At 70.0% G+C, this 54297-nt stretch carries 58 protein-coding genes, 1 tRNA gene and 1 pseudogene (1 of these 60 running past the window's edge); 29 read left to right on the top strand and 31 right to left on the bottom strand.

The genetic code is table 11. The annotated features are described in order from the left end of the window. Both AB0F91_RS18980 and AB0F91_RS18975 read right to left on the bottom strand, forming a co-directional pair. Positions 1 to 1447: the 5' portion of an acetoacetate--CoA ligase gene (locus tag AB0F91_RS18980; protein ID WP_360598831.1), read on the bottom strand. The gene continues 545 nt to the left of window position 1, outside the view; 1447 of the gene's 1992 nt are visible here — the first part of the coding sequence; it begins with the start codon at positions 1445 to 1447; its stop codon lies beyond the left edge, outside the window. Between the two features lie 51 nt (positions 1448 to 1498). Further along, complete coding sequence (locus tag AB0F91_RS18975; protein ID WP_360598830.1) at positions 1499 to 2131, bottom strand: dienelactone hydrolase family protein; 633 nt, start codon at positions 2129 to 2131, stop codon at positions 1499 to 1501. 104 nt (positions 2132 to 2235) lie between these two features. On the opposite strand from AB0F91_RS18975, the gene hisC reads away from it, so the two are divergent. Continuing rightward, positions 2236 to 3291, top strand: coding sequence for a histidinol-phosphate transaminase (gene hisC / locus AB0F91_RS18970; RefSeq protein WP_360598829.1), 1056 nt, complete (start codon positions 2236 to 2238; stop codon positions 3289 to 3291). A 222-nt stretch (positions 3292 to 3513) separates the two neighbouring features. On the opposite strand, the gene AB0F91_RS18965 is transcribed toward hisC, so the two are convergent. Next, positions 3514 to 4275: a sulfite exporter TauE/SafE family protein gene (locus AB0F91_RS18965; RefSeq protein WP_360598828.1), complete on the bottom strand. Its 762-nt coding sequence runs from the start codon at positions 4273 to 4275 to the stop codon at positions 3514 to 3516. Between the two features lie 374 nt (positions 4276 to 4649). Between AB0F91_RS18965 and AB0F91_RS18960 the strand changes: the two genes are divergently transcribed. From AB0F91_RS18960 to AB0F91_RS18940, 5 genes and pseudogenes are all read left to right on the top strand, one after another. Next, a complete protein-coding gene (locus tag AB0F91_RS18960; RefSeq protein WP_360598827.1) occupies positions 4650 to 5111 on the top strand; it encodes a hypothetical protein in 462 nt (153 codons plus the stop codon). Continuing rightward, positions 5108 to 5734, top strand: coding sequence for a DUF3558 domain-containing protein (locus AB0F91_RS18955; protein ID WP_360598826.1), 627 nt, complete (start codon positions 5108 to 5110; stop codon positions 5732 to 5734). Before AB0F91_RS18960 ends, AB0F91_RS18955 begins: the two co-directional genes overlap by 4 nt. After that, entirely contained in the window at positions 5734 to 7140 is a 1407-nt protein-coding gene (locus AB0F91_RS18950; protein WP_360598825.1) for a hypothetical protein, read from the top strand. The genes AB0F91_RS18955 and AB0F91_RS18950 overlap by 1 nt, the downstream gene beginning before the upstream one ends. A gap of 8 nt (positions 7141 to 7148) precedes the next feature. Continuing rightward, a complete protein-coding gene (locus AB0F91_RS18945; RefSeq protein ID WP_360598824.1) occupies positions 7149 to 7913 on the top strand; it encodes an ESX secretion-associated protein EspG in 765 nt (254 codons plus the stop codon). A gap of 221 nt (positions 7914 to 8134) precedes the next feature. After that, positions 8135 to 8374 (top strand): annotated as a pseudogene (locus AB0F91_RS18940) (SDR family NAD(P)-dependent oxidoreductase); the annotation flags it as partial. A gap of 320 nt (positions 8375 to 8694) precedes the next feature. Here AB0F91_RS18940 and AB0F91_RS18935 read toward each other — a convergent pair. After that, the gene (locus tag AB0F91_RS18935; RefSeq protein WP_360598823.1) at positions 8695 to 9039 is read right to left on the bottom strand and encodes a VOC family protein; all 345 of its coding nucleotides are present in this window, start codon (positions 9037 to 9039) and stop codon (positions 8695 to 8697) included. Between the two features lie 65 nt (positions 9040 to 9104). On the opposite strand from AB0F91_RS18935, the gene AB0F91_RS18930 reads away from it, so the two are divergent. After that, the gene (locus AB0F91_RS18930) at positions 9105 to 9803 is read left to right on the top strand and encodes an FCD domain-containing protein (RefSeq protein WP_360598822.1); all 699 of its coding nucleotides are present in this window, start codon (positions 9105 to 9107) and stop codon (positions 9801 to 9803) included. Positions 9804 to 10069: 266 nt separating this feature from the next. Here AB0F91_RS18930 and AB0F91_RS18925 read toward each other — a convergent pair whose 3' ends face one another. The 3 genes from AB0F91_RS18925 to AB0F91_RS18915 are packed head-to-tail and all read right to left on the bottom strand — an operon-like array spanning position 10070 to position 11003. After that, on the bottom strand, positions 10070 to 10273 hold the full coding sequence (locus tag AB0F91_RS18925; RefSeq protein ID WP_360598821.1) for a hypothetical protein: 204 nt from the start codon (positions 10271 to 10273) through the stop codon (positions 10070 to 10072). Then, on the bottom strand, positions 10270 to 10494 hold the full coding sequence (locus AB0F91_RS18920) for a hypothetical protein (protein WP_360598820.1): 225 nt from the start codon (positions 10492 to 10494) through the stop codon (positions 10270 to 10272). Before AB0F91_RS18920 ends, AB0F91_RS18925 begins: the two co-directional genes overlap by 4 nt. Positions 10495 to 10514: 20 nt before the next feature. Then, positions 10515 to 11003: an FBP domain-containing protein gene (locus AB0F91_RS18915; protein WP_360598819.1), complete on the bottom strand. Its 489-nt coding sequence runs from the start codon at positions 11001 to 11003 to the stop codon at positions 10515 to 10517. An 88-nt stretch (positions 11004 to 11091) separates the two neighbouring features. On the opposite strand from AB0F91_RS18915, the gene AB0F91_RS18910 reads away from it, so the two are divergent. Next, positions 11092 to 12570, top strand: coding sequence for an adenylate/guanylate cyclase domain-containing protein (locus AB0F91_RS18910; RefSeq protein WP_360598818.1), 1479 nt, complete (start codon positions 11092 to 11094; stop codon positions 12568 to 12570). Here the strand turns inward: AB0F91_RS18910 and AB0F91_RS18905 are convergent. Continuing rightward, positions 12567 to 13526, bottom strand: a complete 960-nt coding sequence (locus tag AB0F91_RS18905; protein WP_360598850.1) for a beta-ketoacyl-ACP synthase III — start codon at positions 13524 to 13526, stop codon at positions 12567 to 12569. The two genes, AB0F91_RS18910 and AB0F91_RS18905, sit on opposite strands and share 4 nt — an antisense overlap. A 253-nt stretch (positions 13527 to 13779) precedes the next feature. Here AB0F91_RS18905 and AB0F91_RS18900 point away from each other — a divergent pair, with 253 nt between their 5' ends. Further along, positions 13780 to 14250: an Lrp/AsnC family transcriptional regulator gene (locus tag AB0F91_RS18900; protein ID WP_360598817.1), complete on the top strand. Its 471-nt coding sequence runs from the start codon at positions 13780 to 13782 to the stop codon at positions 14248 to 14250. Between the two features lie 265 nt (positions 14251 to 14515). Next, positions 14516 to 14920, top strand: a complete 405-nt coding sequence (locus tag AB0F91_RS18895) for an SsgA family sporulation/cell division regulator (RefSeq protein WP_360598816.1) — start codon at positions 14516 to 14518, stop codon at positions 14918 to 14920. Between the two features lie 96 nt (positions 14921 to 15016). Here AB0F91_RS18895 and AB0F91_RS18890 read toward each other — a convergent pair whose 3' ends face one another. Continuing rightward, the gene (locus AB0F91_RS18890; RefSeq protein ID WP_360598815.1) at positions 15017 to 16120 is read right to left on the bottom strand and encodes a S1 family peptidase; all 1104 of its coding nucleotides are present in this window, start codon (positions 16118 to 16120) and stop codon (positions 15017 to 15019) included. A 446-nt stretch (positions 16121 to 16566) separates the two neighbouring features. Between AB0F91_RS18890 and AB0F91_RS18885 the strand changes: the two genes are divergently transcribed. Genes AB0F91_RS18885 through AB0F91_RS18870 form a run of 4 tightly spaced genes read left to right on the top strand, consistent with a single transcriptional unit; the run spans position 16567 to position 21043 of the window. After that, positions 16567 to 19446: an AAA family ATPase gene (locus AB0F91_RS18885; RefSeq protein WP_360598814.1), complete on the top strand. Its 2880-nt coding sequence runs from the start codon at positions 16567 to 16569 to the stop codon at positions 19444 to 19446. A gap of 4 nt (positions 19447 to 19450) precedes the next feature. Then, positions 19451 to 19969 (top strand): O-acetyl-ADP-ribose deacetylase, encoded by a 519-nt coding sequence (locus tag AB0F91_RS18880; protein WP_360598813.1) that lies wholly within the window; start codon positions 19451 to 19453, stop codon positions 19967 to 19969. Between the two features lie 32 nt (positions 19970 to 20001). Further along, on the top strand, positions 20002 to 20685 hold the full coding sequence (locus AB0F91_RS18875; protein ID WP_360598812.1) for a hypothetical protein: 684 nt from the start codon (positions 20002 to 20004) through the stop codon (positions 20683 to 20685). Between the two features lie 40 nt (positions 20686 to 20725). Beyond that, positions 20726 to 21043, top strand: a complete 318-nt coding sequence (locus AB0F91_RS18870) for an antibiotic biosynthesis monooxygenase (protein WP_360598811.1) — start codon at positions 20726 to 20728, stop codon at positions 21041 to 21043. A 39-nt stretch (positions 21044 to 21082) separates the two neighbouring features. On the opposite strand, the gene AB0F91_RS18865 is transcribed toward AB0F91_RS18870, so the two are convergent. From AB0F91_RS18865 to AB0F91_RS18850, 4 genes are all read right to left on the bottom strand, one after another. Further along, on the bottom strand, positions 21083 to 21805 hold the full coding sequence (locus AB0F91_RS18865) for a G1 family glutamic endopeptidase (protein WP_360598810.1): 723 nt from the start codon (positions 21803 to 21805) through the stop codon (positions 21083 to 21085). A gap of 245 nt (positions 21806 to 22050) precedes the next feature. Continuing rightward, positions 22051 to 23103, bottom strand: a complete 1053-nt coding sequence (locus tag AB0F91_RS18860; RefSeq protein WP_360598809.1) for an ABC transporter substrate-binding protein — start codon at positions 23101 to 23103, stop codon at positions 22051 to 22053. Next, positions 23103 to 23987 (bottom strand): ABC transporter permease, encoded by an 885-nt coding sequence (locus tag AB0F91_RS18855; RefSeq protein WP_360598808.1) that lies wholly within the window; start codon positions 23985 to 23987, stop codon positions 23103 to 23105. Before AB0F91_RS18855 ends, AB0F91_RS18860 begins: the two co-directional genes overlap by 1 nt. Beyond that, positions 23977 to 24783, bottom strand: coding sequence for an ABC transporter ATP-binding protein (locus AB0F91_RS18850; protein ID WP_360598807.1), 807 nt, complete (start codon positions 24781 to 24783; stop codon positions 23977 to 23979). Before AB0F91_RS18850 ends, AB0F91_RS18855 begins: the two co-directional genes overlap by 11 nt. A gap of 154 nt (positions 24784 to 24937) precedes the next feature. Here AB0F91_RS18850 and AB0F91_RS18845 point away from each other — a divergent pair, with 154 nt between their 5' ends. The 3 genes from AB0F91_RS18845 to AB0F91_RS18835 are packed head-to-tail and all read left to right on the top strand — an operon-like array spanning position 24938 to position 27203. After that, positions 24938 to 25219: a hypothetical protein gene (locus tag AB0F91_RS18845; protein WP_360598851.1), complete on the top strand. Its 282-nt coding sequence runs from the start codon at positions 24938 to 24940 to the stop codon at positions 25217 to 25219. After that, positions 25108 to 26547 (top strand): sensor histidine kinase, encoded by a 1440-nt coding sequence (locus AB0F91_RS18840; RefSeq protein WP_360598806.1) that lies wholly within the window; start codon positions 25108 to 25110, stop codon positions 26545 to 26547. The genes AB0F91_RS18845 and AB0F91_RS18840 overlap by 112 nt, the downstream gene beginning before the upstream one ends. Continuing rightward, a complete protein-coding gene (locus AB0F91_RS18835; protein ID WP_360598805.1) occupies positions 26544 to 27203 on the top strand; it encodes a response regulator in 660 nt (219 codons plus the stop codon). The genes AB0F91_RS18840 and AB0F91_RS18835 overlap by 4 nt, the downstream gene beginning before the upstream one ends. 8 nt (positions 27204 to 27211) lie before the next feature. On the opposite strand, the gene AB0F91_RS18830 is transcribed toward AB0F91_RS18835, so the two are convergent. Continuing rightward, positions 27212 to 27889, bottom strand: coding sequence for a hypothetical protein (locus tag AB0F91_RS18830; protein WP_360598804.1), 678 nt, complete (start codon positions 27887 to 27889; stop codon positions 27212 to 27214). A 138-nt stretch (positions 27890 to 28027) separates the two neighbouring features. Next, positions 28028 to 28861 (bottom strand): SDR family NAD(P)-dependent oxidoreductase, encoded by an 834-nt coding sequence (locus tag AB0F91_RS18825; protein WP_360598849.1) that lies wholly within the window; start codon positions 28859 to 28861, stop codon positions 28028 to 28030. Between the two features lie 353 nt (positions 28862 to 29214). Between AB0F91_RS18825 and AB0F91_RS18820 the strand changes: the two genes are divergently transcribed. Together AB0F91_RS18820 and AB0F91_RS18815 are read left to right on the top strand one after the other, a co-directional pair. Beyond that, a complete protein-coding gene (locus AB0F91_RS18820) occupies positions 29215 to 29673 on the top strand; it encodes a hypothetical protein (RefSeq protein WP_360598803.1) in 459 nt (152 codons plus the stop codon). A gap of 25 nt (positions 29674 to 29698) precedes the next feature. Further along, on the top strand, positions 29699 to 29926 hold the full coding sequence (locus tag AB0F91_RS18815; RefSeq protein WP_360598802.1) for an RNA-binding S4 domain-containing protein: 228 nt from the start codon (positions 29699 to 29701) through the stop codon (positions 29924 to 29926). Here the strand turns inward: AB0F91_RS18815 and AB0F91_RS18810 are convergent. Beyond that, positions 29923 to 30864: an Ldh family oxidoreductase gene (locus tag AB0F91_RS18810; RefSeq protein WP_360598801.1), complete on the bottom strand. Its 942-nt coding sequence runs from the start codon at positions 30862 to 30864 to the stop codon at positions 29923 to 29925. The genes AB0F91_RS18815 and AB0F91_RS18810 overlap by 4 nt on opposite strands. A 92-nt stretch (positions 30865 to 30956) precedes the next feature. Here AB0F91_RS18810 and AB0F91_RS18805 point away from each other — a divergent pair, with 92 nt between their 5' ends. Together AB0F91_RS18805 and AB0F91_RS18800 are read left to right on the top strand one after the other, a co-directional pair. Beyond that, positions 30957 to 31238, top strand: coding sequence for a DUF2277 family protein (locus tag AB0F91_RS18805; RefSeq protein ID WP_360598800.1), 282 nt, complete (start codon positions 30957 to 30959; stop codon positions 31236 to 31238). Positions 31239 to 31500: 262 nt separating this feature from the next. Further along, positions 31501 to 32406, top strand: a complete 906-nt coding sequence (locus AB0F91_RS18800; RefSeq protein WP_360598799.1) for an alpha/beta hydrolase — start codon at positions 31501 to 31503, stop codon at positions 32404 to 32406. On the opposite strand, the gene AB0F91_RS18795 is transcribed toward AB0F91_RS18800, so the two are convergent. Both AB0F91_RS18795 and AB0F91_RS18790 read right to left on the bottom strand, forming a co-directional pair. Next, positions 32388 to 32472 (bottom strand) — tRNA-Ser (locus AB0F91_RS18795). The genes AB0F91_RS18800 and AB0F91_RS18795 overlap by 19 nt on opposite strands. Further along, positions 32436 to 32966, bottom strand: a complete 531-nt coding sequence (locus tag AB0F91_RS18790; RefSeq protein WP_360598798.1) for a MarR family transcriptional regulator — start codon at positions 32964 to 32966, stop codon at positions 32436 to 32438. Before AB0F91_RS18790 ends, AB0F91_RS18795 begins: the two co-directional genes overlap by 37 nt. Before the next feature lie 830 nt (positions 32967 to 33796). Here AB0F91_RS18790 and AB0F91_RS18785 point away from each other — a divergent pair. Beyond that, complete coding sequence (locus AB0F91_RS18785) at positions 33797 to 34729, top strand: neutral zinc metallopeptidase (RefSeq protein WP_360598797.1); 933 nt, start codon at positions 33797 to 33799, stop codon at positions 34727 to 34729. Positions 34730 to 34803: 74 nt separating this feature from the next. On the opposite strand, the gene AB0F91_RS18780 is transcribed toward AB0F91_RS18785, so the two are convergent. Beyond that, the gene (locus tag AB0F91_RS18780; RefSeq protein ID WP_360598796.1) at positions 34804 to 36300 is read right to left on the bottom strand and encodes a M28 family metallopeptidase; all 1497 of its coding nucleotides are present in this window, start codon (positions 36298 to 36300) and stop codon (positions 34804 to 34806) included. A gap of 83 nt (positions 36301 to 36383) precedes the next feature. On the opposite strand from AB0F91_RS18780, the gene AB0F91_RS18775 reads away from it, so the two are divergent. Continuing rightward, on the top strand, positions 36384 to 37361 hold the full coding sequence (locus tag AB0F91_RS18775) for an NAD(P)H-quinone oxidoreductase (RefSeq protein ID WP_360598795.1): 978 nt from the start codon (positions 36384 to 36386) through the stop codon (positions 37359 to 37361). 27 nt (positions 37362 to 37388) lie between these two features. Here AB0F91_RS18775 and AB0F91_RS18770 read toward each other — a convergent pair whose 3' ends face one another. After that, a complete protein-coding gene (locus tag AB0F91_RS18770; protein WP_360598794.1) occupies positions 37389 to 38588 on the bottom strand; it encodes a cysteine desulfurase-like protein in 1200 nt (399 codons plus the stop codon). Positions 38589 to 38678: 90 nt separating this feature from the next. Here AB0F91_RS18770 and AB0F91_RS18765 point away from each other — a divergent pair, with 90 nt between their 5' ends. After that, a complete protein-coding gene (locus AB0F91_RS18765) occupies positions 38679 to 39257 on the top strand; it encodes a bacterial proteasome activator family protein (RefSeq protein WP_360598793.1) in 579 nt (192 codons plus the stop codon). An 876-nt stretch (positions 39258 to 40133) separates the two neighbouring features. Here AB0F91_RS18765 and AB0F91_RS18760 read toward each other — a convergent pair. The 3 genes from AB0F91_RS18760 to AB0F91_RS18750 all read right to left on the bottom strand — a co-directional run bounded on the left by AB0F91_RS18760 (position 40134) and on the right by AB0F91_RS18750 (position 43519). Next, positions 40134 to 41276 (bottom strand): epoxide hydrolase family protein, encoded by a 1143-nt coding sequence (locus tag AB0F91_RS18760; RefSeq protein ID WP_360598848.1) that lies wholly within the window; start codon positions 41274 to 41276, stop codon positions 40134 to 40136. 537 nt (positions 41277 to 41813) lie between these two features. Next, complete coding sequence (locus AB0F91_RS18755) at positions 41814 to 42785, bottom strand: spore coat protein (protein ID WP_360598792.1); 972 nt, start codon at positions 42783 to 42785, stop codon at positions 41814 to 41816. Further along, on the bottom strand, positions 42782 to 43519 hold the full coding sequence (locus AB0F91_RS18750) for an NTP transferase domain-containing protein (protein WP_360598791.1): 738 nt from the start codon (positions 43517 to 43519) through the stop codon (positions 42782 to 42784). Before AB0F91_RS18750 ends, AB0F91_RS18755 begins: the two co-directional genes overlap by 4 nt. Positions 43520 to 43581: 62 nt before the next feature. Between AB0F91_RS18750 and pseB the strand changes: the two genes are divergently transcribed. Then, positions 43582 to 44565: a UDP-N-acetylglucosamine 4,6-dehydratase (inverting) gene (gene pseB / locus AB0F91_RS18745; RefSeq protein WP_360598790.1), complete on the top strand. Its 984-nt coding sequence runs from the start codon at positions 43582 to 43584 to the stop codon at positions 44563 to 44565. Continuing rightward, positions 44558 to 45694 (top strand): aminotransferase class V-fold PLP-dependent enzyme, encoded by a 1137-nt coding sequence (locus AB0F91_RS18740; protein WP_360598789.1) that lies wholly within the window; start codon positions 44558 to 44560, stop codon positions 45692 to 45694. The genes pseB and AB0F91_RS18740 overlap by 8 nt, the downstream gene beginning before the upstream one ends. 256 nt (positions 45695 to 45950) lie before the next feature. Here the strand turns inward: AB0F91_RS18740 and AB0F91_RS18735 are convergent, their stop codons facing one another. From AB0F91_RS18735 to AB0F91_RS18715, 5 genes are read right to left on the bottom strand one after another with little or no spacing between them, the layout of a single operon-like run. Further along, entirely contained in the window at positions 45951 to 46367 is a 417-nt protein-coding gene (locus AB0F91_RS18735) for a DUF4345 domain-containing protein (RefSeq protein WP_360598788.1), read from the bottom strand. A gap of 10 nt (positions 46368 to 46377) precedes the next feature. Then, entirely contained in the window at positions 46378 to 47427 is a 1050-nt protein-coding gene (gene pseI / locus AB0F91_RS18730) for a pseudaminic acid synthase (protein ID WP_360598787.1), read from the bottom strand. A 32-nt stretch (positions 47428 to 47459) separates the two neighbouring features. Next, positions 47460 to 47921, bottom strand: a complete 462-nt coding sequence (locus tag AB0F91_RS18725) for a GNAT family N-acetyltransferase (protein WP_360598786.1) — start codon at positions 47919 to 47921, stop codon at positions 47460 to 47462. Further along, positions 47918 to 48364 carry a hypothetical protein gene (locus tag AB0F91_RS18720; protein ID WP_360598785.1) on the bottom strand — a complete coding sequence of 149 codons (447 nt, stop codon included), beginning with the start codon at positions 48362 to 48364 and terminating at the stop codon, positions 47918 to 47920. The genes AB0F91_RS18725 and AB0F91_RS18720 overlap by 4 nt, the downstream gene beginning before the upstream one ends. Before the next feature lie 35 nt (positions 48365 to 48399). Then, the gene (locus AB0F91_RS18715) at positions 48400 to 49029 is read right to left on the bottom strand and encodes a hypothetical protein (RefSeq protein ID WP_360598847.1); all 630 of its coding nucleotides are present in this window, start codon (positions 49027 to 49029) and stop codon (positions 48400 to 48402) included. Between the two features lie 144 nt (positions 49030 to 49173). On the opposite strand from AB0F91_RS18715, the gene AB0F91_RS18710 reads away from it, so the two are divergent. From AB0F91_RS18710 to AB0F91_RS18700, 3 genes are read left to right on the top strand one after another with little or no spacing between them, the layout of a single operon-like run. Beyond that, positions 49174 to 50139 (top strand): ABC transporter permease, encoded by a 966-nt coding sequence (locus AB0F91_RS18710; protein WP_360598784.1) that lies wholly within the window; start codon positions 49174 to 49176, stop codon positions 50137 to 50139. A 3-nt stretch (positions 50140 to 50142) separates the two neighbouring features. Beyond that, positions 50143 to 50958: an ABC transporter ATP-binding protein gene (locus AB0F91_RS18705; protein ID WP_360598783.1), complete on the top strand. Its 816-nt coding sequence runs from the start codon at positions 50143 to 50145 to the stop codon at positions 50956 to 50958. Then, positions 50958 to 51866 carry a glycosyltransferase family 2 protein gene (locus tag AB0F91_RS18700; RefSeq protein WP_360598846.1) on the top strand — a complete coding sequence of 303 codons (909 nt, stop codon included), beginning with the start codon at positions 50958 to 50960 and terminating at the stop codon, positions 51864 to 51866. Before AB0F91_RS18705 ends, AB0F91_RS18700 begins: the two co-directional genes overlap by 1 nt. 48 nt (positions 51867 to 51914) lie before the next feature. On the opposite strand, the gene AB0F91_RS18695 is transcribed toward AB0F91_RS18700, so the two are convergent. The 3 genes from AB0F91_RS18695 to AB0F91_RS18685 are packed head-to-tail and all read right to left on the bottom strand — an operon-like array spanning position 51915 to position 54204. Then, complete coding sequence (locus tag AB0F91_RS18695) at positions 51915 to 53015, bottom strand: hypothetical protein (RefSeq protein ID WP_360598782.1); 1101 nt, start codon at positions 53013 to 53015, stop codon at positions 51915 to 51917. Continuing rightward, the gene (locus AB0F91_RS18690; protein ID WP_360598781.1) at positions 53012 to 53440 is read right to left on the bottom strand and encodes a hypothetical protein; all 429 of its coding nucleotides are present in this window, start codon (positions 53438 to 53440) and stop codon (positions 53012 to 53014) included. Before AB0F91_RS18690 ends, AB0F91_RS18695 begins: the two co-directional genes overlap by 4 nt. Positions 53441 to 53472: 32 nt before the next feature. Next, the gene (locus tag AB0F91_RS18685) at positions 53473 to 54204 is read right to left on the bottom strand and encodes an ESX secretion-associated protein EspG (protein ID WP_360598780.1); all 732 of its coding nucleotides are present in this window, start codon (positions 54202 to 54204) and stop codon (positions 53473 to 53475) included. Positions 54205 to 54297: the final 93 nt, after the last annotated feature.

Below are 54297 nucleotides of genomic sequence, written 5' to 3'. Positions count from 1 at the left end.
GCATCGACGGCATGGGCTCCGTGATCACCAGTTCGCCGACCTGGTCGATCAGCGCGTTGCCGGCTTCGTCGTACGACGCGACGGCCGCGCCCAGCGCCCGGCACGACAGCTCGCCCAGCCACACCGGCACGTCGGGCGACGCCGCCACGAACGCCGCGCACAGGTCCGTCCCGCCGGAGACCGAGCAGATCTGCACCGCCTTCCCGATTTTGTCGGCGATCCACCGGAAGCCCTCGACCGACAGCGGCGCACCCGTGGAACCCAAAGCGCGCAACGCACTCAGGTCGTAACGTGCCGACGGTTCCAGCCCCGCCTTGAGGCAGCTCTGGATGAACGGGGCCGACGTGCCGAAGTAGGTGATGCGGTGCTGTTCGGCCAGGTGCCACAGCACGTCGAGGTCGGGGTGGCCGGGGCTGCCGTCGTAGAGCACGATCGTCGAGCCCACCAGCAGGCCCGAGATGAGGAAGTTCCACATCATCCAGCCGGTGGTGGTGAACCAGAAGAACCGTTCACCCGGCCCGAGATCCGCTTGCAGCGAGAGGGCTTTGAGGTGCTCGACGACGATCCCGCCGTGGCCCTGCACGATTCCCTTCGGCAGGCCCGTGGTGCCCGACGAGTACAGCACCCACAGCGGGTGCCCGAACTCCACCGGCGCGTACGCCAGCTCGGTGCCGGCGTGCTCGGCGAGCAGGGCGTTCCAGTCGAGGGCGCCGTCAACGCTCCCGCCACCCACGTACTTGACGAGAACGGTCGCGCTCAGCGACGGGATGTCGGCGCGCAACCGCTCGACCGTGGGGGTGATGTCGAACTCCCGGCCGTTGTAGGCGTAGCCGTTGACCGCGATGAGCACCTTCGGCTCGATCTGCGTGAAGCGGTCGGAAATCGCGCGCACGCCGAAGTCCGGTGAGCACGACGACCAGATCGCGCCCAGCGAGGCCGCCGCGAGGAACGCGACGAGCGTCTGCGGGCAGTTCGGCGCCAGCGCCACCACCCGGTCGCCCTTCGCGACGCCCAGCGCCTTCAACGCTCCGCGCGCCGCGGCGACCTGCGCGCGAAGGTCGCCGTACGTGAGCTGCTCGGCGAAGCCGTCTTCGCGGTGGAAGATCACGGCGAGCTCGTCGTCGCCCTTCGCCGCGCCCGCGACGCCGGGGCTGAGCGCGTGTTCCGCGTAGTTCAGCGTGCCGCCGTCGAACCACTTCGCGTTCGGCATCGCGCCCGAGAGGACCTCTCGCGGCTTCTCGTGCCAGCGCACGCCGGAGAACTCGGCGACGGCCGCCCAGAAGTCGGGCACGTGTTCCACGGAGTAGCGCCAGAGCGAGTCGTAGTCGTCGACCTGCACGCCGCGTTCTTCCCGCAGCCACCTGCGGAACGCCTCGATGCGAGTGTCGGACACGCGGCTCGGGTCGGGTCGCCAGAGCACTTCGGGGACATCGGCAGTCTGGGTCACCCGCCGATGTTAACTGCGGCTAACCGGCCAGGCCACCGTCTTGTCTGCGGCTTACCGCAGGTGTGCGTCGAACCAGTCCAACGTGCGCTGCCAGGCTTCCTCCGCCGCGCCGGGGTCGGCGTCGAAGCGGTGGTTGGCGCCCGGGTAGCGCACGACGTTCGTGGCCACGTTCGCCGACGCCGCCGCTTCGCGCAGTTGCTCCACTTCGGCGCCGCCGGCGTCGTCACCGGCGTCGCCGTACATGCCGAGCCACGGGCTGGTCACGTGCCCCGCGATGTCGAGCAGCCTCGGCAGCTCCGTCACGCGCTGGCCGCCCACGCTCACCGCCGCACCGAGCCGGCGGTGTGACGCGACCACCAGCGCCGCCGTGCCACCCAGGTCGAAGCCGACGACGCCGCGCAGATCGGCCTCCACACCGTGCTCGAGCAGCCATTCGAGTGTGATGTCTGTCGCGTCGAGGAGGTCCTGCTGCGTGAGCTTCTCGCCGTCGTCGATGTGGGGCGTGACGGTGAGCCAGCCTTCGTTCGCCAGGCTCGCGACGAGCAGCACCACGCCGTCGGTGACTCCTTCGCCTTCGTGCAGCACAACGAGGCCGCCGCGGATGGCACCGTCGGGCTCCGCGAAGGTGAGGCGCAGGGCGCGCCCGTCGGTACGCTGGTAATCCACGGTGCTCGTCGACGTCATCGCCTCATGCAATCACCTCCAGGTGAACATTGGGAACCTTTGTGGATCCGTCGTCGCGAGCTACGGTGGCCAGGCCGTCCCGTTTGACCCGAGGAGTACCGACGATGCCGTCCCTCGCACCGCGCCCCGACCTCGATTCGTTGCCGAAGTACGTCCCCGGCCGGACGATCCAAGGCGCGATCAAGCTCGCGAGCAACGAGGTGCCCGGCGGCCCGCTGGCCAGCGTGCGCGCCGCCATCACCGAGGCGATGGCCGACGTCAACCGCTACCCGGATGCCGGCTCGCAGGCCCTGCGCGAGCGGCTCGCCACCGAACTCGACGTGGCCGTCGAGCAGGTCTCGATCGGCTGCGGCTCCGTCGCCCTGTGCCAGCAGCTGGTGCAGGCGGTCTGCGGACCCGGCGACGAGGCGATGTACGCCTGGCGTTCCTTCGAGGCCTACCCGATCGTCACGCAGGTCGCGCACGCCGAGTCGGTGAAGGTGCCCTTGACCGACGGCCACGGCCTCGACCTCGACGCGATGCTCGCGGCGATCACGGACCGGACGAAGCTGGTCTTCGTCTGCAATCCCAACAACCCCACCGGCACCGTGCTGACGCGCGACGAGATCGCCCGTTTCATCGACGCCGTGCCAGCGCACGTGCTGGTGGTACTCGACGAGGCGTACACGGAGTTCGTCTCCGACGCGGAGGTGCCCGACGGCATCGAGTTCACGCGTACGCGGGAGAACGTCGCCGTGTTGCGCACCTTCTCCAAGGCGTACGGGCTCGCTGGCCTGCGCGTGGGCTACGCCGTGGCCTCCCCCGCCATTGCCGAAGCGCTGAGGCAGGTCTGCGTCACCTTCTCGGTGAACGCGATCGCTCAGGTCGCCGCCATCGCGTCCCTCGACGCTGCCGATGAGTTGCTCGAACGCTGCCGGGAAATCGTCGTCGAACGCGACCGCGTGCGGAACGCGTTGGTGAAGATGGGGTATGAAATCCCGCCCACACAAGCGAATTTCGTGTGGTTCCCGCTCGGTGAGAAGACGGTCGCGTTCGCCGAGCACATGCTCGACCGCAAGCTCATCGTGCGTCCCTTCGCCGGTGACGGCGCTCGCGTGACGATCGGGACGCCGGAGGAGAACGACCTGTTCCTGGCGGCTGCCCGGGAGTTCCTGGCTTGATCGGTTGGCATGGGTTGGCGGGACGGCATCCGTTCCGCTGACCCTGTCGCTTCGCTCTCCCCGGTTCGGCGTGGACGGGCTTGGGTTTCCCGCAAGGTCAAAGAATTCGCCCTCGACACCGACCGACCAAGGACACCCCTTGCCCCGGTGGCAATTCACCACGAAGACGTCCGCGGCCGCCGTCTCATCCCAGCCGTTACCCGGGCACAACGGCCGTGGCAGTCACTTCACGACCAGTTCCACCACTGCCGCAACACCGATCACCACGATCACAGCGCGCAACACGGTCGGCGACAACTTGCGCCCGACCTTCGCCCCGATCTGCCCCCCGATCGTCGACCCGACGGCCAGCAACCCGATCACCGGCCAGCTCACCGGGGCGACGACGGCGTAGATGAGGCCGGCCACGACGTTGATGACGGCGGCGAGGACGTTTTTGACTCCGTTGAGGCGTTGCAGGGGCTCCGACAGCAGCATCCCCATCACGGCCATCATCATCACGCCCTGCGCGGCCGTGAAGTAGCCGCCGTAAATGCCGATGACGAACAGCAACCCGAGCAGCAGCGGCCCGGGTTTGTGCTCGGTGCCGTTGGCCTCACGGCGCTTCTGCACCCACTTCGACACCGTCGGCTGCACGATCACCAGCACCACCGCCAGCCCCACGAGCACGGGCACGATCGTCTCGAAGGCGTCCTTGGGCAGCGTGAGGAGCAGAACCGTTCCCCCGATCGCCCCGAAAAACGAGGCGATCGAGAACTTGAGGATCTGCGGCCAGTACCCCTCCAACTCGGCGCGGTACCCGTACGCCCCACTGATCGTGCCGGGCGCGAGCCCCACCGCGTTGGACGTCGTCGCCGTGATCGGCGGGTACCCCAACGCCACGAGCACCGGAAACGTCACCAACGTCCCCGACCCGACCACCGCGTTGATCGTCCCCGCCCACACCCCGGCGACGAAGATGATCACCGCATGCCACCACGTCATAACGCACTCACTCCGGCACCCTAAGCACCCCCGCGCACCCCCGCGACGCGATGTGTCAGGAGGAACAGTTCCAGCTGGCCCTAGTAGGTGGCGCTCTGTCTTCTTTGCCTCGGCAACTTGGAGTAATCCGCCGTTCGGTACTTCGCTCTTCCTCAGTTCAACCAAGATCGGCAAAGCCGACCTCCGTCGGCAAGCAGGCAAATGACGACCCGCCAATAGGGCGCACTCACCCAGAGTGGTGATCTCCCGCTTCGACCTGCACTAGCGACAGTCGTCCTCTTTCGGCAAAATGCCCACCCGAGGGTGATCAGTCCATTACGGTAACGCCAGGGGACGGTCCGCTACCGGACTGAAGCGTCATGAGGGGGAACGCAGTGGCTCTACCTGCGCCGGAGTCGAAGTGGCTCACCGGCCTGAACTTCACGATCACCGGCGACCAACCCGCCGGCGGCGGTGCGTCGGGCGGAGCTGCGGCGGCTCCTGCCGGTCCGGGCTTCAGCCTGAGCCCGGACGAGGCGCGAAGCATGCTGACCGTCGCCAAGCGCGTCCGTGACCAGCTCCGCGACATGCGAATCAAGGCCAACCGACTGACAGCCCTCAGCCCACCGGCGGACGAGCCGGGAAGCACCGGATACAACAAACTCCTCGTCGGCGACGGTCAAAGCACTGGCGCGTTCGGGTACGGCAACGAGTCAGTCAAGCGTGAGTACGCCTACGCTGCCGAGCTGGTCGACCGGCTGGAGAAAGCCCTTGGCATCACCGAATCGGCCGACGAGCAAGCGGGGACCGATATCAAGAACGCGGGCTCCCAAGAGCAGGGTAAGGGGTTGGCGTGATCAGCCACCGAGTCGTTCTCACGCTGTCCGCCACAGCAGTGGTCCTCGCGGCGACCGCGGGATGCTCAGGCACAACCGCCGCCACCCCCACGACCACTCCACCGCCGCCCAGCACGAAGACGTTGCCCCACAGCGGAGCCCCCAAGGTGGAGCACCCGTTGCCGGCTTCGGTGCTCTCAGGCGACCCTTGCCAGGATGGCCTCACCGCGGACCAGATCGAACGAATCCTCGGCACGGCCGCGCAAGGCGAGCGTGACGACGCCGAGGGGCTGGGGCCGGCGTGCAACTGGCACAACACGGATACCGGTGCCGTTGTGGGCGTGGGCTACAGCACCCAACCACGCGAGGGACTCAGTGCGGTCTACGCCGGCACAAAATCCCAGGCCAAGATCTGGCAAGTCCTTCCGGCCATCCAGGGATTCCCGGCGGTTGCCCACTCGACGGACAGCCCCGGCCCCGACAATGATCTTTGCCAGGTGAGTGTCGGAGTCAGTGACGAGCTGGCGTTCGATGCGTCAGTGGGCTTGAGTCAAGCCAAGGTCGGCAAAACCAACCCCTGTGATGTCGCGGCAACAGTGGCCGACATGGTCGTCACCAACCTGCGCCAGAAAGCTGGTGGCTGATGAGCTTCTTCAGCAAGATCGGCGACGCCGCGAAGTGGGTGGGCGACCGTGTCAACGACACCGAGCAGTGGGTCGACGACGTCGGACACGGCAACGTCGGCCAGCAGGCCGTGCCGGCCCCCGAGTTGGTGCAGAAGGTGCTCAACAGCAAGGGCGCCGGCGGTTGGCACGAGGGTGCCGGGCAGGCCACGCAGCTCGCGGCGGACCACCACACCATCAGCGCCGACATCCAGAACCTCAGCACCGGCCTCGAGTCCGTCTGGACCGGCGGCGGGGCCGAGGCCGCCCAGCAGCGGATCAAGGTCTTCTCCGACACGACGGCCGCGGCGTCGCAGACGTACACGACCAACGGGCAGAATCTCACCGGCCTCGCGCACGGGTTCGACGAGATGAAGCAGGCGCTGCGGCCCATGCCGGGAACGCCGCCGCACAAGGATTTCATCGATGTGGCGACGCCGTGGGACACGGACACCGAAGACAAGATCAACCAGTACAACCAGCTCGCCCAGCAGAACCTCGACCGTTACAACGGCTACGCGCAGCAGGCGCAGAACAGCGGTCAGGGCCTCAAGACGGATTACGGCCAGCTGAACGGATTCGACGGCACCGTCACGATCACCCAGCCCGGCAAGGTCAAGCGCGAGAAGCTGACGCGCACGACCAAGACCACGACCGACGACGACAAGACGTCCACCTCACAGTCCGAGGTCGACACCCGGCACATCACGACCCCTCCGCCGACCACGCCCCCGCCGACGACGCCGCCGCCGACCACGCCGCCCCCCGACGTTCCGCCGCGGACGGTGCTGCCGCCGCCGACGGGGCGGCCGGTGGTGCCGCCGGAGCAGAGGCCGCCGCGCGACCAGGAGTGGCCGGGCAGGCAGCCGGGTGACGATGACGACACCCACACGTCGAGTGATCTGGACGATCCGCGGGTCACGCAGCCGCCGGGGCAGCGGTTCCCGGTCCTCAGTGGGAATCCGTCGTGGTCGGCGACGGGTGGAGCAGACGGCTTCGGGCCTGGCGGCTTCGGCGTAGGTGCCGGGGCCGGTGCGGGCGTCGGCGGAGCAGGTGGGTCCGGGGCGTTCGGCGGACGCGGCGGGGCAGGGACCGGGTCTCGGCTCGGTGGTGGTGCCGGGTCCGGCGTGTTCGGGGAAGAAGGCGGCCGTGGCGGTGCGCCGGGCGGCCGCGGCGCGGCGGCGGGTGCGACCGGCGCCAAGGGCTCGCCCGGGATGGGCGGCATGGGCGCCACCGGCAGCAAGGGCAAAGGCGAGGAAGACGCCGAGCACCAGCGCAAATACGGCATCGACGACGACTCCGCCTTCTCACTCCTCGACGACGAAGACGGCAGGCTCCTCGATCCCCACACCGGCCTTCCGCCGACGCCCCCGACCATCGGAGCCTGAGCAGAGCGATGACGATCATCGACAGACCGGTGCGGTTGCCCCGGCCGGTGTTCCTGGTTTCCTGGAGTGTCGCCGAGCTCGGTGAGCCGCCGATTGTCGTGGGACCGGACCAGACGTACCGCACCGACGAAGCCGAGGCGACGTTGCGCCGACGTGCGATGGACGCGTTGTACGACCTGGGGCTGGCCACGTCCGCCGGTGAGCTCACCCGGGCGTGGCGCGAGACGCTGCACGTGCTCGCCCGGCCGGCGCGCGAGATGTACTCGTGGAGCAACTTCCGCAACAGCGACGACGACGGCGCCATCCTCGTCGCCGAGTCCGGTCGCGACGCCGTGCGCCTGATCACCGACCACCGTGTGGTGCAGCTCGACCCGGTCCCGGCGCGCGAAGCCGCGGAGCACCTGGTGGACGCGCTGCCCACGCGCCCGCCCGCGCGGCTGGCGCCGATGAGTGTGCCGAAGATCCACTTCGAGGACGCGGGCCGCGACTACGAGTCCGACAATCCGCTGACCGAGATGGCCCACGAAGCCGACGAGCTCCGCCGCCTCATGCGCGCCGGCCGCGACGCCGCGCACCAGCTGTACGTCGCGACGCGCGACGACGCAGGCCTGCGGACGCGCAGCACCCCGATGTCCGTGCTCGACCTCACCGACCGCGGCCGCGTGCTGACGTTCGTCGGCAACACCAACGGCGAGGCGCGCATCAACGTCCACCCCGGACACCGCGCGCACCTGATCGAGGCGCTGCACCTGGCGTCGAACGCGCTCGGCTAACGCTCGGCCAGGCCTTCCGCGGTGGCTTTCAGCAGCCGCGTGAGGCGGGGCTCGAAGTCGAGCGCCGTGTGGGACCAGCGGGGTGGGAGAGCTGCCAGAACGACGTCAGCCGAGCAGGGCGGCGATGACGTCGTGAACCTGTTGCGCAGTAAGGGTTCCGGCGTCGACGAGAGTCTCGACGATCACGTCGTACGCCTGGTGCCGGCGCTGCGCTTCGCCGACAGGGTGGCGGGCGGATCATCCAAATTTCCTCGCTGGACGGCCAGATCGGGAGCACGGGGATGATGGCTTACCAATCGGCGAAGTGGGCCGTCGGCGGGTTCAACGAGGCGCTTGCCGCGGAGGTCGCGGCGCTCGGCATCGAGGTCCCGGTCCTCGAGCCGGTCAACGTGTCACCGAAGCTCCGGAGAGAGAATTGGCACGCACAACGAGGAAACAGCTCGCCCGAGATCACGAGCTGATACCACTCAGAGCAATATCAACTCGGCCGCTTACGAGAGCGCGCGAACACCACCCACCAGTATGCCGTTAGAGGCACATTGAGCACAGCGACACTCACCATGCCCCACGATCTCCAACCTCCGAGACCGCCTAACAGGGCCAGCACAAGCCATGTACAACTTATCAAGGTGTAAACGATCGCGAAGGAGAGCGCGACCTTCGAAGGCATTTTCCCCTGCCCGAAGAATCCCTGCATGGACACCTCATGGTCAAATCCAGCCGCGTGAAACCTCGTGCTTTTGAAGAACTACCCGTCCGGCCGCAACATCAACCAGCCACCTCAGTCCCGTGGCTCAAACACACAAAACTCATTCCCCTCCGGATCCGCCATCACCCACCAATCGATATCCGCGCCCTTGTTCCGCACCAGCACCGCCCCCAGCGACACCAACTCCCCCACGTCCCCGAACACGTCGAGGTGCATCCGGTTCTTCACCGTCTTCACCTCAGGCACCGGATTGACCCAGATCAACGGCCCAACCCCGGCGACGTCCACGATCGGCACCGGATCGTCGGCTGAGCGGGTCTCGTCGCGCCGCGTGTAGCCCAGCGCGACGCACCACCAGTCGGCCAGTTTCTGGTGGTCCCGGGCGTCGAGGACCAAGTCCTTGAACTTCGCAGTCACGCTCTCAGAGTGGCACGCACCACCGACATTTTCCGCCATCCGCCACGACCTGCCAGGATGAGCGGGTGGCCCACGAATCCGAACAGGTCTGGAGCGCCACCGTCGACCGCCTGCGCGCGATGATCGACAGTGGTGAGCTCCCGCCGGGCTCGAGGCTGCCCGCGGAACGCGCCCTGTGCGAACAGCTCGGCATCAGCCGCGGATCGCTGCGGCAGGCGTTGCGGGTGCTGGACTCGATCGGCTACGTCCAGATCCGCGCTGGCTCCGGCACCTACGTCCGTGAGCAGACCGAAGCGCCCCTGAGCAGCTGGTTCTCCGAGCACGAACAGCTGGTGGAGAAGCTGTTCGACCTGCGCGCGACGGTCGAGCCGACGCTGGCCGAGCGCCTCGCCACCAGCCACTCGCCGCGGACGCTGCAGAAGCTCGAGGACAACGTCGCCGAAATGGAAGCCGCGGCCGCCGAAGGTGACATGTTGCGCGTCATCGCGACCGACGCCGAGTTCCACCGCGTCATGGCGGGCAACGCCGGCAACGACGACGTGGCCGACCTCCTGCGCTCCGTCCTGGCCCTGGTGGGCGAGGAGCGCCGGGCCGCGCTGCGGTTGCCGGGCCAGATCCGCAAGGCGGTGGATGAGCACCGGGCGATCCTGTCGGCCTTGAAGGCCTCCGACGGACCTGCCGCGCGGGAGATCACGCTGAGGCATTTGCTGGATGCGAAGTCTTATGCCCACGATTACGCGGCGGGCAACGACTCTGCGATGTAGCTGACTCGCGGCCTCCTGAGGTACGGGGGGACTCGGAGAACGCTGTTCCTGGGCTGTCGCGTGAACTCCCGCGTGCATCGCCGGGACCCGTCCGACGACGCGTTCGCACTCCTGTCACCGGCGCCTCGGATCTGCACGAGCGGCGCCCTGGACGCTGGGCGACCGCGTCCCTGACTTCGGCTGCCCGAGTAGAGGGCAACTAGTCAGGACCTCATGCGCCCCCAAGGCCGCCGCGGTCCGGTGGGATCATGCCCCGAGCCCCGCTGTCACAACACATGCGCCAGAACGAGATCCGCGACCTCCGGCACCGGAACCGTCGTCACGACCTCGAGAGTCGCCGAAGCGCGTAGCAGCGGTGCCACAGTTTCGAGGTACCCCAACGTCTCCGCAAGTTCCGCCGGGTCCTTCCCGTACGAGTTCGACGTGCGCGAAGCGAGCCGGTCGACGAGGACGGAAGCCGGGGTACTCAACAGCACCACGTGAGAACGAACCGCCGGAACCGAACCTGGTTCCGCACCGTGCCCGAGACGAAGAGCGACCCGGAGGAAGCCAGCAGCTCCGCCATGACGTCTTCCCGCCACAACCGTTCCCCGCCAACCACTTCGGTGTAGGGACCGTAGTCGGTGTCGACGGTCGAGAAGCCGCGGGCAGACAGCTCGGCCAGCAGCGCGCTCTTGCCGACCCCTGACATGCCCGTGACGAGCACCCGCACTAGTGCGGTTCCAGGATCCGGTCCACGAACCTCCGCACCTTGTCCTCCATGCGCGCCACGCGTTCCTCGAGGGTCAGGGTCTCCACGGGCTGCGGGACGTCCGGCTTGAGCTCCCCGCGGACATACGCGCTGCAGGACAGGTTGGCGCAGACGTACGTGCCGAGGGTGTTGCCCTCGCGGCCGGCCTTGCCCGCGCGGCGGCCGGTGAAGAGGGTGATGTCGGACGTGGCCTGGGTGGTGGAGCAGAAGGCGCACATGTTGCTGCGCAAGCGCGACGAAGCAGGCGGCGCGGCGCGCAGGGACAGACCCACGACGCCGCCGTCGTGAGGCACCACGAGGTAGGCGCGGCCGGGGGCCTTCGGGTCGCGCCAGCCGAGGAAGTCGCGCGTGGCCCAGGGGACGTCGGCGGGGAGGGTGACGGACTTGGCCTCGCCGCGGGAGCAGTTCACGAAGGAGGCGCGGATCGCGTCGGCGTCGAGGGGTTGCATGGGCAGCACGGTAGCGACGCGGCCACGAGCGCTGCCACGCCTTTTCTCGCCGAGCCAGACGCGAGCGCCAGCCCGTACGATCGGCGGCGTGCGCAAGCGAACGGCGGGGCGGTTCCGGCTGGTCCTGCGCACCAGTCTGGGCTTCGCCGCGCTCGGCATCGGGTCGAGTGTCGCCGGGTCGGCCGTCGTCGCCTTGCTGCTGTTCCTGCAGGGGCTGCCCGGGGACGTCGGAGATCGCGGGTGGATCCTCAGCCTCACGGCGGGCGGGATCGTGGCCGTGAGCCTGCTCGTGGGCACCCTCTGGACCGCCTACCTGCAGCGACGCACCGTGGTGTGGTTCACGATCGGCCGCCCGCCGACCGAGGACGAGGCCAAGCGCGCGCTGCGGCTGCCCGTGGACATGGCCGTGGTCAGCGGCACGCTCTGGCTCATCGGCACCATCGCCCTGGGCACGCTGGCCGGCGTGCTCGGCTCATTCGACGACGCGTCCGGCATGGCGCTGACGATCGGCCTCGGCGGGCTGACCACCGTCGGCCTGATGTACCTCGCCGCGGAGTGGGTGGCGCGGCCGGTGATGACGATCGCGCTCGACGTGACGCCGCCCCGTGGCTCGCTCCCCGTGACCGTGCTGACCCGGCTGATCGTCACCTGGGCCCTGGCCAGCGGGGTACCGCTCGTCGGCGTGCTGCTGGTGGCGACGCCGCCCGACATCAGCCGCGCCAACCCGACGGCGAGCCTGATCACGCTGTCCGTGATCGGCCTCATCACGGGCGCCATCGGCACGGCGCTGCTGGCCCGCGCCGTCGCCGCGCCGTTGCACCGCCTGCGCGTGGCGCTGGACCGGATTGCGCGCGGCACCACCGACGTGTCCGTGGACGTCGACGACTCCAGCGAGATCGGCATGCTCCAGACGTCGGTGAACGAGCTCGCCGCCGGGCTGCGCGAGCAGGAGCGGATGCGGGACCTGTTCGGCCGGCACGTCGGCACCGACGTCGCGCGCCACGCCCTGGAGTACGGCGCCTCGCTGTCCGGCGACGTACGTGAGGTGACGGCCCTGTTCGTGGACGTCGTCGACTCCACCGCGCTCGCGTCGCGCACGCCGCCCGAGGAGCTCGTGGCCAAGCTCAACCGCTTCTTCGCCAGCGTGGTCTCGGCCGTCGACGCGCGCGGCGGCCTGGTCAACAAGTTCCAGGGCGACGCGGCGCTGTGCATCTTCGGCGCGCCCACACGCCTGTCCGACGCCCCCACCATGGCGCTGGCCGCCGCCCGCGCGATCCGCGACGCCGTGGTGGCGGACGGCGAGCTCGACCTGGGCATCGGCGTCGCGTGCGGGCAGGTGTTCGCGGGCCAGCTGGGCACGTCGAGCCGGCTTGAGTACACCGTGATCGGCGACGCCGTGAACGAAGCCGCGCGGCTGACCGAGCACGCCAAATCCGTGCCGTCACGCATCCTGGCCAGCGAAGGCGCCGTGAAGGCTGCGCTCGGCGGTGAGCGCGAGTTCTGGCAGCCGCACGGCTCGCTCCTGCTACGCGGCCGTCAGCGGGCGACTGAGGCCTGGACGAACTAGCCCAGCTCAGGCCAGGTCAGCAACGTCGAGCCCCAGGTCAGGCCCGCCCCGAACGCCGTCAGCAGCACCCGGTGACCGGGCACCAACGTGCCGTCCTCCACCGCGTCCGCCAGCGCCAGCGGGATCGACGCGGCGCTCGTGTTGCCGACGCGGTCGATGTTCGCCACCACGGCGTCGGCGGGCAGGCCAAGGTGCTTCGCCGTCGCCTGCAGGATGCGGATATTCGCCTGGTGACCCACGAACCGGTCGACGTCCCCGACCATCCAGCCGGCCTGCTCCAGCACGGCTCGCGACGATTCGGCCATCCGCGCGCACGCGTGGCGGAACACCGCCGTGCCCTGCATGACGAGGTGGTGGTCGCGCTGGTCCTCGGAGAAGCGGTGCTTCGAGCCGCCCGCCTCGACCCACAGCAGGTCGGCCAGCTCGCCCTCGCTGTGGAGGTCGAACGGGCCGATCGCGCCCGGCTCGTCCGAGTCGCCGGCGCGCAGGACGACCGCGCCCGCACCGTCGCCGAAGATGGGCACGGTGGCGCGGTCCGTGGGGTCGACCAGCGAGGTGAAGACGTCGGCGCCGATCACCAGCACGCGCTTGGCGATGCCGCCGGCGATGAAGCCCTGCGCCGTGGCCAGGGCGTAGACGAAGCCGCTGCACACGGCGTTCACGTCGAACGCGGCGGCGGTGCCGAGCCCGAGCCGTGCAGCCACCTGGGGCGCGCTGGCGGGGCAGAGCTGGTCGGCGGTGGAGGTGGCGAGCACCACGGCGTCGACCGAGCTGTCGCCGAGCGCTTCGCGGCCCGCGGCGACGGCGAGATCCACTGTGGACTCGCCGGGCGCGGCCATGCGGCGCTCACGAATGCCGGTGCGGGTGCGGATCCACTCGTCGGAGGTGTCCAGGGTCTGCGCGATCTCGTCGTTGGTCACGACCCGTTCGGGCAGCGCGCGGCCGAGCGCGGTCACGACGGCGGTACGACCAGGTGGGAACCCGACAGGACTCACAGCTATTACCTCCCCGGCCGGCGGACGGCGGTTCCACCGGCTCGCTCCACTTCTATGGGCTACCCCTGGGTAGACCGGTCAGTTGTGGCGCACGTCACTTATCCCCCTCTTTCACGTTCGCTCGATAGGAGGTATTGGGCAAACCTGTTTTTGATCAGGGGTGAGCCTCGGTAAAGGCGAGGCGTCCTGCAGGTGCGCCCGGTTAGCCTGAGGCGTGCTCACTCCCGACCTCGACCGGCTGGACCTCGCCATCCTCGCCTGCCTGCAGGCCGACTCACGCACGATCGCCGAGGTCATCGGCGCGAAGGTGGGCCTCTCGGCCGCCGCCGTGCAGCGCCGCATCAAGCGCCTGCGCGAGACGGGTGTGATCGAGAAGGAGGTCGCCGTGCTGTCCCCCGGTGCCCTCGGGCTGTCGATGACCTTCGTCGTCATGGTGGAGATGGAGCGGGAGAACCTGACCGTGCTGGACGCGTTCCGCAGGCAGGTACTGGGCGACGACTGCGTGCAGCAGTGTTACTACGTCACGGGCACGGCGGATTTCGTGTTGATCGTGACTTGTCCGGACATGGCGGGGTTCGAGGCGTTCACGCGGCGGATGTTCTTCGACAACCCCAACGTCCGGCACTTCACCACGAGCGTGGCCATGGACCGGGTGAAGGTCGGTCTCACGCTGCCCCTGGCCTGACCGCCACGGTCTACATCGGACCGTCCGTGACAATCCCGTGACCATGCGCGAAAGTCTCCTGGCGCCTGCCCGCTCGGGCGAAATCGGGTGACGGGCGGTCAGCGGTCGAACGCAAGGGGTATGTGGTCCGTGTTACGCCACAGAGGACGGATGCAGCCGATCGCGTGAATGGCGGGAAACCGGCGTCACGAGAGCCGAAGCTGATCATCTCCTTGCCGACCAGTTCGCAGGGCGCGAACCACCGGAGGAAACACCAGGAGCAGCCGTGCACACCGACGCCGTACACCAGACCCAGTTCGTGTTGCTGAACGAGAGCACCACGCCGGTGCTGTCCCGCCTGTCCTACCACTGCGCGGAACCCTTCGCGGTCACTGTGGCGTTCCGGACCGAGCGCGGCCGGTGGATCGAGTGGACGTTCGCACGTGACCTGCTCGTGACCGGGCTCGAGGAGCCGTCCGGGCTGGGCGACGTGCGCATCCGCCCCGACCTGTCCGAGGACCCGGCGATGCTCACGCTGGAGATCGAGTCGCCCGACGGGTACGCGTCGTTCGAGCTGGACCGCGAGGACGTCGAGACCTTCCTGGAGTCCTCCTACGGACTGGTTCCGCTCGGCACCGAGAGCGAGAACTTCGACATCGACGGGCTGATCGACGAGATCAGCAACGTCTGACCCACCTGGAAGACTGCCGATCCCGCGGCGGTAAAGGGAGAAGGGCGGCTCGAGTGCTCTGGAGGCACTCGAGCCGCCCTTCTTCTGGTTACCGGGTCAGCCGCGCACGAGCGTCGTGCCGGTCGCCGAGAGGGCGTTGGCGATCGGGTAGAAGTACGTGTTCACGGTGTCACCGCCGGAAAGCAGGCCCTGCGCCTGGTTGCCGGAGATGAACGAGCCGCCCGAGTCGCCGTGGTCGGAGCGGGCGTTGGTGAGCACCATGCCGCTGACGGTGCCCTCGGGGTAGCGCACGGTCTGGTTCTTGGCGCGGATCGTGCCGCAGGTCCAGCCCGTGGTGGAGCCCGACTTGCAGACGGACGCGCCCACGGCGGCGGCCGTCGAGCCGGACACGCGGGTGCCGTTGTTGATCTGGCCGACCGGGGTCCAGCTGCTGTTGACCCGTGCGTACGCGTAGTCGCTGCCCGGGAAGCGGTAGCTGGAGAACGAGCCCATGGACACGCGGTTGTAGCCGGTCAGCGGGCCGGCGCCGGTGAGCGCGGCGCAGTGGCCGGCCGTGAGGAAGCCGCCGTTCACGGAGAAGCCGACGGAGCAGCGCGACGAACCGCCGATGTAGTACGCGTCACCGCCGAGCACGCTGTAGTGCAGTTGCGGCTTGGCGGCGGTCTCCGTGACCGCCAGCGAGGAAATGTCCACACCGGACTGTCGGGCGAACTTCTCCGCCGCCGCCCGCTGTCCCTTCAGGACAGTGATCGTCACGCGGTTCGACGCCGGGTCCACGCCCCACGCCGTGACCGACTGCGGCGCCGTCTTCTCGCTCGCGTTCAGCTTGGCCACGCTGGCGTCGAGCTGACGCTCGCTGAAGCGCACCACCTGCGCCTCCGCGCCCGCCGCGCGCACCTCCTCCACGAGCGAAGCGTCGGCCACGCCGACGCGCGCCTTGCCCGTGGCCGCGTCGTAGCTCGCGCCGCCGAAGCTGTCGCCGAGCGCGGTTTCCAGCGCTTGGCCCACCTTCGTGGCGGAGTCCTCGGCGGCGAGCCGGGCGACGGCCTGGTCGTGGGTGAGACCGAGGTCGCGCTGCATCGCCGGCACCATGTCGGGGTTCAACAAGGTGGCACCCGCGACCGGGCTCGTGACCGCGGCCATCGTGCCCGCCGTCGCGGCGGCGACGGCGGCGATACCGAGGAATCTGAAGATCTTCATGCTTCTCCCTCGTGATTACGCGCGGCACCGGTGCGGCCACGCGGCGCATCCCTTCCCCCGGGTTGAGAGCGTGCAGCGTGGCCCAGTCCACTGCAATAAGGGCTCGACGCGGATAGGTATACGCAATCCCCTTGGCCGAACGCCCTGCTCCAGACGCCGTATCGGCACCATTTTCCCTCGCGGCACCGTCCATAAGTAGGGATTCCGGCAACTACTTTGCGTAGCTCTTTCAGCGGCTGGAACGTGTTATGCACCCCCGCAACGAGGCGATGCCCGAAGTTTCGTACGCATGGTGATCCTGGGCCGAAGATCCCTCTGCCAACCGGTGACGCTGTGTACGCAGACGTGTGAGCCGAGTGCCCAGGCACAGGTCGTCGGCTGGTTTACGGGTGGCCGAACGCTGCTTAGGCTCCCGACGAAACGGACAAGCAAGCAGGGAGGTCGACATGTGGCAGGCCGTCCCCCGTCCGACGTCGGTCACCGTGCGCACCGGGCCGACGGCTTTCGCGGGCCGGGACGAGGAACTCGCCGCGGTGGTCGAGGTACTCACCCACCGACCCGCCGCCGTGCTCGTGGAGGGTGAACCGGGGATGGGCCGTTCGCGCCTGCTGGCCGAGCTGGCGCGACGGCCCGAGTTCGCCGGCGGACGCGTGCTGCGGGGCATTTGCCAGCCGTTGCGCGAGCCGTTCCCGTACGGGCCGGTGCTGGAGGCGTTGCACGCGGCGGGCGAGCGTCCGCTGGGCTCGCTGAGCCCCGTGGCCGGTGTGCTGCGGCCGCTGCTGCCTGAGCTGGCCGAGCGGCTGCCGCCGACGCCTGAGCCGCTCGACGACCCGGGCGCGCAGCGGCACCGCGTCTTCCGCGCCGTGCGGGAGCTGTTGGTCGCTTGTGGACCGGCGATCCTCCTGGTCGACGACCTGCAGTGGGCCGATGAGGGCACGTGCGACCTGATGCGGTTCCTCGCCGCCGACCTGCCGCCGGAGCTGGCCGTGGTGGCCGCGTACCGCACGGGTGCGCAGCCGTGGCCGGGACCGTTGGGCGCGCCGGTACGGGCGGCGCCGAATGTCCACACGGCACGCGTCGCGCTCGGGCCGCTGGACGTCGCGGCGGTGCGGGCGATGGCCGTGCACGTGCTTGAGCTGCCGCGGGTGAGTGACGAGTTCGCGACGAAGCTGCACGAGTGCACGGGCGGGATCCCGTTCGTGGTGGAGGAAACGTTGCGGGCCTTGCGGAACGTGCCGTTGCCGGCCGGTGAGGGCCTGTCGGATCAGCTGCTGGAGAACCTGGAGGTGCCGGCGCCGTTGCGGGAGTCCGTGACGGAGCGGCTGGCCGCGTTGCCCGCGGACGCCGCGCAGCTGACGCGGGCCGCGGCGGTCCTGGCGGTGCCCGCGGAGCCGGCGACGTTGGCCGAGGTGGCGGGGCTCGGCGAGGAGTCGCCGCGGGCGGCTTTGCTGGCCGCGTTGGCCGGTGGTTTGGTGGCTGAGCTGGGGGAAAACCGCTACGGCTTCCGGCATCCGCTGGCGCGCAAGGCCGTCTACGACACGGTGAGCGGCCCGGAGCGGACATTGCTGCACACCGAATCGATGCGGGTGCTGGGCTCGTTGCCTGCGCCGCCGTCGATGTTGCTGGCGCAGCACGCGTATGCGGCCGGACACACGGAAAAATGGCTTCATTACGCGGAAGCGGCCGCCGACGAGGCCATCGTCCACGGGGAGACCTCGCGGGCGATCGACCTGTTGCAGGCCGTGCTGCCGGCTTCGGACGACGTGGGGCGACTCGCCACGAAGCTGAGCCAGGTCGCGCTGCGCGGCTTCCGCCCGGACGTGATCGAGACGCTGGAGCGCGTGCTGGAGGACCGGCTGCTGCCGCCGACCGTGCGCGGGACGATCCGGCTGTCGCTCGGCATGCTGCTGGTGCGCACGATCGGGCGGCTGGAACGCGGGCGCGAGGAGGTGGAGCGCGCCGTCGCCGAGCTCGTGGACCGGCCGGAGCTCGCCGCGCGCGGCATCAACCTGCTGGCGCAGCCCGTCGACGGGCTCACTCCCCTGTCGTGGCACGAAGGCTGGAAGCGGCGGGTGCGGGAAGTCCACTCCGGACTGACGGACCCGGAGCTGCGGCTGATGCTGACCGTGGACCGGATCGCCAACGCTTCGCACATCGGCGACGGTTCGGCGTGGACGGAGTTCGAGGCGCTGCCCGACGTCGGCGACAGCATGGCCGAGCGCGTGCAGCTCGCGCGGCTGTGGTGCAACCTGGCCGACGCGCAGTCGTGGGCCGGGCACCTCGGCCGGGCGAGGCGGCTCGTCGACGAGGGCACGCGGCGCGCTTCGGACGCGGGGGCGCTGTACGCGATCGGCCTGATCCAGGGCACGCACGCGCGGCTCGCGTGGTTCCGCGGCGAATGGGAGGGGCTCGCGGAGGCGGCTGAGGACGTGCGCTCGCGGTACCCGGAGCTGGGGCCGATCGTGATGGAGACTTCGCTGGTGCTCGGCGGCCTGGCTGCCGTGCGCGGCGAATTCGCGGCTGCCGCGGAACATCTGGCGCGTGCTTCGGTTCCCGCTGACGGGCCGATCCCCGTGGTGCTTTCCGCCGCGTCCGTGCAGATCGGGATCCTGCTGGCGGGCGACGACGTGGCGGGAGCTTGCGCCGTCGCCGACGTCGCCGTGGACGCGGCGCGGCGCAAGGGCGTCTGGGTGTGGGCGGCGTCGCTGGTGCCGGCTGCGGCCGAGGCGTTCGTCCGCGCGGGCCGCTGGTCGGACGCCGACGCCTTCGTGGAGGAGTTCGCGCGCGGCATCACCGGCCGTGACGCGCCCCTGGCCGTGGCCGCTCTGTCCGCGGGCCGCGCCGTGTTGACGGGCGCCCGCGGCAAACACCTGGCCGCGGCCGCGGGCTTCGACGCCGCGGCCGCCGCGTACGCGCGCCTGCCGATGCCGTACTTGGCGACGTCGATGGTGGAGCGCGCCGCCGGCCTGCGGCTACTGGCGGGCCAACGCCCGGCCGTCGACGCGCTGTCCGCCGCGGCCCGCGCGTACGAGCGCCTCGGCGCCACGCGCGACGCCGGCCGCTGCCACCACCTGCTCCGCGAGCACGGCGCATGGGCCCCTTCACAACGCGGCCGCCGCGGCTACGGCAGCGAGCTGTCCCCCCGCGAACGCGAGGTCGCCCGCATGCTCGCCGAGGGTCGCACGAACCGCGAGATCGCGGACGGGCTGTTTTTGTCGCCGCGCACGGTGGAACAGCACGTGGCGAAGGTCCTGCGGAAGCTGGGAGCGCGGGGGCGGGCGGACGTCGGCCGCCACCTCCCGTCGGGAAACGCGGCCGTTTCGTGACAGGGTGGTGTTCGTGGCCCCCATCGAACTGACCCTCGGCGACCTCACCGAGCAACACGTCGACGCCATCGTCAACGCTGCCAACTCCTCCCTCCTCGGCGGCGGCGGAGTCGACGGCGCCATCCACCGCAAGGGCGGCCCGGAGATCCTGGCCGAGTGCCGGGCGCTGCGCGCCGGCCACTACGGGAAGGGGCTTCCGACGGGCCAGGCCGTGGCCACCACCGCGGGCCGGCTGCCGTCGCGCTGGGTAGTGCACACGGTGGGGCCGGTGTGGTCTTCATCGGAAGACCGGTCTTCGCTGCTGGTGGACTGCCACCGCAACGCACTTGCCGTGGCTGCTTCCCTCGGCGCGCAGACCGTGGCGTTCCCGGCGATCTCGACGGGTGTGTACCGGTGGCCGCTCGAGGATGCGGCGCGGATCGCGGTGTCGACGGTTCGGGATGCGGATACGTCGGCGTTCGATTTTGTGCGGTTTGTGTTGTTCGATCGCCGGGCGTATGACGCGTTTGCGGCGGTGTTGTAGCAGCCGGACCGGCTCCGCCTTACCGTGACCCGGTGGTCTCACATGAATCCGGCGCCCAGCCGGCGTGGCGGAGGGCGACCGCCGGGGAGACGCGGTGGCCGGCGGCCGCGGTGGTGGTGGGGACGCTCGCGTTGCAGTTGGCGTTGCCGGACCGGGTGGTGATGAGACCGTGGTGGCTGTTGCCCGCGGTGTCGGTGCTGTTGCTCGTCGCGTTGTTGTTGATCAACCCCGGACGGATAGGCGAGTACAGCAGGGTCGAGCGGATCGTGTCGTTGGTGCTGCTGGGTGTGGTGAGCGCGACCACGGCGGCGACGGCGGTGCGACTGGTGCTGGGGATCGTGCAGGGGTCGTTCAGCGGGCACGCGCCACAGGTGCTGGTGAGTGGCGCGATCGTGTACTGGACGAACATCGTCGTCTTCTCGCTCTGGTACTGGGAGTTCGACCGCGGCGGGCCGGCGCGGCGGGCGAAGGGGCGGGCGGAGTTCCCCGACCTGCAGTTCCCCCAGATGGACAGCCCCGAGCTCACCAGCGAGGACTGGGAACCGCGCTACGCCGACTACCTGTACCTCTCCTTCACCAACTCCACGGCGTTCAGCCCCACCGACGTCATGCCGCTGCGGATCTGGGCGAAACTGACGATGATGGTGCAGGCCGGGGTGTCGCTGCTGCTCGCCGTGATGGTGTTCGCCTGGGCGGTCGGGGCATTGCAGGGATAAGCACTCGTGCGACACCGACCCGACCAGGTATACCCCGAGCATGCCGAGACCCGAACCCCCGTACTACGCGGTGATCTTCACGTCCCGCCGCACCGAAGGCGACAACGGCTACGCCCAGCGCGCCACCGAGATGTCGAAACTCGCGGCGGAGCAGGACGGCTACCGGGGCGAGGAGTCGGCGCGCGACGAGTCGGGCTTCGGAATCACCGTATCGTACTGGCGGGACGAGGAAGCCATCGCCGGCTGGCGGAAGAACCTCAAACACACTGAGAGCCGCCGCCGGGGCCGGGCCGAGTGGTACGAGGAGTTCGACGTGCGGGTGGCGCGCGTCGAGCGGTCCTACGGCTTCACGCGCTGACCCGGTCCGCGGAGAGCCCCCCGCGGACCGGACCCGACGTCAGTGCCGCGTCATCGTGAAGCTCTGGCCGTCCGAGCCGATGGCGCCCGGGCTGAAGGTGGCGGTGCCACGGTCGTCGGCGTCGAGGCCTGCAGGGTTGGTCGACGCGAGGCTCTGCCCGTTGAACTTCACGCCGGTGAACGAGATCCCGCCCGAGATCGACGGGTACGAGTCCGTCGGCGACTCGATGATCGCCTCGGCCGAGGAGTGCTTGGAGGTCAGCGACTTGCTGATCGTCTTCGACCAGCCCTTGGTGGTGTCGCTGATGTCCAGCTCGTAGGTGTTCGTCCCGGTGCGCGTGACCGTCGCGGAGATGTGGTCACCGGCGCTGACCGGGGCGGACGAGGACGAGTAGTACACCGGCGCCGCCGGGTACATCTCGTACCAGGCCTGGTAGACGGGGCGGCCACTGGAGCAGTCCGTGGCCACGCCCGTCTGCTCCACTGTGGACGATCCGTCCCCGTCGATGCCGACCCACGGGGCGAACAGGTCGTTGCTGGACCGGCAGGTCACCGACGGTTCCGTCCAGCTTGCGGTCGCGGTCGTGAAGCTGCCGAAGCTCACGTAGCCGCCCCAGTTGCCACCCGAGAAGCTCTGGCCGTGGAACGAGCCGAACGACGGCGTGCTGACCGTGGCGACGCCGGCCGCGGCCGCAATGCTCGCCGCGGCGGCCGCCGTCACGGCCAGCACCCGCGCGGTCCGTGAAGAGAGGGGGGAGTTCATGCGGATCCAATCTGATCACCGATGGGGACTCGGGGTGTTACAGGCGGTGCGCACCGGTAACAAGTGTTGGATCCGCGTGAGCGGGTGGGTAGCGACTTTCGAAGGGTCTTCACATCTCGGGAAACTTCACCAATATGTCCCGAATTTCCCTTCTGTGCACCGAAGTCCGTGACGGCCGCCCCGGGAAGGCGAGGCGGCCGCCACGGTGTGCCCGTCCTCCGCGCGGAAGGACGGACACGGGTGGACTACCGCGCCGAGCGCGTGAGCGCGGCGTCCACGAACTGGGTGGTGTAAGTCTTCGAGAGGTCGATCTGGTCCTTCTTCGGCTTCACGTTGCTCGACGACGCACCGAGCACGTTGAGCACGTTCTGCGCCCCGCCCGGATCCATCCGTCCGTCGGCGGTGAACATCGACAGGCTGTCCTTCAGCGACTTCACGTACAACGCCTTGTCCCCGCCCGCGAACGACGGCGGCATCACGTCGGCGACCTGCTCCGCGGTGTGGTTCTTGAGCCACCGCAACGAATCCACGTACGCGTTGGCCAGCTTCTGCACGACGTCCGGGTAACGCTTCACGATCTCGCAGCTCATGTAGAGCGAGCTGGCCGGGTAGAGCCCGCCGAGCGCGGCGCGCGTGCCCTCGACCGTGCGCATGTCGTAGAGGATCTTGGCCTGGCCGGTGTTGGTGAGCTGCGCGATCGTCGGGTCGGTGGTCATGCCGGCGTCGATGGAACCCTGCTGCAGCGCGGAGATGAACGTCTGCCCGGCGCCGACCTTGACCGGCGTGTAGTCCTTTCCGTCCACGCCGCCGCGGCTCGCGAGCGCCTTGGTGAGGAAGTCCGTGGACGAACCCAGCGACGTCACGCCGAGGTTCTTGGCACGGAAGTCCTTTCCGGACCGGATCTCCGGCGCCTTGGCCGACGCGACCATCTCGGCCTCACCCGGCACGTTCGAGAACTGCACCACGCTCGTGAGGCACTGTTCCTTGGCCTGCAGGTCGATCGTGTGGTCGTAGAACCCGACCACGGCCTGCACCTCGCCGGCCAGCAACGACGTCTCGGCGTTCGCGCCCGACGGCTGGTCGAACAGCTCGACGTCGAGGCCCTGCTTTTCGTACTCCCCGAGCTGCTGGGCGAGCTGACCCGGCAGGTAGATGACCTTGGAAATGCCGCCGATCATGATCTTCAGGTGCGGTTTGCCGCCGTTGCCCAGGTCGATCTGGCGCGAATCGCGGCAGGCCGTGACCCCGGCGAGGGTCAGCACCGCGGCGCCGATCGCGAGTGTCCTTTTCAGCCGCATCAGATCACCGCACCGGCCTGGGTAGTGACCTGCGGGCGCCAGCGCAGCAGCCGCGACTCGGCCGTGCCGATGCCCCACTCCGCCAGCAGTGCGACGACGGTGACGATCAGCATGCCCGCGTAGACGCCGGCGGTGTCGAAGGTGCCCTGCGCGTTGGCGATCAGGAAGCCCATGCCGGCCTTCGCGCCGGTGTACTCGCCGACGACCGCACCGATCAGCGCGAAGCCGAACGCGACGTGCAGCGAAGAGAGGATCCACGACGTCGCGCTCGGCAGCACGATCGAGCGCAGTACGGCCCAGCGCGAAGCACCGAGGATGCGCGCGTTGTCGATCAGGTTGCGGTCGACCTCGCGGGCACCGGTGAAGGCGTTGAAGAACACCGCGAAGAACACGAGCACCACGACCGTCGCGACCTTCGACGACATGCCGAGGCCGAACCAGATCACGAACAGCGCGGCGAGCACGATGCGCGGCAAAGCGTTGGCGGCCTTGATGAACGGCGCCAGCACGTCGGCGAGATACTGGCTGCGGCCCAGCACGACGCCGAACACGACGCCGAGGATCGCGCCGAGCACGAATCCGAGCACGGCTTCCTCGACCGTCATCAGGATCTGGTACCAGATGGAGCCGAAGTCGGTGCCGGTCGTGAACCACTCGACGAGCCGCTCCCAGATCTTCGACGGCATCGAGTAGAAGAACGGGTCGATCCAGTAACGGCCGGCGAGCTCCCAGCTGCCGAGCCACACCACGACGATCGCCAGGCGCAGCAACCAGATGTTGCGCCGGCGCGCGTTGGTCTTGAGCTTCTGACGCGCGATGATGCTCGCTTCGTCTTCGATTCGCGGGTTGGGGTTGGACGGCGGGACGATCAGATCAAGCGACACTGGTCGCCCCCTTCTGGCGGGCCTTGTCGACCTCGCCGCGCAGCGATTCCCAGATGTCGGAGTAGATCGAGCGGAACTCCTCGGTGAGGCGCAGGTCCTCGACCTTGCGCGGGCGCTCCAGCGGGATCTCGAAGACATCCTTCACGGTGGCCGGGCTCGTGGTCAGGACCACGACCTTGTCGGCGAGTGCGATGGCCTCGTCGAGGTCGTGCGTCACGAAGATCACCGCCGCACCGGAACCGGACCACAGGCGCAGCAGCTCGTCCTGCATGAGGGCGCGGGTCTGCACGTCGAGCGCGGAGAACGGCTCGTCCATCAGCAGGATCTTCGGGTCGGTGACCAGCGTCTGCGCGAGGGCGACGCGCTTGCGCATGCCGCCGGAAAGCTGGTGCGGGTAGTACTTCTCGAAGCCTTCGAGTCCCACCCGGCCAATCCAGTCGCGCGCCTTTTCGCGAGCGTCCGCTTTGGACACGCCACGGAAGCGCGGGCCGGAGGCGACGTTGTCGAGCACCGAACGCCACGGCATCACGGCGTCGGTCTGGAACATGTAGCCCACACCGTCCGGAATGGACGTCACCTCGGCGCCGTTCACGCGGACGCTGCCGGCCGACGGGGGTTGCAGGCCGCTGACCAGGGACAACGTGGTCGACTTGCCGCAGCCGGTGGGACCGACGACCGCGACGAACTCGCCCGGCCGCACGGTCATGGTCAGGTCGCGGACCGCGGTGTGGACGGATCCGGAGCCGCTGGGGAACCTTTTGGTCGCGTGCTCGAGTTCGATGAGGGGTGGCGCCATCGTGGTGACTCCTTCGTCACGGTGGGGACTGCGACGCAGGTTAAGAGCGCAGCAACAGCCCGGGAAGCTTGTCGACGTTCTGCGTGCGCTCTGCTCGTTGTCCACGTTTTGCTCATTTCGCGCACGGCCCTGAGCTGGGGGTATGTTGCCTGCCATGCCGAAGTGGGCGTTGTTCGAACGCATGCGGTTCACCCGCCAGGTCCTGCTGTTGCAGATCGGGGTGGTGGTGCTGGTGGTGGGGCTCGGCGTCTTCCTCGTGAGCTGGCAGCTGCGGTCGACGTTGACGGAGCAGTACGGCGAGCGGGCCCTGGCGGTCGCGAGTCGGTGGCGACGGACCCCGTGGTGGTGGATGGTGCGGCGGCGCGACGGCAGGGCGGGGAATTGGAGGCGCGTGCGGCTGCGGTGTCGCGGGTCAATGGCGCGCTGTTCGTGGTGATCACGGACGACAAAGGCATCCGCCTTGCGCACCCGACGCCGTCCGAGATCGGCGACAAGGTCAGCACGTCGGCAGTGGAAGCGCTGGCCGGCAACGACGTCGTCAGCGAGTTCGACGGCGGCACGCTCGGGCCGTCGGTGCGGAGTAAAACGCCTATCTGGCAAGGGAACCGGGTGGTCGGTGAAGTCAGTGTCGGTTACAAGATCGGCACCCTGGCCAGGGACTTCAACCGGCTGCTGCTGATCACCCTGGCCTTCGCGGCGGGCGCACTACTGCTCGGCGCCGGCGCCTCCGCCCTGCTCAACCGCCGGCTGCGCCGCGTCACCCACGGCCTCGAACCGCACGAGCTGACCGAGCTGCTCTACGAACGTGAAGCCGTGTTACACGGGATCGGCGAGGGGATGCTGGCCGTCGACGGGTCCCGGCGGGTGTCCGTGCGCAACGACGAAGCCGAGCGGCTGCTCGGGATCGACCTGCCCGTGGGGGCCACTTTGGACGAGCTGGCGCTGTCGCCGCGGGTGCGCAAGGCCGTGGTGGAGGGTCAGCCTGTGGACAATCTCCTTGCCGTGGCGGGAAACCGCGTGCTGGTGATGAACTCGCGCGCGGTGCAGCGGGAGGATCGGGCGCTGGGTACGGTGCTGACGTTCCGCGACCGCACCGACCTCGACACGCTCAGCCGCGAGCTCAACGGCATCCGCTCGCTGTCGGACGGCCTGCGCGCGCAACGGCACGAGTTCGCCAACCGGTTGCACACGTTGTCGGGGTTGTTGCAGCTCGGGCACCACGACGAGGCCGAGGAGTACCTGCAGGCGCTGACCGAGACGACGTCGGCGCGCTCGGCCCCGCTGGGTGGTGACGCGGTGCGCGACCCGTACCTGCAGGCATTGCTGGTGGCGAAATCCGAGCAGGGGCTGGAAAAGGGCGTGGAGCTGAAGCTGGCGGACGACTCGTTCGTGCGCGGCTCAGTGACCGACCCCGTCGCGGCCGGAACTGTGATCGGCAACCTCGTGGACAACGCCCTGCACGCCGCCCGCATGGGTCCGCGGCGGCCGGCGACGGTGGAGGTCGGCTTGTTCGCGGAGGTCTCGACGTTGCACGTGTCCGTTATGGACAGTGGACCGGGCGTGCCGGGGTCGTTGCGTGACACACTGTTCGACGAAGGTGTCTCGACGAAACTCACGCCCGGCCACGGGCTGGGCCTCGCCCTCGCGCGGCAGGCGGCCCGCGCTCGCGGCGGGGACGTCTGGCTCGCCGACGCCGGCGGCGAAGCGGTGGGCGCGTTGTTCGTCGCGAAACTGCCGGATCTGCTCGTGGCGGCTCAGGCATGATCCGCACGTTGATCGTCGACGACGACTTCCGCGTGGCCGGCGTCCACGCGGGGTTCGTGGCGGAGGTACCGGGCTTCACTGTCGCGGGCATCGCGCACACGGCCGCCGAGGCGCGCGCCCGCGTACGCGAGCTGACGCCGGACCTCGTGCTGCTCGACGTCTACCTGCCCGACGAGCCCGGCCTGGCCGTGCTCCCCGACCTCGCGGCGGACACCATCGTCCTCTCCGCCGCGACCGACGCGGCGTCCATCACCGCCGCCATCCGCGCCGGCGCCCTGAACTACCTGATCAAGCCCTTCACGACGCGCCAGCTGGCCGAGCGGCTCACCGCGTACGCCCGGTTCCGGACCCAGGTGGCCACCGACCGCCCGTTCACCCAGGACGACGTCGACCGCGCCTACCGCGCACTGCACGACCAGGACCGCGCGACCACCCCGAAGGGCCAGTCGAGCACGACGGCGCGGCTGGTGTCGGAGCAGTTGCGGACGTCAGGTGCACCGCTGTCGGCCGCGGAGGTCGCGGGCGAGCTGGGCATGGCGCGCGCCACGGCCCAGCGCTACCTCACCGCACTGGCCGACTCGGGCGCGGTGGAAATGCGCCTCCGCTACGGGGCGACCGGGCGCCCGGAGCACGAGTACGTCTGGATCGGCAGCTGAACCGCTGGTCAGCGCCGCGACATCCGGTCTGCCAGGTCGAGCCACGGCCGCCACTGCGTTATGTATTCGTCGAACTGCGTCGCGGCCGGCGACTTGCCCGGGGTGGACTTCGTGTCGGAGCGGAGGTCGTCGTCCGGGGTGGAGGTGGGGCGGTGGTCGGAGCCACCCCCGGAGCTGCGGGGGGTGGTGGGGCGGCCGGCGACGTGCTGTTTGGCGGGCGTGGCGGCCTTGTGGTCGGGAACCGGGACGTACACGGTCACCGGGGCGGCCGGGGGTGCTGCGGGGGCCGCAGGCGTCGAGGCGGGAGCCGGCCGCGGAGGGGCCGGGGCGACGAGCTCGTGCTGGTCTGTCGACACGGCGACGTCGTCGGTGGTGCGCCCGGCGAAGGAGCCTGAGAAGAGGCCGCCGGCCAACCAGCCGAGGGCGAGCAGGGCCAGTGCGGCGGTGCCGGCGACCCAGCCGCGTGTGCGGCGGCGGGCGACGGCACGCGGGCGCGGCGCGAGAGGTGCGAGCACCGAGGCGCTGGCTCCGTCGCCGGCGATGGGCAGGAGGGCGGGCACCGCGGGGATCGGCTGGGTGTCCTCCGGGCTGCGGCGGCCGCGCGGCACACTCGCCGCGAGGATGCCCGTGCGGTCGAGCAGCTCATCGGCGGGCGAGGTCGCGCGTCGCTCGGCGGTGCGCAGCATGGAAGGTACCTCCGGGGTACGGGCACTCGGATGGACGTCAGCATTCTGGTGCATTTCCGACGGGTTTGTCAGAAATGCAACTCCATTGGGTGACGGCAACTATAAGGGCCGGCCGAACTCCCGCACGTCGGACGCGATTCAGTTCTTGCCCATCCGTTTGAAGCCGAGCCGCGCCATAGTCGCGAGCGGCCGCTGATACGCCGACCCGAGCACGCGCGGGATGGCGTCGATGACGTACGCGTCGGGGCCGATGAGGATCCTGGCGGACCGCCGTTCCACGCCGCGGATGATCGTTTCGGCGGCTTTCTTCGGTGTGGTCATGGCAATTTTCTCGAAGCCGGCCGCCGCGGCCTCCTGGTCGCCGTCGCTGCCGCCGCGCGCGTGGCGGGCGATGTTGGTCTTGATGCCGCCCGGGTGCACGCAGCTGACGGCGACCGGATGCCGGGCCGCGAGCATTTCTTCGCGCAACGCCTCGGTGAATCCGCGAACGGCGAACTTCGCCGCGTTGTAAGCACTCTGAGTGGGAACTCCGACGAATCCGAACACGCTCGAAATGTTCACCAGGTGTCCGTCGCCGGAGCCGATGAGGTGCGGGAGGAACGCCTTGGTCCCGTTGACGACGCCGCCGAGGTTGATCCCCATCAGCCAGTCGTAGTCCTCGAACGTCATGTCCTCCACGGTGGCGCCCAGCGCGACGCCGGCGTTGTTGACCACGACGTTGACCCGGCCGAACGCACTGGCCACCTCGTCCGCGTGCGCCAGCACGGCGGCGCGGTCGGAGACGTCGAGCGAGTAGCCGCGCACGTCCGCACCCTGGGACTTCACCGCCTCGACCGTGCTCCCCAGACCTTCGGCGTCCACATCGGACAATGCCAGGCGCGCACCGCGCAGGCCCAGCCCGAGCGCGAGCGCGCGGCCGATGCCCGAGCCCGCTCCGGTGATGACCACGACCTTGTCGGTGAACTCCTTCATCGCCGCTCCCCTCGTCCGGTGCTCCAGGTTTCGGATACTAGTGGCGGGAGCGATCTTCGGGAGGATGGATGCGGCGGGCACGAGCGGTGCTCGCGCTGGGCGCGGTCGTGCTGCTCGGCGCGACGGGACCGTCGTGGCCGTCGCCGGACACCGCACGTGACCAGCAAAAACGCCCACGCGGCCCGTCAACGCAGCCGTCGGCGCGCTGTTTCTCGGCGGCTCCCACTACTGCACCGCGAGCGTGGTCCACAGCGACCGCGGCGACGAGCTGCTCACCGCCGCCCACTGCCTCCACGACGGTGCGGGTGGCACCTACTTCACCGGCGTCACCTTCGCGCCCGGATTCCACGACGGTGTGGCTTCCGTTCGGCTTCTGGGACGTCGGCGACGAGCTCGTGGCGCGGGTCTGGGCGGACGACTCCGACCCGGACCTCGACGTCGGCTTCGCCACGGCTCATCAGGCCGGCGCGAGTGGACCGCTCGAGACCATGACGGGCGCGAACCGCCTCGGCGCGAACGGTCCGTTCGCGCGCTCCGTGACGGCCACCGGCTACCCCGACGGCTCCGCCGTCTGCAGCACGACCACGTCGAAGCAGGACACCTTCCAGCTGCGCGTGGACTGCAGCGGCTTCGCCACCGGCACCAGCGGCGGCCCGTTCGTCGCCGACGCCGACCCGCACACGCAGCTCGGCACCGTCGTCGGCGTGGTCGGCGGCTTCGAGACCGGCGGCGACACCGACGACGTGTCGTACTCCAGCTACTTCGACGGCGACGTCATCGCGCTGTACCGGCAAGCCACCTCGCGCCCGTGAGCGCCGATGGCGGATGATGCGGCGTATGAGCGAGCCCGTGCGTGACGTGTCCATCACCGGCGAGCCGATCCGGCTCGGCCAGTTCCTCAAGCTGGCCGGCCTCGCCGAGGACGGCGCCCACGCCAAGGACCTCATCGAGAACGAAGAGGTCACTGTGAACGACGAGGTCGAGACCCGCCGCGGCCGCCAGCTCTCCGACGGCGACGTGGTGGCCGTCGGTGACGACCGCGGACGGGTGACGCTCGCGCGCTAGCCGACGCTGGTCAGCGGCGGCAGACCCAGCCCGAGCGCCAGCGAATCGAGCTGCCGCCGCACCGGCGCGCTGAGCGGGACGCCCAGCGCGCGGCATTGTTCGAGGTACTGGGCTTCGCGCCAGCCCGGGTAGCGGATCGGTGTGCCGCCTTCCCAGCCGAGCATGCTGCCGAACAACGCACTGGCCGCGCGGTAGAAGCCGTCGGCGCTGCGCAGCGTGGTCGGCGCGACCGCGAGCACGAGCAGGCCCGTGTCGTTCTCGTGGTCGGCGACGCCGGAGAGCACGCCCGCCAGCACGTCCACGAGCAGCGCGAAGCCCGCGAACTGCGGGTTGCGCGAGGCTTCGCCGAGGTCGACGTCGAGCACGAACTCCGGGTACGCGCCGGCGGGCGCGGCCATGCCGAGCGGGTGGCCCGCGCCGACCTCGCCGGCGGCCATCACCAGGCCGATCATCCCGTGGGGCAACGCGCGCGCGGCGTGGTGCCCGACGCGGCCGAACGGCCCGACGCCGCGCATCGAGATCAGCCCGACGCCGAAGCGCCCGGCCCGCGTGACGGCGCGGTCCATCGCGTCGCCGACGGCCCACAGGCCTGTCGCGCGCCGGTAGTCGATGAGCGCGGCGGCACCGCGATCGGCGATCATCAGCGGCTCGGCGCGTGGGGCGACCTCGCCGTTTTCCAAGGCGGGCAGGTGGATTCGCAGCAGATCCACGACGCCGGTGTCGGGCGAACCCGTGAGGTCGCCGTGGCACAAGGCTTCCGCGGCCATGCGCGCGCGGTCATCGGGAAAATCATGTGCCACCAGGATCAAGGAAACCAGCGTGACCAGTTCATCGACGGGCACGCGCTGCCAGACCTGTTCGGGAATCGGTGTGTCTTCAGGGACTTCTTGAGTGGCGGCCGGGCGGGCGGGACGCAGCGAACGTGGTCTGAGGGGCACTTCATCGAGACTGCCCAAGCGCGTCTGGCGGCGTCAACGAGGATGGCCCGACAGTGTGATGAGGGCTCCCAAAGGGACGTACCCTGTCACGCATGTGCCGAAACATCACGACGCTGCGCGGACTCCAACCTTCCGCGACAACCGAAGAGATCGCAGCGGCAGCACGCCAGTACGTCCGCAAGGTGACCGGCGTGCAGTCGCTTTCGGACGCCACGCGCGACCCGTTCGAGGCGGCGGTGGCGGAAATCGCGGCGATCACCGCGCGGTTGCTGGACGAACTCCCGGACCGCCGCCAGCCACCGGCGACCGTGCCGCCGCTGCGCCGCCCGGAAGTGCGGGCGCGAATGGCGTTGAAGGAACTGAAGAAGCCCTGACTCCGCCTGGGAACGCTTGAAGCATTCGCAGTGCGACCTGCGGGTCCGCCAGGGTGACAGGTTCAGGGTCGGGCTCGGGGACGTTCCCGAGCCGCGCCGACCAGCTGTCTCCCTAGCGTCGGCGGCATGCGCAAAGGATCCCCGATCGCCGTTTTCGCCGCCGCGCTGTGCTTGCTCGGCTGCGCCCCCGCGACGGCGCCCTGCGGCTGCGCTGCCCGCACCGACCGGGCGCTACACCGTCGGTACTCAGGACCGCCACCTCGTGGACCGGGTGCGCGAAGACCCGTGGACCGGCGGTCCGCGCGAGCTGATGATCACGCTCACCTACCCCGCACCGCCCGGCGGACGACCGGTGCCGTACCTGCCCGACGGCATCGCCGCGGCCGTGAACGCGCAGGCCCACGCCGCCCTCGGCGCCGGACCGTTCGACTTCGGCTTCACGACGCCCGCCCGCGCGGACGCGCCGGTGCTGCCCGGCCGGCACCCGGTGCTCCTCTACTCACTCGGCGCGCAGAGCTCGCGCCTGCTCGGCACCGTGCTGGTCGAGCAGCCGGCGAGCGAGGGTTATGTCGTGGTCAGCCTCGACCCCACGCACGACGCACTAGCGGTCGACCTGCCCGGCGGACGCGTCGAGCCGAGCACGCTGTCGCCTTCGGCGGAGGAGGTGAACCGGAAGCTGATCGCGACCCGCGTCGCCGACGTGGAGTTCGTGCTGAACCGGCTGGGGCTGGACCGGGTCGGCATGTTCGGGCACTCCGCCGGCGGCTTCACCGCGGCCGAGGTCATGGCCGCCGACCCGCGCGTGGTGGCCGGCGCGAACCCCGACGGCAGCATGGTCTTCAACGCGGCCGCCCGGTTCGGCCGAGCCGCGACCGAGCGGCTGGACCGGCCGTTCCTGCTGATGAGCGCGGGTGACCACAGCAGCGCCACCGATCCTTCGTGGGCTTCGTTCACGCGCACCCAGCGGGGCCCGCTCGTCGATGTCCACGAGCCGGCGGGCGAGCACGGCTCGTTCACCGACTACGAGGCGTGGCTGCCGCAGCTCGGCGCTGACCCGGCGAGGGTGCGCGCCGTGATCGGCGGCGTGGACCCGGAGACCATGCTGCGCAAGGAGAAAGCCGCCCTCAGCGGCTTTTCGATGCGCACTTGCGGAAGCGGAGGGATTTGAACCCCCGGTAGGTTTCCCTACGGACGCTTTCAAGGCGTCTGCATTCGGCCGCTCTGCCACGCTTCCCTGTCGGTCAGGGTATCGCGCCGGTTGTCCAGGTCGTCCAGGTGTTCGAGGACGCGGCCGAAGACCGCGCCGACCGTGGACTGTTCCGCCGGGGTGAGCAGGTCGATGAGGTGCTCGCGGGCGCCGCGCACGTGGGTGGGCGCCGCGGCGTCGAGCAGGGCCTGGCCGGCGCCGGTGAGCTCGGTGATGACCCCGCGCTTGTCGTCCGGGTCGGGGCAGCGCCGGACCAGGCCGCCGACCTCCAGCTTGCTGATCTGGTGCGACAGGCGGCTCTTCGTGGAGCCCAGCTGGTAGGCGAGCTCGGACATCCGGACGCGCTTGTCGGGGTGGACGGCGAGGCAGACGAGCACCTCGTAGTCGGCGAGCGAGACCCCGTGGGCCTCGGTGAGCTCGCGATGCAGGCGCTGACGCAGCCGCAGCGAGGCGACGATGTACATCTGCCACGCGTGCCGCTCGACGCCGGTCAGCCAGCGCACGGCCTGCTCGTCGGTCATCGCAAAAGGGTAGAAGGCCTGCGGACGCCCTGCGCGTCGCGGCACCAGGTCGATACCCAACCGATCAGTCAGGTGAAAAACTCGGGAAGCTTCCCCCGATGGTGGGTTACGAAAAGGTTGAGACTTGGGCCGAAGAAGCGCATTCTTCTTGTCAGCGGATGGGCTGATCGGGTATCAGGCGGGCCGCCAGGGCACCGTCGGACCGACCTCCCACCGGGAAGGCCAGGTGGTTGCATGGCAGGTGATTCCCGCGGTTGACCGCCCGCTGTGTCCCCGCGGCCGGCACGGCCTGATACGGGTCGGTCGCGACTGTGAACAGCACGAGTGGGCATCTACGGTGCGCTCGGCATTCTTCTCGCGCATCCGGCGTCGATCTGGCGTTGTTCTCTCTTCGCGGCCTCGGCACCGCGACGGCTTCGCCGGACGCCGGCCCGGCCGGTGGCCAACCGCCGTCAACAGAAGAACCTCGGTAGTTCCTGGGTGCGGTCCGCAGCGCATGGGCCGCACCCAGGCTTTTGTCCGGGGTACGGCTGCTGTCGCCTCCGGTGGCTGCCCGCCTTCGCCGGGCACGGCCCGCTCCGCCTGGTCCGGCACCACCGGCCCAGGTCGTCACGGCACGGCTGCCTCGCCTCCCCCGCAGCGATCCTCCCCTTGCGCCGGGACGGGCCTGCATCTCCTTGCGGCTTGCGCCTTCTCGATCCCGCCGCACCTCGGTCGCACGCAGCGCTTACTCGCCGCACTCGCGTCCCACGCGCAGCCGCATCAGCGCGCCGGCCCAGGGGACGGCCCGCAGGCAGGCTTCTGTCCGGCTCGCCCGTTACGCTGCCGCTGTGCAATTCGACGACGACGCGGGGCTGGACACCTCGGAGGTCCAGGATCTCCGCGGCAGCGGTGGTGGCGGCGGTGGCATCGGCGGCCGCGTGGCGATCGGGGGTGGCGGGATCGGGGTGGTTGGCCTGATCATCTACTTCCTGATCTCGCAGGTCGGCGGGGCGAGCCTCGGGACCAACAGCGCATCGGGTGGGCTGGGGCTCGACAACGTGGGCTCCGGCCAGCAGCTGGAGAGCACCACGCTCTCGCAGAAGTGCCACACCGGCGCGGACGCGAACCGCGACCACGACTGCGCGATCGTCGCGATCATCAACTCCGTGCAGGACTACTGGTCGCAGGAGTTCGCGCGGAGCGGCCAGACCTACCGCAAGGCACCGACGCGCTTCTTCACTGGCGGGGTGCGCACGGGCTGCGGCAGCGCGACGTCGGACACGGGCCCGTTCTACTGCCCGGCCGACTCCGACGTGTACATCGACCTCTCGTTCTTCGACGAGCTCAAGACCCGCTTCGGCGCGCAGGGCGGGCTGTTCACCGAGGCGTACGTGCTGGCGCACGAATACGGCCACCACGTGCAGAATCTCACCGGCACGTCCAAGCGCGGCACCGGCACCGGGCCGACGTCGGGCTCCGTCCGGCTGGAGCTGCAGGCCGACTGCTACGCCGGCGTCTGGGCCAACCACGCCTCGACGACGCCGACGGAATCCGGCAAACCGCTGGTGCAGAACATCACGCAGGACGACATCGCCAGCGCCCTCGACACGGCGTCGCGCATCGGCGACGACTACATCCAGACGAAGCTCGGCAGCGGGCAGGCGGACCCGTCGAGCTTCACGCACGGCACGTCGGCGCAGCGCGAGAAGTGGTTCACCACCGGCTTCACCTCGGGCCAGCCGGCGCGCTGCAACACGTTCAGCACCAACGACCTGGGCTGACCCGTGCTCGGAGCGCCCCAATGTGGCGTTGGTTGCGTTCAACGCACCGAACGCCACATCGGGGCGCGGGAGGCCTACGCCGCTGCCGTGTCTCCGGTGGCGGCGAGCTTGTGCGCGAAGTGCTTCTTCGCGGCCTTGCCCGGCTTGCCCGGCGCGACCCCGTTCACCGACTCCGTGCTGGTCGCGTACACGCCCAGGGCCCACGCGAGACCGTCGGCGTTGCGGTCCAGGGCGACGCGGTCGACGTTGCCCACGTTGTCGCAGGCCTGGTGGTAACACGGGTCGAAGGCGATCCCCGCCGTGCCGCCCCACTTCGCGGCCTGGGCCGGGGTCTTGAGCACCTCGGCGCCCGTGTCGAGGCCGCCCGCCGGGATGCCGACGGCGATGAACTCGCCGTAGTCCGAGCGGCCCGTGAAGTCGGTGCCCTCGACGGCGACGCCGCGGCCGGTCAGGTAGTCCACGAACGTCTTCTCGATCTGCGCCGAGCCGTACGGGCCGGGGCCGGCTCCGACGTGGTCGGAATCGTCGCCGTCGTAGGCGAAGTAGCCGGCGTTGGGCGAGCCGATCATGTCGAAGTTCAAGTACAGCGCGAGGTCGAGCTGCTGCTCGAAACTCAGCGAATCGACGTAGTACGTGGACCCGACGAGCCCGAACTCCTCCGCACTCCAGAAGCCGAAGCGCACGGCGTTGTTCACCTTCGGCTGCGCGCCCAGCTGCAGCGCGGTTTCGAGCAGGGCCGCGGAGCCCGTGCCGTTGTCGTTGATGCCGGGGCCGGCCGGGACGCTGTCGAGGTGCGAGCCGAGCATCACGACGTTGTCCTTGCGGCCCGTCTTCGTCTCGGCGATCACGTTGTAGCTGGTGCGCGCTTCCTGGAAGGTGCGCAGCTCCAGCTGCACGGTGGCGCCGTCCTTCGCGGCGAGCGCCTGGCCGTCGGCCTGTGACAGGCCGCCGGTGGGGATGCGCGCGTCGGCGGGGGTGCCGAGTGTCCCGTTGAGCGGGCCGGGTTCGTTGTTGGAGATGAGCGCGCCGATCGCCCCCGCGTCGGCCGCGGCCTGCTGCTTCTGCGCGAACGGGCACGCGCCGCGCGGCACGAGCACGATCTTGCCGGTCACGCCGGTGTAGTCGCTCGCTTCGCAGCCTGGGGTGGCGTCGGCGGGGACCACGGCGAGCTGCGCGGTGATGCCGCCGACCGGCGTCGACGGGGTGTACTCCATCGCGATCACGGGCACGCCGGCGCCGTCGACGGTGAGGGCCTCGGCGAGGGTTTCGTTGTAGGTGAAGGGAAACTCCTGCCGTGTGACGCTGAAGCCCGCGGCTTCGAGCTTGCCCGCGACGTACTCGGCGGACTTCTTGTGCCCGTCGGTGCTCGCGGCGCGGGTGCCGCCGTTGGCGTCCGCGATGCGCTGCAAGGCGATCAGGTGGCGGTTGACGCCGTCGAGGGTCACTTTCTTCGTCAGCTGCTTGGCGAGGTCGTCGCTCTTCGCCGCCACGGCCGGGGTGGTGCCCAGCGCCAAGGTCGCGCAGGCCGCCAGGATCACCGGCGGGATGAGTCTTTTACGGGTGAATGACATGGTTGCTCACCTTTGTGCCCGGTGTCCGGAACGTCAATGCGGCATTCGGCGGAGAACGCGAGGTGGGGGATACAGTCGGGCGCATGTACGCGATCACGATCCGCGAACCCGGCGGTCCCGAAGTCCTCGAGTGGACCGAAGTCCCCGACCCCAGCCCCGGGCCCGGCGAAGTGCTGCTCGACGTGGCCGCCAGCGCGGTCAACCGAGCGGACCTGCTGCAGCGCCAGGGCAATTACCCGCCGCCGCCCGGCTCGAGCGAGACCATTGGCCTCGAGTGCTCCGGCACGATCGCGGAGCTGGGCGAAGGCGTCGAAGGCTGGCAGGTGGGCGACGAGGTGTGCGCGCTGCTCGCGGGCGGTGGCTACGCCGAGCGCGTCGTCGTGCCCGCCGGCCAGCTGCTGCCCGTGCCCGGCGAGGTCGAGCTGCTCGCGGCGGCCGGGCTGCCGGAGGTCGCGTGCACGGTGTGGGCCAACGTCGTGATGCACGCGAAGCTCACCGAAGGCCAGACGCTGCTGGTCCACGGCGGCGCGGGCGGCATCGGCACCCACGCGATCCAGGTCGGCAAGGCGCTGGGCGCGACCGTGGCCGTCACCGCGGGCTCGGCGGAGCGGCTCGACCGCTGCCGCCAGCTCGGCGCCGACATCACGATCAACTACAAGGAGCAGGACTTCGTCGAGGTCCTGCGCGCCGAGACCGAGGGCGCCGACGTCATCCTCGACAACATGGGCGCGAAGTACCTGCAGCGCAACGTCGACGCGCTGCGCGCCGACGGCCGGCTGGTGATCATCGGCATGCAGGGCGGGGTCAAGGGCGAGCTGAACATCGGCAGCCTGCTGGGCAAGCGCGCGAGTGTGTTCGCCGCCGGGCTGCGGTTCCGTCCGCTGGACCAGAAGGCCGCGATCGTCGCCGACGTGCGTGAACGCCTGTGGCCGCTGGTCGAGGACGGTTCGGTGAAGCCGATCATCGGCCAGGTCGTGCCGATGGCCGAGGCGGCTTCGGCGCACCGCATGCTCGAAGAGGGCTCGGTGTTCGGGAAGATCCTGCTGACCGCGAAGTCGTGACCTCGGGGGCTGCGCTGGCTTCTCCGGTCAGCGCAGCTCTTCCAGGACGCGCACGAGCTGGTTGATCTCGAAGACGTTGGAGTAGTGCGCCAGCCCGATGCGCACCGCTCCGCCCACCTCGCCGACGCCGAGCGACGCGAAGACCCCGGCCGATCCGTCGTCGGCGAAGGCGCAGAGGCCTTGCGACGCCAGGTACTCCGCGACTTCCGGCGCTTTCTTGCCCTGCACGGCGAACGCGAGCGCGGGGATGCGGCGCATGGCGTCGCCGATCACCATCACGTGGCGCAGCGAGCGGAGCTCGGTGGACAGCTGCGCGAGCAGGCCCGCGTGGTACGACTTGGCGGAGCCGAGCGACGTCACGAGCCTTTCGCGGCGTGAGCCGGACGCGGCGTCGTCGAGGCCGGCGAGGTAGTCGATCGACGCGACGAGGCCGGCGAGCAGCGGGTACGCGTGCGGGCCGAGCTCGAGGCGCGCGGCGCCGCGGGCGGCCGGGTCGAGCGAGGCGGAGGGGATGCGTTCGAGCATCTCTGGGTCGCGGAACACGAGCGCGCCCACGGACGGGCCGCCCCACGCCTGCGCGGAGACGACCATGACGTCGGCGCCCAGCTCCGCGAGGTCGAGCGGCACGAAGGGGGCCGCGTACGTCGCGTCCACCACCACGAGCGCGCCGACGCGCTTGGCGAACTCGATGACCGTGGGGACGTCGGGGCGCGTGCCGACGGAGCCTGACGCGAGCGTGACCGTGACGACTTTGGTGCGGGCGGACACGAGGTTCTCGTACTGCCACGCGGGCAGCTCGCACGTCTCGATGTCGATCTCGCCCCAGCGCACGACCGCGCCCACGCGCTTCGCGGCGCGCTGCCACGGCGCGAGGTTCGCTTCCTCGTCTAGCCGGGAAACCACGACCTCGTCGCCGATCGTCCAGCGCTCCGCGAGCGCGTCGACGAGGCGGCGCAGCATCACCGGCGCGCTCGGTCCGAGCACGACGGCGGCCGGGTCCGCCCCGACCAGATCTGCCACTGCCCGCCGGGCCGCGGTGACAATGCTCTCCGCGCGCTGAGAGGCCGGAAACGCTCCGCCCGGCCCGGACACCGGGGCACGCATGGCCGTCGAAACGGCCGAAGCGACCTGTTCCGGGACCAGCATTCCGGCGGCGCCGTCGAAGTGAATCCAGCCGTCACCCAGCGCGGGGAACAACCCACGGATACGAGCGACGTCGAACGCCATGGTGACACCGTACGGACGTGCGGTTTAGCGGTTACCGCGGGGTTGGCTCATGCGGCTACCCTCGGGGGCGACGCTGGCGTTTCTGATGGGATGGAGCACATGAGCGAGCCGAACTTCCGGCAGACTTCCGACGCCGAGTCGACCCCCCACGTGGTGGTCGTCGGCCCCGACGGGGTCCCAGTCGGGGGTGTCTCCTCGGCTGCGCCCGAGGGCGAGGAAGCCCCCGGCGAGCTGGTCGAAGAGCCGGCCAAGGTGATGCGCATCGGGACGATGATCAAGCAGCTCCTGGAGGAGGTCCGGGCGGCACCGCTGGACGACGCCAGCCGGAACCGGGTGCGCGAGATCCACCAGAACTCGGTGCGCGAACTGCAGGAGGCCCTGGCGCCCGAGCTGCGCGAGGAGCTGCAGCGCTTGGTACACCCGTTCACGGACGACTCGACTCCGTCGGATGCCGAGCTGCGGATCGCGCAGGCCCAGCTGGTGGGCTGGCTGGAGGGCCTGTTCCACGGGATCCAGACAGCCCTGTTCGCCCAGCAGATGGCGGCGCGCGTCCAGCTGGAACAGATGCGGCGCGGGTTGCCGGCGGGCTCGTCGGGTGCAGTGATGCCGGGTGGTCCTGGCGCTGACGGGCAGCGGCCTGGGATCAGTGGGACTGGGCAGTATCTGTGAGGTTTTGAGGTGTGACGTCTTGCCTGCGGCGGTGAGGCGTTGGCGATGAGGGGATCGTTCGTGCGCTGGGTGGCGTGCGAACGGTTCCTTCTTGCTGTTTCGGGGTGAGGAGCTTTCCGCGGTTGGTTGGTGGTCCGCGAGCGGTCCCTTCGTGCCATCGCTCGCGCCGCGAACGGTCCCTTCCCGCCACTGCCGGAGCGCGAACGGTCCCCTCATGCCGCACGGGCGGCCGCGAACGGTCCTCTCGCGCCGGCACTGCAGCGCGAACGGCCCCGGCGCGCGCCGCGTGCTGCGAAAGGTCCCCTCGCGCCACTGCCGAAGCACGAACCGTCCCCTCGCGCCGGCACTCCAACGCGAACGACCCCAGCGTGACGCCGCATGGTCGCGAAAGATCCCCTCGCGCCACTGCCGCAGCGCGAACCGTCCCCTCATGCCGCGGAATGCGTGCGAACGGTCCCTTCGCGCCGACAGTCCAGCGCGACGCCGCATGGTCGCGAACGGCCCCCTCGCGCCACTGCCGAAGCACAAGCAGTCCCCTCGCGCCGCACGGGCGGCCGCCAACGGTCTTCTCGCGCCGGCAACCGAGCTCGAAGGGACCGGCCATGCCAGGGGACGCGAACGGCCCCGCCGTGCCACGCAGTCGCGAGCCGTCCCGTCGTGCCACGCAGTCGCGAGCCGTCCCGTCGCGCCGAGGCCGTGGCGCGAGAGATCCCCTCACGCCGGCAACCGGGCCCGAAGTGACCGGACATGCCGGCGAGTGCGAACGGTCCCCTTGCGCCGCAGCGTGGTCGCGTGCGGTGACCGCGTGCCGTGGCCTGGTGCGAACGGTCCCTTCGCGCGGACGGCTGAGCGCGAAGGGGACCGTTCGCACCCCCCTCAGATGCTCCCGAAGAACTTCCGGATGTCACCGATCAGCGCGTCCGGTTGTTCGAGGGCCGGGAAGTGGCCGCCGGCCGAGAACGGGGACCAGTGGACGATCTTGTCGGTGCGTTCGGCGAGGGGGCGTAGCGGCAGGCCGATGTCGTCCGGGAACACCGCGACGCCGGTGGGGACCGTGGAAACGGGCAGGGGCGCGCCCCACGGGCCTTCCAGGGCGGCGTAGATGCGGGCGGACGAGTTGGCCGTGCCGGTGAACCAGTAGATCGCGACGTCGGTGAGGAGGTCGTCGCGGTCGATGAGGTCGTGGGTGGTGTTGGAGAAGGAGCGGAACTTTTCCGCGATCCACGCGAGTTGGCCGGCGGGTGAGTCGGTGAGGCCGTACGCAAGCGTTTGCGGCTTGGTGGACTGGATGATCGCGTAGCCGGTTCCGGTGTGCTGGAAGGCGCGGGACTTCGCCAACGACCGTTCGCCCAGTGATAGTTCGGCGCCGGTCAAGCCCGCCAGATCCGACTCCGAGCGCGCGACCGCGGTGGGCAGCATGGTGACGTGCACCCCGAGCACGCGCGAAGGGAACTGCACGCCGAGCTCGCGCGAGATCAAGGCGCCCCAGTCGCCGCCGTGGGTGCCGAAGCGGTCGTAGCCGAGGGTGGTCATCAGCGAAGCCCACGCTCGCGCGCCGCGGGCCGGGCCCCAGGCGCGGTCGCGCGTCGGACCGGAGAAGCCGAAACCGGGGATCGACGGGACGACCACGTGGAACGCTTCGCGGGGGTCCCCGCCGTACGCGCGCGGGTCGGCGAGCGGTCCGATCACGTCCAGGAACTCGACGATCGACCCGGGCCAGCCGTGCGTCAGCAGCAGCGGCGTGGCCCCCTCCTCGGGCGAGCGGACGTGGAGGAAGTGCACGTTCTCGCCGTCGATGGTGATGGTGAACTGCGGAAACGCGTTGATCCGCTCCTCGGCAGCCCGCCAGTCGAACCGCAGGCGCCAGTGCTCCGCCAGGTCCTTCACCTCGTCCACCGGAATACCCAGCTCCCACCCCACGCCCTCGGGCTGGTCCGGCCAGCGCGTCCGGGCAAGCCGTTCGTGCAGGTCGTCGAGGTCGGCTTGCGGGACGTGGACGCGGAACGGGGTGAGGGTCATGCCGAAAACGCTAGGACCCCTTGAGGACAGGTCCTGCCCTCGATCATCCACTCGTTCGACGAAGAATCCCGGCAGCAGGACGTCTTCGCGGCCCGGCGGCGGAGTGGCGATCCGCCCGCCGGCCCATTCGGTCCACAGCGCACCGAAGCCGCCCGGGAACACCCACCACTCGCCGCTGTCGAAGACGAGCACGGTCCATCGTTCGGTGACCCGGCAGTCCGCCAGAAGTAGTCGGCACCGTCGTCGTCGTACCCCGGGCAGCAGGCCGCCCGGCTCGGGCAACAGTGGGTACGGCACGGCGTCGGGAACCTGGCTGCGCCCGTGGGCGAACGACTCGAGCAGCGGCTTCGCGCCTTCGACGAGTTTCGCCCACTCGCTCACGACCAGCGGGTGCCGGATGGTGATCAGCTTGTCCAGGTACCGGGCCGGGTAGGCGTCGGCGCAGGCGCGGTGGGCGGCGCGGTGCCCAAGGCGGCTTCCACCGCCACCCATCGACGTCCTGCGGCGAGGCGTGGCCAGTGCCGAAAACGCCTGTCCCTAGCTCGAAGCGATGACGTCCAGGACCCGATCCGCCCCGAGTCCGTCCACAGTAGACGCGGCAACACTGGACAAAGAGGACCGCAGGCCGGCGTCGGACAGCAGCGAACCCAGCGCGGAAGTCACCTCAGGCAACCGATCCGCCAGAGAACCGGCGTCGCCGAGGCCCACCGCCAAGCCGCGGTCCACGGCGGCGCGGTAGCCGGGCGCCTGGTTGTCCACCAGTTGCACCGCCGCCGTCGGGATGCCGAGGCAGCAGAGTTCCAGGAAGGTGACCCCGGTGGCGCTGACGGCGACGTCCGTGGTGGCCAGCAGGTCGAGCAGCCCCGGGTGCGGGGCGGCGACTCGGATGGACTGGTCGGCAGACAGAACCGGCAGGGCGGGCTCGCCGCGGACGAGAGCGTCGGTGGAGAAGGGCAGCCCCGTGGCGGCGAGGGCGCGGAGGAGCAGGCTGACCGTTCCCGACCATTCGGCGCCGCCGCCCAGCACGACCGTGACATGGGGCGAAGGCGAAGCACCAGCAGAACGACGCGCCCGAGCAGCCAAGACCCCCGAGCGCAGCGGTGTGTATTCGATGCCGCGAAGCAGCACACCGGAACCATCCGCAGGGCGCGGCGCGGGCGAAAGCCCGGCGTCCACCACAACATCCGCGGGCCGGCGGCCAAAGGTGTCGTCCTCGAGGGACACCAGCAGCGCGCCCGCGGCGTTGACCTCGGCGCGCACGTCTCCCAGGGCGTAGTGGTCCACGAGGACCGCGTCGAAGTCCGAGGCCAGCGAAGCCCAGTCCGAAACCGGCAGAACCGGCACCGAGAGCGCGTCGAAGCGGGAGGCGAGCCATTCGGCGTTGTCAGTGGCACCCGCGAACGAGACGTCCCAGCCGCGGGCGACGGCACGCTCGGCGTACGCCACGACGCGCGCGATGTGGCCCGCGCCGATCACCGGGGACGCGTCGGCGCGGAGCAGGAGCTTCACTGGCCGAGCTTCTTCTGCTCGATGTGCGCATTCAAAGCCACCAGGTCCGGCCGGGAGCGCAGCAGCGAAACGACCGAACGCCAGGACGCGGGCCGGTCACCCAGAACCGAAACAACCGCCGCGAGCAGGTCCCAGTCCTCCGGAGTGTCGAGGGTGACGCGCAGGTCGTCGGCGGCCGGGCTCACCACGATGCCCGTGCACGAGTACCGCGAGGGCTGCCGGTAGATCGCCGACGTCACGTGCTCGCGATCCGGGCCCTCGGCAGTCTCGACCTGCTCCGCGAGCACCGAAGCCCGCACCAGTTCCGCGTCGAAGCCGCGCGGCAGCGTCCGGACGAGCGTGGTGCTGACGTAGTCCAGTGACGGCTCCGCGCGCCACACGGCCGCGAGCCGGCCGATCAGCGCGGGGTCGAGCAGTGGGCAGTCTGCGGTGAGCCGGATCACGGCGTCGGCCGGATAGGCGATCATGGCCACGCCGAAGCGAGCCACGACGTCGTCGAGCGGGCCGCGCGCGACCAGGGCGCCGCAGCGGGAAGCTTCGGCGGCGACGGCGTCGTCGTCAGGCGCATCCGAGGTGGCGACCACCACCTGGTCCACGCCGGGGGCGGCGGCCGCCGCGCGGACGACCCAGCCGAGCACACTGCGCCCGGCCAGGGGGCGCAGTACCTTGCCCGGCAGGCGCGTCGAGGAGGACCGGGCCTGGATCACGGCGTTGACGCCGAGGCCTTCACGCATGAGTGACATGATGGCCTGCGGCAACGCGCCGGAACCAAGAACCCCAACCGCGGAGGTCGTCGATGTCCGAGCTGGATGGCTCCAGCATCCTGCTCACCGGCGGGACCGGCTCATTCGGCAAGGCGTTCATCACCCACGCCCTGGCGGAGCTGAACCCCAGCCGGCTGGTCGTGCTCTCCCGCGATGAGCTCAAGCAGTACGAAGCACGCCAACTGTTCAACGACGACCCGCGGCTGCGCTGGTTCATCGGTGACGTCCGCGACCGCCGCCGCCTCGAGCGCGCCATGCACGGCGTCGACTACGTCGTGCACGCCGCGGCGCTCAAGCAGGTGGACACGGGTGAGTACAACCCGTTCGAGTTCGTCCAGACCAATGTGATGGGCTCGCAGAACGTCATCGAAGCCGCGATCGACACCGGCGTGAAGAAGGTCGTCGCGCTGTCGACCGACAAGGCGTCGAGCCCGATCAACCTCTACGGCGCCACCAAGCTGTGCGCCGACCGGATGTTCATCAGCGGCAACCACTACGCGGCCGCGCACGTCACGCGGTTCTCAGTGGTGCGCTACGGCAACGTGATGGGCTCGCGCGGCAGCGTGATCCCGTTCTTCCGCAAGCTCGCCGAGCAAGGCGAGTCGCTGCCGATCACGCACAAGGACATGACGCGGTTCTGGATCACGCTGCCGCAGGCCGTGCAGTTCGTGGTGGACTCGTTCGACCAGATGCACGGCGGCGAGCTGTACGTGCCGCGGATCCCGAGCATGCGGCTGGTCGACCTCGCGCAGGCCATCGCGCCGGGTTCGCCGATGCACGAGGTGGGCGTGCGACCGGGCGAGAAGCTGCACGAGGAGATGATCGCGCCTGACGACGCGCGCCGGACCGTTCAGCTTCCCGACCGGTACGTCGTGCAGCCGCACCTGGCGGGCTGGGGCTACGAGCCCCCAGCCGACGGCAAGCCGATGCCCGAAGGGTTCGCGTACCGCTCGGACACCAATGACCTGTGGCTCGAAGCGGACAAACTTCGCAAGCTGGTCGAGCAGTATGCCTGACTTTCTGCCCTACGGCCGCCAGTCCGTCACCGACGACGACATCGCCGCGGTCACCGCCGTCCTGCGCGGCGACTGGCTCACGACCGGTCCCGCCGTCGCGCGGTTCGAGGCCGACCTGGCCCTGCACACGGGCGGCGTCCCGGCGGTCGCGGTGACTTCGGGGACCGCGGCGCTCCACGTGGCGTACGCAGCGGCCGGCATAGGTCCGGGTGACGAGGTCGTGGCGTCGCCGATGACGTTCGTCGCCACCGCCGCCACCGCCGCGCTACACGGCGCGAAGGTGGTCTTCGCCGACGTCGAGCCGGACACCGGCAACCTCGCCGTCGAGGCCGCGGCAGCTCTCGTGACCGACCGCACGAAGGTGGTGGCCGCCGTCGACTACGCCGGCCACCCCGCTGAGCTCGACGCGCTGGCCGAAGTCGCGCACAGCGCGGGCGCGCTGCTGCTGGAAGACGCCGCACACTCTGTGGGCGGCAGCTGGCAGGGCCGCCCGGTCGGCTCACTGGCCGATCTGACGACGTTCTCGTTCTTCCCCACCAAGAACCTCACGACGGCCGAGGGTGGCGCCGTCGTCACCGCTTCGCCGGAGCTGCTGGGCCGCGCTCAGGCCTTCCGCAACCACGGCCTGGTGCGCGACAAGACGAAGCAGCGCCACCCGGACGAGGGCGGCTGGCACCAAGAGGTGCACGAGTTCGGCCTGAACTACCGCCTGCCCGACGTCCTGTGCGCCCTGGGCAGCAGCCAGCTCACGCGCTTGGCCGAGTTCAAGAAGCGCCGCGCCGAAATCCACGCGCGCTACAACGCGGCCCTGGCCGACGTCGACGGCGTCCTCACCCCGCCCTCGCGGCCCGGCGCCGACCCCGCCTGGCACCTCTACCCGCTGCGCGTCCGCGACGGCCGCCGCCGCGCGCTGTTCGACCACCTGCGCGGGGCGGGCATCGGGGTGCAGGTCAACTACATCCCCGCCTACTGGCACCCGGTCTTCGAGGACCTCGGCTACCGCCGCGGCCTGTGCCCGAACGCCGAGGCGTACTACGAGCAGGAGCTGTCGCTGCCGCTCTTCCCGTCCCTGACCGACGAGGATGTGGACCGGGTTGTGGACGGGGTGCGGAGCTTCTTCGGGAAGTGACTGTCAATCGGACGGCTGCGCCCATCCGGCCCGGCTATCGAACTAGTCCGGTTCGACGTGACCGCCGATGTCCTTGATCAGGCCGTCCGGATCGATGACCAGTCTCTGGACATGCAGAACACCCCGGTAGCCCGCGCAGAGTGCCTGAGGTGTCCTCCGGTGTCCCGCACGATCGCCGAGTGCCTGGAGATGACCGGGTCTTCCTCGCGCACACCCATGCGATCGCAGCCAACGCGTTCGACGCAACACCCCGATGTCAGGGCTTCTTCGAGGCCTGATCGCCGCCCCTCATCACCACCGCGTGCCACACCATCACCAGTGGCACCACGACCAGCTCCAGCACGATCGCCGCCCGGAACACCGGATGCGGCGCACCCACCCGCCGGGCCGAGATGAGCCGGGGCACGCCGCCGACGGCGGCGGTGCCGAGGACAACACGGGTGGTCGACGCGCGTTTTTCCGGGTGGCGGAGCGACCACCAGAGCGCGAGGCCCGCCGCGGTCCAGAACGTGTTGACGAAGCGGTATTCGCTGTCGACGCTGGGCGCGGCGTCGGCGCCGCCCGGGGCGCGTGCGGGGCCGCCCAAGATGCCGGTCAGGCCGCTGGCGACGGGGATCGCCCCGAGGACGCCGAGGACGGTCAGCAACGCCTTGCGCGACTTCACTCGTGCCATGCGGCCGAGACTAGATCAGGTCCCAGGTCAAAGCCGTGCCTTTTGCCGCGTCCACGCGGAAGGTACGGCCCAGCACCGTCGTGATCTCCGCCGGCGCCAGGCCGCCGGCGGGGCGGATGGACCGGACGTTCGCCGAAGTCACCTCGTCGCCCGCGCGGACGTCCGCCACGACGTACAGGGAGCGGCGCAGGCGAAGGCCTTCCTTCTCACTCTCGCGCGGGCCGATCACCGGGCGGCCGAGGGCCTCCCACGCCCGGTGGCTCTCGGTCACCAGCGCGGCCAGCTCGGCGGGCTCCAGTGAGAACTCCGAGTCCACGCCACCGTCAGCGCGCGCGAGCGTCACGTGCTTCTCGATCGCCACCGCACCCAGCGCTACGGCGGCCAGCGGCGCACCGATGCCCGGCGTGTGGTCCGACAGGCCGACGAGCGTGCCCGTGACGCCGGCGAGCACCGGTAGGCCGCGCAGGTTGCTTTCGGACGGCGAGGCCGGATAGCTGGCGGTGCAGCCGAGCACGATGAGCTGGTCGTTGCCGGCAGCGCGAGCGGTCTGCACAGCGGCGTCGATCTCCGCGATGCTCGCCATGCCCGTCGAGATGATGAGCGGCTTGCCGGTGCGGGCACACAAATCAACCAGCGGCAGGTCGACGATCTCCGAAGACGCGATCTTGTACGCCGGCACGTCGAGCGACTCCAGCAGCTCAACCGCCGTCGGGTCGAACGGGCTGGAGAACGCCTCCAGGCCGCGCGAGCGGGCGCGCTCGAAGATGGGTTCGTGCCATTCCCACGGGGTGTGGGCCTTTTCGTAGAGCTTGTACAGGTTTTCCCCACCCCACAAGGAATGCCCGTCGCCGATGCGGAAGGCGGGGCCGTCGACGTCGATCGTGATCGTGTCGGGGCGGTAGGTCTGGAGCTTCACCGCCTGCGCGCCGGTGTCTGCGATCGCGTCGACGATCGCCAGCGCGCGGTCGAGGTCGCCGTTGTGGTTGCCGGACATCTCGGCGATGACGAACGGCGGCCGGTCCGGGCCGAGCGTGTGGGCGCCGATGCGGACTTCGGACATGGGTGGCGTCCTCCCGGTGGTGCGCGTGCGAGTCACCCCCGAGTCTTGCGCAGCCACCGGAAGCCGTCCTCGGCGGGCGCCGACTCGACATACCCCGCGCGCTCGAACAACGCCGCCGAAGCCGCGTTTTCCTCGTGCACGGCGGCCAGAATCGCGTGCACTTCTTCACGCTCGATGAGCACGCGTTCGCCGAGCGTGAGCACCCCGAGGGAAAGTCCCCGCCCACGGCTCGCGGGGGCGAGCGTGATGCTGACTTCCCACTCCCCCGGCCGTTGCCGGTCGAACCGCACGGTCCCCACGGGCCCGCCGGCGTCGGAAACGACCAGCAGCAGCCGCTCCGGCGAAGCAAGCACGCCGCGCAGCCACCGCAGGTGATCGGCCGGCGCGATCACCCCGCTGGACCGCGACGCCTCCCGCGTGCGCGGGTCGTTGCGCCAGGCCAGCAGCAGCTCGGCGTCGGCCTCGGTGGCCTCACGAGCCGCGAGCGGGCTCACTGGGCCGACGGCGCCAGGCGGTTGTCCTCGAGGCGGCGCAGCCGATCCTCGTACCGCGCGATTCCGGCCAGCCGGACGCGGATTTGCGCGTGCTGGCGCTGGATCTCCTCGATCAGCGACCGCGACTCCGCGAGCTCGGCGCTGTCGGCGCGCGGCGTGATCGCCATCGACGCCCGCAGCGTCTCGAGCTGCGCCTCCTGCGCGGCGATGTGCGGGACGATCCGGTCGAGTTCGGCGCGCGTCCAGAGCAGGTCGCCGCGGGCCTGCTCGAGGCCCGACTCCGCCGCGTCGAGGCGGCGCCGGTGGTCCGCGGTCGCGTGCTCGAGGTCGTTCACACGGTGGTTCAGGTCGCGGACCGTGTCGCGCATGCGCTCTTCGATGCGGAAGTCGATGAGTCGGGCGATCCGGTTGATGAAGCCGGAGCGGAGTTTCTGGACTGCCATGGGGAACGGTTCCTTCGGGATTCGGAAAACTTGGGTCAGCGCAGCAGAACGGTGTCGCCGGTCCGGGTCCACGAGTCCAACAGCCTGCCCTCGGCGGCGATCTGGTGCTCAGGACCCACGATGCAGGAATCGCCGGCGGCGTGCTCCCACGAAGTCTGGTTCGGGTTGTCGATGAAGGAGAACCCGGTCAGGACCAGCTGCGCGTCGGGGAACGACGTGCGCGCGATCCACGCCGCGAGCGTGCCCGTGGTCGACCACGTCGGCTCCGTGCGCGTCGGCAGGCCCAGCGCGTCGGACAGCGGCAGCACGACCTCGCGGTTGGGCACCGGCACGAACCCCAGGTCGGCGGGCCACCAGCCCGGCAGCGCCTCCGGTTCCCAGTGCAGCCGGCCCGGCTCCACCAGGAGGTACAGCCTGCTGCGGTAGTCACGGAAAACGTGGCGAGTGGCCCGCACGGCGCGATTGAAGACCACCGCGTGGACCTTGCGCCCGGTCACCTCCGGACCTTCCGGCTCGTCGACGACGAACCCGTTGACGCGGATCACGAGATCGCAGTCGTCCACGGCCTTGGCCCGAGCCGGGTCCGGGTCCAGGGGCTGGTTGCCGACGACCGCCACTGACTTGGGGTCGGGACGATCGGCGTACGCCGCGAGGAGATCGACCATCAGGCTCGCCGCACCGAGAGCAGCAGTCATGAGGCAAGAAACTACCAGGACACACCGCGTGTTCGGTGCGGCATCGACAGGTCGGACGCACGCCTGGGCCGGGGCGTCCCGAGGACGAGACCTCCGATCGGTACCCTCGTCCACGTGCATGCCACCAGCACGGTCCACGTAGCCGAACCCGAGGTCTCGATGCCGATGCCACCTGCGTCGGACCGCAAGACGTTCTCCAGGGCGATCGCCGACATCAGGGAGGGTCTCGCAGCCCGCGAGCTGTGGACCCACCTCGGCTGGCAGGACATCAAGCAGCGGTACCGCAGGTCCGTGATCGGTCCGTTCTGGATCACGATCAGCCAGGGCGTGATCGCGCTCGGGCTGGGCTTGCTGTACTCGCAGCTGTTCAACACGCCGATCCAGGTGTTCCTGCCGTACCTGTCGACGGGTTTCATCATCTGGGGCTTCATCCAGGGCTGCCTGAGTGAAGGCATGGAGACGTTCATCGCGAACGAAGGGATGATCAAGCAGCTCCCCGCGCCGCTGAGCGTCTACGTGCTGCGGACGGTATGGCGCCAGACCCTGATGCTCGCGCACAACATGGTCGTGTACCTCGTGCTGCTGATCATTTTCTTCAACGCCCTGGACCAGCCGTACTCACTGGGTACCGAGCCGGGCTACCCCGAGGGTGCGTGCGCGCCGGATCTGTTCTGCCACCCCGGCCTGAGCTGGAACATCTTCCTCGCCATCCCGGGCTTTATCCTGCTGGCGCTCAGCGCCGGGTGGGCCGCGCTGCTGCTGGGCATCATCTCCACGCGCTTCCGCGACATCCCGCAGGTGATCAACTCCCTGATCCAGCTGCTGTTCTACGGCACGCCGATCGTCTGGCCGGTCGACCAGCTGCTCAACGGCGGGGCGCGCTCGGGCGCCTCGTGGGCGCTGCCGTTCATCAAGGCCAACCCGCTCTACCACTACATGCAGGTGGTGCGCGCGCCGCTGATCGGGCAGACCGTGGGCTGGACCAGCTGGGTCGTGGTGGGTGGCATCACCATCGTCGGCTGGGCGCTCGCGCTCGTGGCCATGCGCAATTACCGCTCTCGCGTTTCGTATTGGGTGTGACACATGGTCAGCATTGACGTTCACAACGCGTTCGTGGACTTCCCGATTTTCGACGCCAAGACGCGGTCGATGAAGAAGCGCGTACTCGGCAAGGTCGGCGGCAAGATCGGCACCGAGCAGAAGGTGCCGATCATCGAGGCGCTGCACGACGTGACCCTGAAGCTGCGCGAAGGCGACCGCGTGGGCCTGGTCGGCCACAACGGCGCCGGCAAGTCCACGCTGCTGCGCCTGCTCGCGGGCATCTACGAGCCCACCCGCGGCGCGGCCCGGATTTCCGGCAAGATCGCCCCGGTCTTCGACCTCGGCATCGGCATGGACCCGGAGATCTCCGGCGTCGAGAACATCATCATCCGCGGCCTCTTCCTCGGCATGACCGCCAAGGAGATGGAGAAGCGGGTGGACGACATCGCGGAGTTCACCGAGCTCGGCGACTACCTCCAGATGCCGCTGCGCACCTACTCCACGGGTATGCGCGTGCGGCTCGCGCTGGGCGTCGTCACGTCGATCGACCCCGAGATCCTCATCCTCGACGAAGGCATCGGCGCGGTCGACGCCGCGTTCCTCAACAAGGCCCGCGACCGCCTCAAGGACCTCGTGAAGCGCTCCGGCATCCTGGTCTTCGCGAGCCACTCCGACGAGTTCCTCTTCGAGCTGTGTGACTCGGCCATCTGGATGGACGAGGGCCACCTCAAGCAGCAGGGTTCGCTGCGTGAGGTCCTCACCTCCTACAAGGGCCGGGACCCGTTCGAGAACATGAGCCAGGAAGGCCTGGAGCGGCTCGGCATCGAGCCCGTGGGCACGAAGAACGGCGGGGAATGATGACCAGCGAGACCCAGCAGCTGCCCGAGGGCGCCGTCGTCGGCGTGGTGGTCACGCGCCACCGTCGTGAGCTGCTCGCGGACTCGCTGAAGATCATCGCCGCGCAGACCCGGCCCGTCGACCACCTCGTGGTGGTCGACAACGGCCCGGACCAGTCGGCGCGCGACGTCGTCGAGGCGTACCCGCTGTCGTACACATACCTGCCTTCGCACCGGAACCTCGGTGGCGCGGGTGGGTTCGCGCTCGGCATGCTCCACGCGCTCGCCCTCGGCGCCGAGTGGGTTTGGCTCGCCGACGACGACGGCCGTCCCGCCGACGAGAACGTGCTGCAGATCCTCTTGGAGGAAGCCGAAAAGCGCGGCCTCGCGGAGATCTCGCCGGTGGTGGCGAACATCAACGCGCCGGCCAAGCTCGCGTTCCCGTTGCGGCGCGGGCTCACGTGGAAGCGCTCGTCGGCGGAGCTGGGCACGGACTTCCTGCCGGGCATCGCGTCGCTCATGAACGGCGCGTTGTTCCGTGCGTCCACTTTGGACGTCACGGGCGTGCCGGACCTGCGCCTGTTCTTCCGCGGTGACGAGGTGGAGCTGCACCGCCGGCTCGTGCGCTCGGGGCTGCCGTTCGGCACTTCGCTGCGCGCGACCTACCTGCACCCCGACGGCTCGGACGAGTTCAAACCCATGCTGGGCGGGAAGTTCCACGCGCAGGACCCGGAGAACGAGGTCAAGCGCTACTACACCTACCGCAACCGCGGCTATCTGCTTTCGCAGCCGGGCATGCGCAAGATCGGTGCCCTGGAAGTGATCCGCTTCGGCCTGTACTTCGTGGGCGTGAAGCGCGACCCGAAGGCGTTCCTGCAGTGGCTGAAGCTGGTGCGCCAAGGCCGGGCGGAGAAGTTCTACCGCTACTGACTCACGACAACGGGCCCTCGACCAGTTCGAGGGCCCGTTTTCGTAGGGCTACTCCCCGATCACCGGCCGAGCGGCACGAAGGTCGGCGCCGTACTCGTCGTTCTCGTCCACATGGGAGAAGAAGCGCGAGCCGTCCGCCTCGTCCTCTTCGTAGCGAGCGGCGCCGCCGCCCATCCCCATCCCCATGCCGGCGCGGGCGGGTGCACCGCTCAAGCCGGGCGAAGCTCCCCCCGCTGCCGCACCTTCGCCCGGGCCGAAGCCGCCGCGGCTGAACTTGGACTGGTACTCCTCGTCGGCGCCGAAACCGCCGCCACCGGCGCCCATGCCGCCGCCCATCGGCATCGCGCCCATGGGCATGCCGCCGGCGCTCGAAGCGCCCGCGGCACCGGCCTGCTGCTGACCCGCGGCGGGCTCGAAGCTCGACGCCGTGGTGGCGGCGTTGGGGGCGGGCGGCACGTGGCCGGAGCCCGTGATCTGGCTCGGCGCAGCCGAAACCTGACCACCGGAGTCGGCGCCACCGCCGCCGTGGTGGTCGGTCGAGCTCGAAGCCGCGGGAAGGACGGCCGAGGCCGTGGACACGCTGCCCGTGCCGAACTTCGGCGGGTCCGCGAACACCGGCTGCTTCGACGCGGCCGAGTACAGCGAGTGGTCGTAGTCCGACATCGTCTGCGCGGCCTGCTCGTGGGCCGACTGGCTGGCCTGCTGCTTCTTCAGCGACTGGTCGACGGTGTCGCCCAGGTCGAACGGGCCGGCCGAAGTCCAGTGGGCCATCTCGTCGGTCCAGTCGAACGGGATCGGCTCGGTCATCGCATTGCGCGCGTTCTGCGCGGCCGTGCCCTGGTCGTCGACGGCCTGCGCGGCGAGCTTCGCGTTCTGCGCCGTGGCGTCGGCCCACGAGCCGAGCGTGGCGAAGTAGGCCTGCGCACTCTCGGCCGCGCTGCCCTCCCACGAGCCCTTGGACTTGTTCACGGCCTCGGTCAGCTGCGTCGCGAAGTCGTCGAAGGCCTTGGTGACCTCGGTGTACGCCGCGGCGACGTCCGCGACCTGCTTCGGGTCGAGGTTCGTGGTCACGAACTGCCGGAGCTGCTCGTGGGTGTGACCGAGGTAGTCGGCGTCGGACGGCTCGAGCCCCGGCTGCGGCGCGGTCATGCGAGGTCCCCCGTCTTGTGAGCGGCGTGCGCGTCGACGGCGCTGTCCTCACCGGTGCGGTAGACGCCACCGGCGCGGGCGAGTGCCTCGTCGGCCTGCGTCAGCACGTCGCGGAACTGCCCCAGCACCGACCGGACGGACCCGGTGTCCTGCGAGGCGGCCTTCAGGTCGTGGGCCGCGACCGCGTGCCCGTACGGGTGGCTCCCGAGCTGCGGGGCCTGGTCCAGCGCGGCCGTGGAGCCGGTCAGCCGGTCCACGCGCGTCACCATGTCGGCCAGCGCCTGGCGCAGGTCCTCGAGCGCTTCACCGGAGATGGTGAAGCTGCCCGACTTCGCGGCGTTCACGAGTTTCGTCGTCTCGGCCGCCGCTGCGGCGACGGCCTTCGGGTCCAGGCCGGCGACCTGTCCCGGCTCCACCAAGGTCATGACCCGAAGTCTACTGACGACCACGGCCGCGGTCAGGCGTTTGCGGAATACGCCTCCAGCTGCGTGAACAGCTGCTGGGCGAGGCGGTTGTCGTCGGCCGGCGCATAGGTGAGCCAGCGCTGCCCGTCGTCGGCGACGCGGGTGCTGAGCAGGTATCGGCCCAGCTCGGTGTCGAACCAGACCAGCGGCGGCTGCGCGCCGACGGTGAACTGCCCGACCCGCAGCCGCGGCTTCTCGAAGATCCGCTCGACGGACCTGAGCTGCGGGTTTCGCGGAGCGTTCGACGCGGCAAACGGGTCGTACCCGTCGCGACGGGGCTGCTTCGCCGGGCGCGTGATCGTCACGGACTGGCCGGGCGCCGCGGCCCCGGGCGGCAGCAAGTCGACCAGCGCGGGCACGAGGCCGGTCGGGCGGATCTGCTCGAAGACGAACATGCCGTTGTCCTGCTTCACCAGCACGGCCTGGTCGCCGGTGGACGCGACGCGGGCGAAGAGCTGTCCGTGGTCCAGCTGCGCCGTCGCGGTGACGACGAGGCAGCCGCGGGCGAACGTGGTGAGCGCCAGCTCCAGGTCGTCGTCGAGGTAACCGCGGTGCACCAGGCCCCGGTTGTCGAGGTCGCGCAGCACGGCGTCGCGCACGCCCGCGCGTTCCTGGCCGGTGATGCCGATGTGCGCCACCGTGAACGGCGCCGGTGTGCGGCCGAGACCCTGCCGCTCCAGCAGCAGGTCCACCGCCGCGGGTGACAACGTGAACGAGTACGGCATCGTCCGTCCTAGGTCGGGTTTCCGCGACGAAACGCTAGCCGACGCCGCGTGGGCGCCGCACCCGGACCGGCGAAGTGCTCTGCTGTGCGCGAA

This window comes from Amycolatopsis sp. NPDC023774 (assembly GCF_040639695.1).
Lineage (GTDB): Bacteria > Actinomycetota > Actinomycetes > Mycobacteriales > Pseudonocardiaceae > Amycolatopsis.
The sequence above is the reverse complement of the archived record's forward strand: the minus strand, read 5'-3'. Positions and strand labels throughout refer to the sequence as shown.

Coding starts and splice junctions, on each gene's coding strand:
- AB0F91_RS18975 (WP_360598830.1), bottom strand. CDS start 2,131: ATGACGTCGACGAGCACCGTGGATTACCAGCGTACCGACGGGCGCGCC.
- hisC (WP_360598829.1), top strand. CDS start 2,236: ATGCCGTCCCTCGCACCGCGCCCCGACCTCGATTCGTTGCCGAAGTAC.
- AB0F91_RS18965 (WP_360598828.1), bottom strand. CDS start 4,275: ATGACGTGGTGGCATGCGGTGATCATCTTCGTCGCCGGGGTGTGGGCG.
- AB0F91_RS18950 (WP_360598825.1), top strand. CDS start 5,734: ATGAGCTTCTTCAGCAAGATCGGCGACGCCGCGAAGTGGGTGGGCGAC.
- AB0F91_RS18945 (WP_360598824.1), top strand. CDS start 7,149: ATGACGATCATCGACAGACCGGTGCGGTTGCCCCGGCCGGTGTTCCTG.
- AB0F91_RS18920 (WP_360598820.1), bottom strand. CDS start 10,494: ATGTCAGGGGTCGGCAAGAGCGCGCTGCTGGCCGAGCTGTCTGCCCGC.
- AB0F91_RS18915 (WP_360598819.1), bottom strand. CDS start 11,003: ATGCAACCCCTCGACGCCGACGCGATCCGCGCCTCCTTCGTGAACTGC.
- AB0F91_RS18890 (WP_360598815.1), bottom strand. CDS start 16,120: ATGAAGATCTTCAGATTCCTCGGTATCGCCGCCGTCGCCGCCGCGACG.
- AB0F91_RS18885 (WP_360598814.1), top strand. CDS start 16,567: ATGTGGCAGGCCGTCCCCCGTCCGACGTCGGTCACCGTGCGCACCGGG.
- AB0F91_RS18870 (WP_360598811.1), top strand. CDS start 20,726: ATGCCGAGACCCGAACCCCCGTACTACGCGGTGATCTTCACGTCCCGC.
- AB0F91_RS18865 (WP_360598810.1), bottom strand. CDS start 21,805: ATGAACTCCCCCCTCTCTTCACGGACCGCGCGGGTGCTGGCCGTGACG.
- AB0F91_RS18860 (WP_360598809.1), bottom strand. CDS start 23,103: ATGCGGCTGAAAAGGACACTCGCGATCGGCGCCGCGGTGCTGACCCTC.
- AB0F91_RS18850 (WP_360598807.1), bottom strand. CDS start 24,783: ATGGCGCCACCCCTCATCGAACTCGAGCACGCGACCAAAAGGTTCCCC.
- AB0F91_RS18845 (WP_360598851.1), top strand. CDS start 24,938: ATGCCGAAGTGGGCGTTGTTCGAACGCATGCGGTTCACCCGCCAGGTC.
- AB0F91_RS18835 (WP_360598805.1), top strand. CDS start 26,544: ATGATCCGCACGTTGATCGTCGACGACGACTTCCGCGTGGCCGGCGTC.
- AB0F91_RS18830 (WP_360598804.1), bottom strand. CDS start 27,889: ATGCTGCGCACCGCCGAGCGACGCGCGACCTCGCCCGCCGATGAGCTG.
- AB0F91_RS18825 (WP_360598849.1), bottom strand. CDS start 28,861: ATGAAGGAGTTCACCGACAAGGTCGTGGTCATCACCGGAGCGGGCTCG.
- AB0F91_RS18815 (WP_360598802.1), top strand. CDS start 29,699: ATGAGCGAGCCCGTGCGTGACGTGTCCATCACCGGCGAGCCGATCCGG.
- AB0F91_RS18805 (WP_360598800.1), top strand. CDS start 30,957: ATGTGCCGAAACATCACGACGCTGCGCGGACTCCAACCTTCCGCGACA.
- AB0F91_RS18790 (WP_360598798.1), bottom strand. CDS start 32,966: ATGACCGACGAGCAGGCCGTGCGCTGGCTGACCGGCGTCGAGCGGCAC.
- AB0F91_RS18780 (WP_360598796.1), bottom strand. CDS start 36,300: ATGTCATTCACCCGTAAAAGACTCATCCCGCCGGTGATCCTGGCGGCC.
- AB0F91_RS18775 (WP_360598795.1), top strand. CDS start 36,384: ATGTACGCGATCACGATCCGCGAACCCGGCGGTCCCGAAGTCCTCGAG.
- AB0F91_RS18770 (WP_360598794.1), bottom strand. CDS start 38,588: ATGGCGTTCGACGTCGCTCGTATCCGTGGGTTGTTCCCCGCGCTGGGT.
- AB0F91_RS18765 (WP_360598793.1), top strand. CDS start 38,679: ATGGAGCACATGAGCGAGCCGAACTTCCGGCAGACTTCCGACGCCGAG.
- AB0F91_RS18760 (WP_360598848.1), bottom strand. CDS start 41,276: ATGACCCTCACCCCGTTCCGCGTCCACGTCCCGCAAGCCGACCTCGAC.
- AB0F91_RS18750 (WP_360598791.1), bottom strand. CDS start 43,519: ATGCGTGAAGGCCTCGGCGTCAACGCCGTGATCCAGGCCCGGTCCTCC.
- pseB (WP_360598790.1), top strand. CDS start 43,582: ATGTCCGAGCTGGATGGCTCCAGCATCCTGCTCACCGGCGGGACCGGC.
- AB0F91_RS18740 (WP_360598789.1), top strand. CDS start 44,558: ATGCCTGACTTTCTGCCCTACGGCCGCCAGTCCGTCACCGACGACGAC.
- AB0F91_RS18735 (WP_360598788.1), bottom strand. CDS start 46,367: ATGGCACGAGTGAAGTCGCGCAAGGCGTTGCTGACCGTCCTCGGCGTC.
- pseI (WP_360598787.1), bottom strand. CDS start 47,427: ATGTCCGAAGTCCGCATCGGCGCCCACACGCTCGGCCCGGACCGGCCG.
- AB0F91_RS18720 (WP_360598785.1), bottom strand. CDS start 48,364: ATGGCAGTCCAGAAACTCCGCTCCGGCTTCATCAACCGGATCGCCCGA.
- AB0F91_RS18715 (WP_360598847.1), bottom strand. CDS start 49,029: ATGGTCGATCTCCTCGCGGCGTACGCCGATCGTCCCGACCCCAAGTCA.
- AB0F91_RS18705 (WP_360598783.1), top strand. CDS start 50,143: ATGGTCAGCATTGACGTTCACAACGCGTTCGTGGACTTCCCGATTTTC.
- AB0F91_RS18700 (WP_360598846.1), top strand. CDS start 50,958: ATGACCAGCGAGACCCAGCAGCTGCCCGAGGGCGCCGTCGTCGGCGTG.
- AB0F91_RS18695 (WP_360598782.1), bottom strand. CDS start 53,015: ATGACCGCGCCGCAGCCGGGGCTCGAGCCGTCCGACGCCGACTACCTC.
- AB0F91_RS18690 (WP_360598781.1), bottom strand. CDS start 53,440: ATGACCTTGGTGGAGCCGGGACAGGTCGCCGGCCTGGACCCGAAGGCC.
- AB0F91_RS18685 (WP_360598780.1), bottom strand. CDS start 54,204: ATGCCGTACTCGTTCACGTTGTCACCCGCGGCGGTGGACCTGCTGCTG.